Raw genomic sequence first — 57671 nt, 5'->3', positions numbered from 1 at the left:
TAAAATCATGAGCATTAACAGCTTTAGCTGCTGCAATTACTTCTTCATCTGTAGCATTTAATTTACCATAACGTATATTTTCTTTTATAGTGGAAGAAAACAAGAAGGTATCCTGAAGCATTATTCCCATTTGGCTGCGAAGAGATTCTAAGTCCATGTGCTTAATGTTCTTATTATCTATTAGGACTTTACCGTTAGTTGTATCATAAAACCTACTTATAAGATTAACAATGGTTGTTTTTCCAGCACCAGTAGGTCCAACTAGAGCAATATTTTCCCCAGGGTTAACCTTAAAGCTAACGTTGTTTAAGACTTTTTTCTTAGAATCATAGCTAAAGGATACATCTTTGAATTCCACAGTACCTTTTATTTCAGGGAATACTTCAGCTGAATCTATAGAATATATATCTGGGTTAATTTCCATGATTTCAAATATTCTTTGGGCAGCAGCGAAATTAGTAATTAGTGTATTATAAAAGTTGCTTATATTTACAATTGGTCTCCAAAACATCCCGATATACATAGTAAAAGCAATTAAGGTTCCTATTGTTATTTCATTAGAATCAATTAGTCTTATACCGTTTAGGAAAACAATTATGGTACCAATTCCCCAAGATAGTTCAACAAGAGGCCAAAAGAAGTCATTGTATCTAACAGCATCCATGAATCTATCTAACATATCAGTTAGCAAAGTGGAGAAGTTTTTATTTGTTAAGTTTTCATTTGCGAAACATTGAACTATTTTGACTCCAGAAAAATTTTCGTGAGTATAGGCATTTAAATTAGATCTTTTACTTCTATAGACTTCCCACTTCCTTCTAGAAATTGTCTCAATTGAAAACATTAAGATAAATAGTACAGGGAGTAGTGCTATAGATGCCAATGCTAACTTAGCATTCATAAAAAACATAATAAAGGTAACACAAATTAAACTTAGTAATTCAGGGATAAGACTTGTAACACTGTTAGTGAACAAGTCTCCAAGAGCATTTACATCCCCTATAACTCTTGCCAGGATTTTCCCAACTGGCCTTGAGTCAAAGAATGCAAAGCCAAGCTTTTGTATATGAGTATATAAATCATTACGTATATTTACAAGGGCATTATTTGTAACAGAAGACATTATTAATATTCTAAATCTTGAAGCAATCATAGAAGCAACATTTAAAGCAATAAATAATAGTGCTAAAAGCATCAATCCAGTGTAGTCATTGTTACCAATGTATTTATCAATAGAAATCTTTAGAAAATATGGATTTACAAGTCCTACAATCATTACAAATATTAAAAGTAATATTACTATAAAAACCTTAAGACCATAGGGTTTCAAATAAGAGAATAATCTTTTTAAAACTTTAGTTCTTGGTAAGGTTAGTATCATCTCATCTTGTTTTGTGGAGTTTATACTCATGCGATCACCTCCTGAGTAATAGTTTCAAAATCTTTAAATTGTTCTTTGTAAATTTCATAATACTTTCCTCTTAGCTTTATTAGCTCATCATGAGTACCTTTTTCAACTATTTCACCATTTTCAAGGAAGAGTATTATATCAGCATTTTTAACAGCAGAAATTCTATGAGCAATGATAAATACAGTAGATTTATCATTTAAGGAGTTAAGGTTTTTTAGAAGTTGAAATTCGGTTTCCATATCTAAAGCAGAAGTAGCATCATCAAGTATAATAATTGGAGCTCTTCTAACTAGTGCTCTAGCAATAGATATTCTTTGCTTTTGCCCACCTGATAAACCTAATCCTCTTTCACCAATTACAGTGCTATAGCCTTCAGGGAGTTTAGATATAAATCTACTTGCACAGGCTAGGTTTGCAGCTTCAATAATTTGTTCATCACTCGCATTTCTATTTCCAAAACGAATATTTTCTTCTATGGTATCAGAGAATAGGAAGACATCTTGAGGAACTATAGCAATATTACTTCGAAGGTCATTGAGTTTAATATTTTTAACATCAATTCCATCAATCAATACTTTTCCTTTTGATACATCATAGTATCTTCCAAGTAGGTTAATTATAGATGTTTTTCCGGAGCCAGTAGTTCCCATTATAGCAACTGTACTTCCAGCTGGAATTCTTAGATTGATATTATTTAGTACTTCCTCTTCACCATATTTAAAAGAAACATCTTTGAAGTCAATATTACCGCTAACTTTAGGTAGAGTGACTGAGTCAGAAGAATCTTTTATAGCAGGTTCAATATCCATTATTTTAAATATTTTGTTAGCTGAAGCATTATTTTGAGCAATTATATTTATAAGCCATCCAAGCATTCTCATCGGCCAGATTAAGTTCCATATATAGCCACTGAATGCTACTAAAGTTCCTAAAGTAATCTCTTTATTTATTACAAGAATTCCTCCTAAAGCAATCATAATTACTAAAGAAATGTTAGTTAAAAGTTCAATTGGAGGAAAATAATCAGCAGTAATTTTTGCTTGCTCCATATTAAGCTTAAAGTTCTTGTGATTCATTTTAAGAAACTTAAGAATCTCATGTTTTTCTCTACCGAAGGCTTTTACAAGTCTAACACCTGAAATGTTTTCTTGAGCAGTTGTATTTATAACAGCATTTTGATCACTAATTTTTTCATAAGAATCTACTATTTTTGATTCAAGTTTTATAGCGATATAAGCAATTGGAAGCATTATTAGTATACATGCTAAAGCAAGTTTCCAATCAAGATAAAGTAATATAACACTGCTGAATACAAAGTATAGAGAATTTTCAACGAATAATCTTAAACCAAATCCTATGGCTCTCCAGATATTTTCTATATCTTCACCAATTCTAGACATAAGTTCACCAGTGTTCATTTTGTCAAAGTAACCAAAGGGAAGTTTTTGAATGTGAGCAAATAATTCTTCCTTTAAATCTTTAGTTACCTTAGCAGACAAAAGATCAAATAAATATTCTTTTATATAACCAAAAATAGCTTTAATTATATTAATAACTATTATTCCGCCTATTAAATAAGGGATTAAAGTTCTATCTCCACCAGTAATTACTTTATCAATAAATAGTTTTTGAACATAAGGTTCAAACAAACATACCACAATAACAAGAAGCATTGAAAAGGTAGGTATAGCGAGTAACCATTTGTGTTTAAAAATATAATTTAGTATACGTTTCATAAAAGTGTAACCTCCTTTTAAAATGATTTTATTTGAAAAAATACATTCTCCGCGCTAGCAATGGAGAGCATTTTTATTAACAAAAATGAAAAAGCCATGGATATACCATGGCTAAAAACGTAAAAAAACGTATAAAAAAACCATGGAACAATAGTCCATGGTGTAATAAACCCTTTTTATTAATTACTTATAATAAAAGAGACAGGACTATCGAATATTTTATTTAGTTTTGTTAAATTGTTAAATCTAAATATGGTTAACATATTTCCTACCTCCTTAAATTATTTTTGTGATACAAGTAGAATAACATCATTGGAAATGCCTGTCAATAAAAAATACTAAAAATTTAATCTTTTTATAATATAATTAAAATAATGAATATTCCAAAATTTATAAAATAATGATTTATATTTTGTCAGAAATAAAAAAGTTATATACGTATTAATGGTATAGGAGGTGGAAGCCATGGAAGATATTGATATAGTGAGAGGAATTATGTGCGGTAATCCTGAGGCTATTAAAGAATTAAACAGTAGGTATGGGAAAATATTATTTGGAGTTTTAAATAAAGTATTACATGAAGCCTATGAAAGAAATGAAATAGAGGAATGTTTTAATGATTTATTGATGACCATATGGAATAAAATAGTTTTCTATAGAGAAGATAAGGGAAGCTTACTAAACTTTCTTGTGGCAGTTGCAAAATATAAAGCTATTGATTATAAAAGAAAACTTGTGAAACAAAATAGTCAGTTAGAGCTTAAAGAGGAATTTTTACTTGAGCAAGAGTATCAAGAAGATGGATTTAATTATGATAGTGATGAAGGATTTTATAACTTAATTAAAAGCTTAAAGGAAGAAGAAAAACAAATATTTATAAAAAGATATTTATTTGAAGAATCTATAGAAAAGATTGCAAAAGATATAGGTAAGTCCAATGATTATATTTATCAAAAATTATCAAGAGGAAGAAAAAAGATAAAGTTAGAATTGGAGGTGGCACCATGTTAGAAGATAAGATAATAAGTGAATTAAATGGTATTAATTTTAGTATAGATGAGCTAAAAGAATATGAAGATTGGGGAACAATAAGTGATGAAAAATTGAGTGAAATATCTTATGATGTTCAAGCACGGTATTCTAGAGATAAGGTTAAAGATATAGGTAAATATGTAAGTGAGCTTTTACAAGAAGGAGAGTATATTGAGAAAACAGTAAAAGCTACAGATCCTAAGATATTAGAAACAATGATGGCATTTGGAGCAATGATGCCAGTGGCCTTTATAGGTGGTGGAAATATAAAATATAGCCACATAAACTTCTTTACCAATAGGAGAATTATTGTTGTTGGGTATAATGTTACATCTAATAGATACATTACTTATATATATGACAAAGAAGAAATAGTAGATATAAAAATGGATAAGAGTATTGCAATATATAGAAATGAAAAAAACAAGAAAAAAAGTAAATACGCAAAATGGGAATTTCTTGTTTCTATCAATTCAATTATGATATCATTTATGCTGTTTTTTTATCCATATTATTTATTAAAAAAGGCTACTGGATTTAGCAATGAAATAGTAGATGATATTGTAGGGTTAGTATGCATAATCTTAGGATATCAAGTAGGAAGGTATGTAAGACCAAGAGGAAATTCTGAGGTTATAATTGAGATGAAGGATGGTAAAAAGTTTGATTTTTACATTAGAAACTATAATTATAGAGAGATTAAGAATTACTTGAAGTATATGAATAAATAATTAAAATAAAACCCCACTAGAATATTTTCTAGTGGGGAAAATTTATTAATCTTCACTTTTACCTACATCAGAAAGAACTAAGCCTTTATTGTGATCTAATGCCCAAGAAATACCCCAGTCATTTTGGAATATTAATAGGTTTCTATCCTTTAAATCCTTAACCTTCTTTGTGTCTGAAGTTAAATTTAACGAGTCAATATCTATAGTAGTATTTTCAATCCATCTAACGTATCTATAAGAAAGTCTATCCATTTTAATATCTACATTATACTCACTCTTAAGTCTATATTCTAATACTTCAAATTGAAGTACACCAACAACACCAACTATTATTTCTTCCATTCCTACATGGATTTCTTTAAATACTTGTATTGCTCCTTCTTGAGCTATTTGAGTAACACCTTTAATAAATTGTTTTCTCTTCATAGTATCTACAGGTCTAACTCTTGCAAAGTGTTCTGGAGCAAAGGTTGGAATTCCTTCGAATTTAAACTTCTTACCGCTACATAAGGTATCACCAATAGAGAAAATACCTGGATCAAAAACTCCAATTATATCACCAGCATAAGCTTCTTCAATAATTTCTCTATCTTGAGCAAGGAATTGTTGAGGCTGTGATAATTTTATCTTCTTTCCACCTTGGATATGATGAACCTCAAGTCCTTTATCAAATTTACCAGAACAAATTCTCATAAAAGCAATTCTGTCTCTATGAGCTTTATTCATATTTGCTTGTATCTTAAATACAAAAGCTGAAAAATCCTTATTAAATGGGTCTATTTCTCCCATTGAAGAATTTCTAGGTAATGGAGCTGAAGTAAGCTCTAAAAAGTGTTGTAAAAATATTTCTACACCAAAGTTTGTTAGAGCTGAACCAAAGAACACTGGAGATAATTCTCCTGCTTTAACTTTTTCTATGTCAAATTCATCTCCAGCAACATCTAACAATTCAATGTCTTCTTTAAGTTTATCATGAAGCGGTGCTCCTAAAAGATCTCTAAATGCAGGATCTTCGATGTTCCCTTCAAGCATTTCAACTTCAGTTTGACCGTGATTACCACCATTAAATACTGCAATTGCTTCTTTATCTCTTTCATAAACACCCTTAAAGTCCTTACCTGAACCTATAGGCCAGTTAAGTGGATATGATTTAATTCCGAGTTCATTTTCAATATCCTCTAATAATTGGAATGGATCTTGAGCTTCTCTGTCCATCTTATTTATGAAAGTAAATATTGGAATTCCTCTTAATGAACATACATGGAATAATTTTTTTGTTTGTTCCTCTACACCTTTAGCGGCATCAATTACCATTACAGCAGAATCTGCAGCCATAAGTGTTCTATATGTATCTTCAGAGAAGTCCTGGTGTCCAGGGGTATCTAATATATTTATACAGTAACCTTGGTAATTAAATTGCATAACTGAGGAAGTAACAGATATTCCTCTTTGCTGTTCTATTTCCATCCAGTCAGAAACTGCATGCTTTGAAGCTTTTCTTGCTTTAACTGATCCAGCAAGTCTTATAGCTCCACCGTATAAAAGTAATTTTTCAGTTAGGGTAGTCTTACCAGCATCTGGGTGAGAAATGATAGCAAAGGTTCTTCTTTTCTCAATTTCTCTAATAAAATCTGCCACCTTGAGTTCCTCCTTAAGTGAATATATTAATCAAATAGAATTACTATCTTTAAAACAAACTACATTATATCAATTGAAGCGAGAAAATTCAACTAAAATAGAGGAACAAAAGTGTAGAGATTGAAGAAATAAGAGTGTATTTGATTTTGAACGAAATTCAAATATATGTTTATTTTCATTTTTAGAAATTTGCACTGCAATAAATAGAAGTATTATTATATAAGTAATAATAAAATATAGACATTCATTATGTCGAATTAGATTTGGGGGAATGAATAAAGTGTATAAGTTAGTATCTATTGATATAGATGGAACATTACTTGGAAGTAATAGACTAGTATCAGAAAAAACAAAGGAAGCAATCAAAAAAGCTACAGAGCTTGGAGTAAAAATTGTTATAACATCAGGAAGACCAATTAATAGAGTTATTGATTTAGTCAAAGAACTTGGATTAGATAAAGATGAAGAATATGTTATAGCCAATAATGGGTCTACAGTGCATAATACTAAGGATTTATCTATTATTTATGAAAGACACTTAAGAGGAAAGGATCTTAAAAGAGTATATAAAGTATTCAAAAGAGATGGACTAGCTTTTGAAGCTCATATGGATAGAGGTTCATTAGTAGAAAAAGATATTGTAAATGTATTGCCAAACAACTGGAGATTATCTTCTGAGGACACGAAGATAATTGATTTAAATAAAGAGTTAGATGATGAAGAGAAAGTCATTAAGTTTTTAATCATATCAAAAGTTGATGTGCTAGAAGATATATATGAGGACATAAATAAAAAATTTAGTAATGAATATAGTATTGTCAGAAGTTTTGATCATTTATGCGAGTTTATGTATAAGGGATGTAATAAAGCAACAGGGTTAATGGAGCTTGGAAAACATTTAGGGATAAAACAAGATGAAATAATGTCCATTGGTGATGAACTTAATGACTTTGAGATGATAGAATATGCAGGACTGGGAGTAGCAATGGGAAATGCTAGAGATGAAATTAAAAATATTGCAAACTATATAACAAAGAGCAATGATGAAGATGGAGTAGCTTATGCACTAGAAAAGTTTATAATTAATGCAAAATAACTAAAGACATTTATTATAGGAGGGTTAATCATGTACAAACTTATTGCTATTGATATGGATGGAACTTTGTTAAAAGATGATAAGAGCATATCTGAGATAACAAAAAAGAGCTTAAAAAGAGCCCAAGAATTAGGGGTAAAGATAGTGCTTACTTCAGGAAGACCAATTCAAGGTATAAAAAATTATTTAGATGAATTAGAGCTTACAGGAGAAGAAGATTATGTTATTGGATTAAATGGAGCCTTAATTTGTAAAACAAGTGATTATTCAGTTATAAGCAGTAATGCCACATTAACAGGGAAAGACCTAAAATATATTTATAATAAGGTAAAAGGACTTAACACATATATACATGCATTTACCAATAATGGTGACTTAGTTAATAAAATAAGCAAGTTTTCTGATAATGAAGAAAAGAGATTAAACATAAAGATAAAGCAAGTGAATATTCTAGAAGATGTGTTAGATAATGATGAAATACTTAAAGTAGTATTAGAAGAAGAGAAGGAAGTGTTGGATAGAATTACGCCAAAAGTTCCTAAGGAATTATTTGAAGAGTATAATGTTATTAGAAGCGTTGACTTTATGTTGGAATTTATGAATAGAGGGTGCAATAAGGCTTCAGGATTGGAGAAACTAGGTGAATATCTAGGAATTGCTAAAGAGGAAGTAATCGCAATCGGAGATGCAGATAATGATGTTGAAATGATTGAATATGCAGGCCTAGGTGTTGTGATGGGAAATGCCAAGGAAGAAATTAAAAGTATAGCAGATTTTATAACCAAGAGTAATGAAGAAGACGGAGTAGCTTTTGTAATAGAAAAATTCATAGTAGACTTAGCTAAAGGAGAGAAGTAATTTGAAGAATGAAAGATGGAAGCATGGTGGAGATATATATACTAATGGTGTATTTAAGGGAAAAGACCTTGTAGATTTTAGTTCTAATATAAATCCTTTAGGTGTTTCTGATTTACTTAAAGATTGCATAGAGGAATTATTTAGTGAAGTAGTGAGATATCCTGATTATCAGTATAGAGAATTAAAGGCAAGTATTAGTGAATACTTATTAAGATATGAGAATATAAATGTATCTAGTGATGAAATGATACTTGGGAATGGTGCCTCAGAGATCTTAGACTTAATTTTAAGTAAAATAAAAAAATTAGGAATAGTTGTGCCGTCTTTCGTTGAATATGAAGATTTTGCATTAAAGCATAGTGCAGAAATTGAATATATAAATTTGACTGAGGATTTTCAGTATGATTATAGTGAAATATTAAGCTCTTTAAAGAAGTTTGATGGAATAATCTTAGGGAATCCCAATAACCCTACTGGGAATATAATAAATAAAGAGAAATTTCAAGATATATTGAATTTCGCAGAGAAAGAGAATAAAAAGATTATAGTTGATGAGGCATTTGTAGAGTTCTCTAGATTAAATAGTTCATTAATAGATAAAATAGCTAGTTATAAATGCTTAGTAATTATTAGAGCATTTACTAAGTTCTTCGGTATGCCAGGAGCTAGACTTGGATATGGAATAACTAGTGATAAGGAATTTATAGAAGAATTAAAGAAATATCAGCTTCCTTGGAATGTAAATTCTTTTGCAGAAATAGCTTTAAAAAAATCTTACAAAGATGAGAAATATATAAGTAAAAGTCGAGAATGGATAGCTAATGAAATAAGTTATATGAAAAATGAATTAGCTAAGTTATCAATATTTAAAAAGGTTTATGACACAAATTGTAACTTCATTCTTTGTAAGCTAGATACAATGAAAACTAGTGAGTTATATGAAATATTATTAAACAAAGGAATACTTATAAGAAATTGTTCGAATTTTAAAAAGCTTGATGATACTTATGTAAGGTTTGCAATAAAGTCTAGAAATTTAAATAAATTACTAATAGATAATTTGAAGAATTTATAGAACATTTACAAAGAATAGTTAGTGTGATATTATTTATAAAACTGAATAGTATATCTTATGGTGCCTAGTAAAGATAGTATTTTCTAGATTAAGAGAAGTTATTTTGCTGGTTAAAAGGGAATTGGGTTAAAAGCCCAGGCAGCCCCCGCTACTGTATTGAGGATGAAACCTATATAAACCACTGAGGGAACAAACCTTGGGAAGGATAGGGAGTAGGATGAATCAAAGCCAGAAGACCTGCCTAAGATGTGATAAGGTAAATTTTTCGGAGGGAGAAAGGAAACCATTAAGTGATTAGCATTATGAAAGATAAAAGGAATTACATAGACTTATTTTATATTGCTAAAATGTTAGATTAATGTTTCCAGTGGGTATCCCACTGGTTTTTTTATTTATTATATATTATTGGGGGGATGAAGATGCACAAGAATGCTATGATTGAAGCAAAGACAAAGTTAGATAATTTAATTAAACCTATTGGTAGCCTTGGGGAATTAGAGAATATAGCAATTAAATTTGCAGGAATAACAGGCAAGGTAGAAAATGAAATAAATAAAAAAGCAATTGTTATTTTTTCAAGTGATAATGGTGTATGCGAAGAGGGGGTAGCATCAGCACCTCAAAGTGTTACTGCTATGCAGACAATAAATTTCCTAAGAGGAATTACAGGCATAGGGGTTCTTGCTAGAGTTAATAATTGTGATCTTAAAGTTATAGATATTGGGATTAATGAAGAAATTAATTATCCAGGTTTAATAAGAAAAAAAATAAGAAAAGGTACATCTAACATAGCAAAGGGTGAAGCAATGAATCTTGAAGAAGCAAACGAGGCTATTAATATTGGGATAGAAATAGCCCATGAACTAAAAAAGCAAGGGTATGATATTATCGGTACAGGGGAAATGGGAATAGGTAACACTACTAGCTCTTCTTCAGTACTTATTGCACTAACCAATTGTGATATTGACGAAGCTGTAGGAAGAGGAGCAGGGCTTAAAGATGATCAACTAACCTTAAAAAAGCAGGTTATCAAGAAAATAATAGAAGTTAATTCACCTATTAAAGAAGATCCTATGGATGTATTACATAAAGTTGGAGGCTTTGATATAGCTGGAATGGTTGGATTGTATCTTGGAGCTAAAAAGTATGAATTACCAATAGTTATAGATGGATATATTTCAGCAGTAGCAGCTTTAATTGCATATAGAATAGATCCTGAAACAAAGAGTTATATGTTCCCATCCCATATTTCAAAGGAACAGGGTTATAATATTGCAATTAATGAACTAGGATTAAATCCAATGTTAAATCTTTCAATGAGACTTGGAGAGGGATCAGGATGCCCACTTGCAATTAATATTATAGAAAACTCATTAAAAGTTATAAATGAAATGGGAACTTTTGAGGAAGGAAATGTAGATATAAAAGATTATAAAGACCTATGGAGGGAAGAAATATGATTTTAGTGACAGGAGGGGCCAGAAGTGGAAAGTCTTCTTTTGGAGAAGCGTTACTTAAGGATAAAGAAAAAGTATTATATATTGCAACATCAATACCTTTAGATGGTGAAATGAAGAAAAGAATACAAAAACATAGAAGTAGTAGAAATCCAAATTGGGATACATTAGAAGCTTATGAAGATATAGCTACAAAAATCAAAGATGCATATGATGGAATTATCTTAGATTGTATTACTGTTATGATTACAAATCTACTATTTATGAATATGGAATCTTTTGAAGAGGAAGATATAATTAAAGTTGATTATAGTAAAAAAGAAGAAGATATTTTAAAAGAAGTTTCTTTTATGATAAAGGAATTTAAAAATATTGAAGATAACTATGGGACAGAGATTATCATTGTTACAAATGAAGTTGGAGCAGGGCTTGTTCCAGAACATAAGTTAGGAAGAGAATTTAGAGATATTGCAGGAAGAGTAAATCAATATATTGCAAAAGAAGCAGATAAGGTATTTTTAGTTATAAGCGGTATACCAGTTAAGATTAAGGGGGAATAACCTTGAAAAATTTCATATTGATACTTCAATTTATGACTAGAATACCTATAAATATTAATTTAAAAGTTGAAAGAGAAAACTTTCAAAAAGGCGTAGCTTTTTTTCCATTAGTAGGACTTATTGTTGGTGTTTTAGAAGCAGCTATATTTTATATAGGTAGTAGAGTATTCCCTTTTAATATTTCTATTTTTATAACCGTAATTTCTCATGTAGTTATTACTGGTGCTATTCATATAGATGGTTTAGGTGATACCATAGATGGGATTTTTTCAGGTAGAAGTAAAGAGAAAATACTTGAGATAATGAAAGACTCAAGAGTTGGAACCTTTGGAGCATTAGGAATAATATTTTTAATAGTAGGTAAGATTAGTACACTCTCTTCAATAAACCCTATAGAAGTATATAAAGGTATCATTTTAGCACCTATCATTTCAAGAACTTTGATTACTCTTCTAATGTATAAAAGAAAGTATGCTAGAGAAAAAGAAGGCATGGGGGATTTATTTATTGGAGTATTAGAGAAAAAGAACTTTGTTATTGCATTATTGACAGGGATTACGTTGATTTCTATTATAGGAAGAAAAAAAGGAGTGATTTTACTAATCATTTGCTTTTTTTTCACAATACTATTTAGGAATTATATAGAGAAAAGAATAGGCGGGGTAACAGGAGACATATTAGGTGCATCAGTAGAATTAAATGAGTTACTGGTATTTTTGATTTATAGTTGTTATTTATTTTAGGAGAAAAAATGAAGATATTATTAGTTAGGCACGGAGAAACAGAAGGAAACTTCAAAGGTTTATATCAAGGGAAAAGTGAATACGCCTTAAATGAAGAAGGAGAGAAACAAGCAATTAAGTTAGGAGAATTACTTAAGGAATATAATATTTCAAAAGTATATTGCTCACCTCAAAAAAGATGTATAGAAACATTGCAATTAATGAATAAGAAGTTTAAAGATATAGTATTAAGCGAAGAACTTCGAGAAATCGATTTTGGGAAGTGGGAAGGCTTAAGTTATAAAGATATAGAAAGATTATTTCCTGGGGAATGGAAAAGTTTCATAGCAGATTATATCAGTTTTACATTCCCAGAAGGAGATTCCTTTAAGGATTTTTATTATAGATGTAATAGTTTTTTAGATAAACTCAGGAGTGATAAAGATAATGAAGTTATATTAATTGTCACTCATGGAGGGGTAATAAGAGCTTTGTTTAGTAGCATTTTGTCTTTAGGATTAAAAGGATTTTATAGAGTAAGTCCTATGCAGGGAGCTTATAGTGAAATAAATATTTTTGGTGGTGAAATAGAGATAAAGTATATTAATAAGGACAATTAGGGGAGGGGATAACTGTGAAAAAAGCAAAAAGTATAATGTTACAAGGAACAGCATCAACAGTAGGGAAAAGTATTTTGTGTACTGCTCTATGTAGAATATTTACAGAAGATAATTATGATGTTTTCCCTTTCAAGTCGCAAAATATGTCTTTGAATTCTGGAGTTACACCTGATGGACATGAGATGGGAAGAGCACAAATAATGCAAGCAGAAGCATGTTATAAAGTTCCAAGTTCCAAAATGAATCCTATTTTGTTAAAGCCTACTTCAGACAGAAAATCTCAAGTGGTTTTATTAGGTGAGGTTTGGGATAACTTAGATGCTGTTGATTACTTTAAAAAGAAAAAGGAATTAAAAGAAAAAATTCAGAATGTTTATGGAGATATTAGCTCTAGACATGAAGTCATAGTTATTGAAGGGGCAGGCAGCCCAGCAGAAATAAATCTTTCGGATGAATTTGTAAATATGGGTATGGCAAAAATCGCAGAAAGTCCAGTCTTATTAGTAGGAGATATAGATAAGGGTGGGGTTTTTGCATCCTTATATGGGACTATTATGCTATTACCTGAAGAGGAGAGAAAATTAATTAAAGGAATTATAATAAATAAGTTTAGGGGGAGTATAGAACTTTTAGAACCGGGACTTAAGCAGATAGAGGAGCTTACAGGAGTACCAGTTGTAGGAGTAATTCCACATTTCAAGCTAGATTTGGAAGATGAAGATAGCGTGACAGACTTTAGTAAGTTTAATAGAGATGGGGATTTGAAAGTTGCGGTAATAAAAGTACCGTATATGTCTAATTTCACGGATTTTAATTCATTGGCCCTAAATACTGGGGTTAGGGTTGAATTTGTTGAACTAAATCAAGAAATAGATAAATATCATTTAATAATACTTCCTGGAAGCAAAAGTACCATTGGAGATTTAAAGGCCCTTAAGGAAAGTGGCATGTATGACAAGATAATTAAAGAGAGAGAGAAAGGAAAGTTCATCTTTGGTATATGTGGTGGATATCAAATGTTAGGAAGAGAAGTTAGTGATGTTTCAGGTGTAGAAAGCAATTTATCGAAGGAAACGGGCCTAGGATTACTTCCAATATACACAGAATTTGAGAAAGACAAGAATACTGTGCTTTCAGAAGGATACGAAAACCTATCAGGAAATAAGGTCAAAGGATATGAGATTCATATGGGAAAAACTTATATAACTGAAACATCTGGTATTAAAAACTTCATAAAATTGACCTCAACTGATGGCGAAGATGGAGTTTTATCACAAGATGAGAAGGTGATAGGAACTTATTTTCATGGTATTTTTGATAATGGAGAATTTACATTACAATTATTAAATAAAGTTAGAAGAACATTTAATATAGAACTTCAAAATAAAGTATTTAATTATTATGATTATAAGAATAGTCAGTATGATGAACTAGCATCAATAGTTAGGAAGTCTTTAGATATGGAGAAGATATATAGGATTTTAAATGAGGGGGTATAAGTATGGATTTGTTTTTGAGTTTTTTACTAGATATGGTAATAGGAGATCCATACAGGTTCCCTCATCCGGTAAAATTTATTGGGAAATATATAAAAGCTTTTGAGAAGTTTGCACGGAGTAAAAATCCTAGTAATAAGAAATTAAGATATTATTGGGGACCATTATTATGTATTTCAACAATTCTAATTGTGTTTATGGTCACATATGGAATTTTAAAATTAGCTCATAATATAAATATATATTTATATCACTTAATTAACATCTTAATTTTATGGACTACAATTGCACCCAAGTGTTTAAGTGTTGAAGGATATAAAGTATATAAGCCATTGAAAGAAGAAGATATAAGTAAAGCAAGAGAAAGGATATCATATTTAGTTTCTAGAGATACCAAAGAATTAGATAAGGAAGGAATATGCAGAGCTACAATTGAGACAATTCTTGAAAATACTTCAGATGGAGTAATTGCCCCATTGTTTTTTGCAATTATAGGGGGGGCTCCCTTAGCTATGGCATATAAGGCTATAAATACACTGGATTCTATGGTTGGTTATAAAAACGATAAGTATATGTACTTAGGATTTTTTTCAGCTAAAATTGATGATTTGTTTAACTTGATACCAGCTAGAATAAGTGGAATTTTAATTGTTATTTCATCATTTTTCCTTAGATATGATACTAAAGGAGCATTTTATATTTTTGTTAGAGATAGAAAAAATCATAAAAGTCCTAACTCTGCCCACCCTGAAGCTGCTGGAGCTGGTGCATTAGGAATAAGGCTAGGTGGACCTACTAGTTATTTTGGAAAAAAACTAGAGAAACCATATATAGGAGATAAGAAAAAAGAACTAGAAGCATATGACATAATTAAATCAATTAAACTTCTTTACACATCAACCATATTAATTATGGTCATATATATCTTACTTATGATAAAATTGAACAATTTAATTTAGGAGGAAATTCAATGAGAATTAATAAGAAAGTAATAACAGTAATCATAACTTTAATATCAATTTTTGTATTAGTGTCATGTTCAAGTAATAACGTAGAAAAGAAAGATACAGCTATAAAGATAACTGATTCATATAACAGGGAAATAACTTTAGATAAAACTCCTCAAAGAGTTATATCAGTATCTCCAGGAGCAACAGAAACTATATTTGCCCTTGGATCTGAAGAAGTATTAGTGGGCAGATCAAATTATTGTGATTATCCAGAAAAGGCAAAAAATATTGAATCAGTTGGGGAAATTACTGAACCTAATATAGAAAAAATAACAGAATTAAAGCCAGATTTAGTAATAGCAGGAGCTCATTTTAGTAAGGAATTAGTAAATAAGCTTGAAGCATTAGGAATTAATGTAGCGGTACTATATGGAGAAGATTCATTTGATGGAGCTTATAAAAATATTCAAGACATTTCAAAGATATTAGGTAAAGAGAAAAAAGGTCAAGAAATAATAGATGGAATGAAGAAAAAGGTAGCAGATGTAGAGAAGAAGATTAGTGGATTATCACGTCCCAGTATTTACTACGTTGTAGGATTTGGAAAATCAGATTTTACTGCAGGAGGAGATACTTTTATTGGTCAAATCATAGAAAAAGCTGGTGGGGATAATATAGCAAAAGACGTAGATGGATGGAATTATTCAAAAGAAAAACTTATGGAAAAAAATCCACAAGTTATAGTTTTGTCAGATAAATATAATTCTAAAGAAGGTTTTACAACTGGCGAAGGATATAAGGAATTAAATGCTGTTAAAGAAGGAAAAGTATATGAGATAGATGATAATATGTTATCTAGACAGGGACCAAGACAGGCAGATGGATTAGAAGCATTGGCTAAAATACTTCACCCAGAAGCTTTTAAATAATAGGAGAAAAAAGTGAAGCATAGAAAGTTATTTTTTATAGTTTTAATTTTATTAGTTATATTAGCATTATATTCTCTTACGTTGGGAGCAGCAGATATTTCATTTAATAAGGTACTAGCAATTATTAAAGATACTATACTAGGTAAATATAACGGAGATATAATGTCAAAAATTATAGTGAATATAAGGGGACCAAGAATACTTATGGCAATGCTAACAGGAATAGGTTTGGCTGTTAGCGGAGCCACTTTTCAAGGGATATTTAAAAACTCTATGGGGGATCCCTATGTTTTAGGAGTATCATCAGGTGCAGCTTTAGGGGCAGCTGTTGGATTAGTGTTTAATCTAGAAAGTAGTAATTATATATACATAACACTTCTGGCATTTATAGGAGCTATAACTACAATATTGCTTGTGTATAACATAGCTAAAGTAGGTGGAAAAATACCTACAGAAACACTATTGCTATCAGGAATAGCCGTAAATTTCTTATTTAGTTCCTTAATCTCACTTATGATGATTCTTAAGAAGGAGGCAATGGATAAAATAATATTTTGGACCTTGGGCAGTTTTAATAGTTCAAGTTATTCACAAGTATTAATGGTTCTGCCAATAGTACTCATTGGGGGATTTTTAATATATTCAAAATATAAAGATATTAATATACTATCACTTGGTGAAGATAGTGCTTATAGTTTAGGCGTCCAGGGAGAAAATATTAAGAAGTTTCTAGTAATATTATCATCATTAATCGTGGCAACTTTAGTTTCTTTTAGTGGAATAATTGGATTTGTAGGTTTGGTAATTCCACATATAGTTAGAATTATAGTAGGAAGTAATAATAGAGAAGTTATACCGTTTTCTGCGTTGTTTGGTGGAATTTTTTTAGTCGTTTGTGATACAATATCAAGAACTATAATCCCTCCAACAGAACTTCCTGTAGGAGCCATAACAGCTCTAATAGGAGCGCCGTACTTTATGTATTTATTAGTACAAAAGAAAAGAGGTTAGTAATGAATTTTTTGAATGTTAAAGATTTAAGTTATAAGTCTAGGAATAATTTAATATTAAAAAACTTATCAGTAGAATTTTCATATGGAGGATTCTACTCAATAATAGGACCAAATGGAAGTGGAAAGACTACATTTATAAAGCATTTAATTAGAGCACTTAGAGCACAAGAGGGAGAAATATTACTTGAAGGTGAAAATATCAATAAATACAAAGCAAAAGAGTTTGCAGGAAAAATAAGCTATGTGCCACAAATAGCTTCATTTGATATGGAATTTAGTTGCTATGATACTGTGATGATGGGTAGAAGTTACTTGCAGAAAGGTTTTTCTAGTGAAAGTTTAGAAGATATCAATAAAGTTAACGAAGCTATGAAGATTGCAGGTATATTTGATTTAAAAGATAGAAGTATAAGAGAAATAAGTGGGGGTGAGAGAAGTAGAGTTTTTTTAGCAAGGGCACTATGCCAGGATGCTAAGTGCATTATATTAGATGAACCACTTGCACACCTTGATATAAAGCATCAGTTATCTGTAATGGGACTACTAAGAGAAATAAATAAAAAAGAAAATAAAATAATAATTGTTGTAAATCATGATATAAATCTTGCTTTAAAATTTTCCAAGAGACTGATAGTTTTTCATGGTGGAAAGATAGAGGGAGAGTATGCTCCAGAGGAATTTTTAGATATAAAGTTATTAAATAAGGTGTATGGATTAAATTTAAAAGAAGAAAATTTAAATAGAAATGAGCTTTTAGTAAACTTCTATTAAAAATACTTATATTAGGTAACTTAAGTTGTAAAAAGTTAGGAGGAAATGTATAATATAATTAAAAAAGTATATGAATTTGTTAGAAAGCAGCTGATTGCATAACTATTATTCTGGAACAGAGATAGCTATTTTCTAATTAATCTCATATAAATAACTATGGTTATGGAGGGAAAGTTTTGAAAAAATACAAATCAATAAGGATTATAGTTTTCTTGTTAGCGTTTGCTCTTATTTCTACTGGAATAAAGCTAGATGCAAAAGCTTTATCAGTTAGTGGCAAAGTGAGGTATAGCGGCTCAACAAGAATAGAGACAGGTGTAGCTGTAAGTAAAGCAGGTTGGAGTACTTCTGAAAATGTAGTTTTAGCCTATGCGTATGATTTTCCTGATGCATTAGCAGGTGTTTCACTTGCATATAAATTAAATTGTCCTATATTATTAACTGAGGCTAAGTCAATACCAGAAGCTACAGCTAATGAAATAAATAGACTAGGAGCTAAAAATGTATATATATTAGGAGGTACAGGTGTTATTTCTAGTAATGTAGAAAATACATTGGTATCATCCGGAAAAAAGATAATAAGACTTAGTGGACAAGATAGATTTAAAACATCAATACAAATAGCTAATACTATTCAAGGGGGGAATTCAACTGGCACTGCGGTTATTGCAACAGCAAATGATTTCCCAGATGCCCTTGCAATAGCTCCATATGCTGCTATGAAAAATATTCCGATTTTATTTACAGAAGCAAGCTCGTTCACGAGTGATACTAAGAATTGGATAGTGGGTAATGGTATAAAAAATGTTATTATTCCTGGTGGTACAGCAGTGGTATCTGCAGGTACTGAAAATGAATTGAATAGAATGGGAATAAGTGTACAAAGAATTACTGGAAACAATAGATTCTTAACAACACTGAATATTGATAAAACATTTGCTTCAAGTTTTGGAAATGATGTGATGCTTGCAACTGGCGATGACTTTCCAGATGCATTAACAGGTGGAGTGTTGGCGGCAAAAACAAAAAGCCCAATTTTATTAATGAGAAAAACAGAGATAGAAAAAGATGTACAAGACTATTTGGATTCTAAATCAAGCTTTAATATGTCTATTTTAGGCGGCGCTGGTGTTATACCTGATGATCTAAAACCATTATTCAGAAAGATTGTTGTTGTAGACCCAGGTCATGACTATGGAGCTGACTACGGAGCTGTAGGAACTTTTGGAGAAACTAAATATGAAGAAACAGATTTAGATATGCAAGTGGGTTTAAATGTAGCTAAAAATCTTGAAAATCAAGGTTACAAGGTTATCTTAACTAGACAAGCATGGGAAAAACCTGCAGCTAAGACTTTAAATGATTCACTACAAAATAGAGTAAATATTGCCAATAATGCAAATGCTGATTTGTTTATAAGTATACATCATGATGTATCAGCTGATTCTTCTGTAACAGGAGTAAGTACACACTATAGCACATATAGACCGAATATAGATAATAGTGGAGTTATAACTGGAAATGATCCTAATGGATGGTATACTGGAGTAAATATTGATACAACCCCAAGTAATGCAGCTATTGTAAGTAGAAATTTAGCTACCAAAGTAGTTAAAGATCTAAATTCAAAAATGGGATATGTTAATAGAGATACTCATGACCATAATTTGTTTGTAACTGTTAATACAAATATGCCGTCTATATTAGTTGAATGTGGATTCTTAACTAATCTAAATGAAGCTAAAAGATCAGCTGACCCTAAAAATCAAGATCTTATAGGACAATATATTGCACAAGCAGTAAAAGAAGTGTTAAATTAATAAATATAAGGAGAAGATCAACATATTATAATTAATGTAAATTATAATTATGAAGTATCTCCTCCTTTTAATTTAAAGATAAAATATTGATATTTGGAGGAAAGACATGTATAAGATTATAGCTATCGATATGGATGGGACTCTGTTAAGAGAAGATAAAACTGTATCAGATAGAACAAAAGAAGCAATAAAAAAAGCAAAAGAATTAGGTGTAAAAGTTGTATTGGCCTCTGGAAGACCTATTGAAGGAATCGACCAATATTTAAAAGAATTAAACTTAATCTCAGAAAAAGATTATGTTTTAAGCTATAATGGAGCACTAGTGTTAAACACTGAAACTAGAGATGTAATAAGCAGTAGTTTATTATATGGTAAAGATGTACATAAACTATATGATATAAGTAAAAAGTTAGGGGTTAATATACATGCATTTTCAAGAAAAAATGGCCTTATTACTCCTAAAAATAGCACATATACAGAGGTGGAAGCAAAGATTAATGGAATTGAAATAAATATAATGCCATTTGAAAATGTAGCTGCTGATGAAGAGATAGTAAAAATTATGATGATAGATGAACCAGATATATTAAGTGATGCTATTAAGAAACTACCAAAAGAGTTATATGAAAAATATACAGTTGTACAAAGTACACCATATTTTCTAGAATTTTTGAATAAAGATAGTAACAAAGGAACTGGTATAGAGGCTTTGGCAGCACATTTAGGTATTAGCAAGGAAGAAGTTATATGCGTAGGAGATGCAGGTAATGATCACCATATGATAGAATATGCAGGATTAGGTGTTGCCATGGGTAACGCTACAAATGAAATTAAAGATATTGCAAGTTATGTCACCAAGAGCAATGAAGAGGATGGAGTAGCAGAAGTTATTGAAAAATTCATAGTAAAATAAAAGAAGATGGCTTAAAACCATCTTCTTTTATTTTTTATCTTCAAAAATAAAATCATGCATTTGTTTAGTTGTTAAGTCCTTATCAAAAGTTTCATAGAAAACACCTTTGATCATTGAACCTTTACCATTATCATCTCTAGGGAATCTATCTTGCTCTAGTGTTGATAATGATGTGGCATTAGTTGCAAGCTTTAATAAGTCAGTGCTTGAAAGGCTTGTCTGAATTAATGGAAGTAATTCGTTTAATATTGAAGGATATTTTGCTTTGTTAGTAGCTTTTATCTTTTTGAATAAAGCATCCAAAACTGTCCTTTGTCTTTGAGTTCTTTCTTGATCTCCACCGTCATATCTTATTCTACAATATGCAAGAGCTTGAGTTCCATCTAAGTGATGGGCGCCTGTACTTGTTATATGAGGAGAAGAAGTTTTATTTACACTATTAAGACCATCGATATAGCCATTAATATATTTTAAATCACCAGAAGTTATGTCAATATCTATACCATCTAAGTCATTTATAACCTTAGGTAAACTTGAAAAATTTACTGTTGCGAAATCTTTAATATTTAAATCAAAGTTTGTGTTTAGTGTGCTTATTGCTAATTCTGGACCGCCGAAAGCATAAGCATGAGTTATTTTATCTTCTCCATGGCCCTTAATAGTAACATAAGAATCTCTCATAATTGAAGATAATCTTACATTATTTTTATTATTATCGATAGTAAGAATCATTATAGCATCTGAACGACCAGCCTCATTATCAGTAGCATCAATACCGAATAGGGCAATGTTAGTAACATCTTTATATTGTGCATCTATTGTTTTAGATATATCTAAGTCTTGCTTGTCTACTTTAACTGTGTCCACTTTGTTGAGCAGTGAAAAAGCATACCCAACGCCTATTGCAGCAATTATTAAGATAAAAGCTAAAACTGAGAGAATAATAATCTTTTTCTTCTTAGGTTTCTTAGAAGATTTATTACTTCTTTTTTTATAATTGTCCATAATAAGAGCAACCCCCTTCTTTATCCTTTGTATTTTAACACATTAATAAATTTAAGTAAATTACAAATATATTTCAAAATTAGGTAAAAAGTTAAAAAAATATAAAAAATCTCTATTAATAGACTTTTAAAGCTAATAGTAGTATAATTAATGTCGGTATTTTGTAAAAATAATTAGACTATGAAAAAATATGTTTTGGAGGTATAAAATGAAAAACTTCAAAAGACTTTTAGTTATATGCATTGATTTGTTTTTGGTAAACCTTGCATATTTATTAGCGATAGATTTGACATTCTATGACTCATTTACTGAGATAACAACAATTTATAAACAAGATGCATTAGCTATAAATTGTATATTTATAGTTTTCTTTACATTGTTTAAATTATACGATTCATTATGGGATTTAACTGGCACAGATGAATTTTTAATGGCTGTAGGAGGAAGTGTATTAGCTGGATTATTTTCAATATTATATACAAGATTCTTAGGTAATACAATCCCATTAAATGTATCAGTTATTGGAGTAGTATTTGCTATCTGTTTTGTATTAGGCTATAGAATATTATACAGGGTTTACAGAAGATATATGATATATGCACCATTTAAGTATGCGTCAGGACAGAAACGGGTTATGATTGTGGGAGCAGGTTCTGCAGGGGCAATGATAATTAATGAAATATTATCAAGAAGAGAATTGAAATATAATCCTACAGTAATTGTAGATGATGATAAAAGCAAAATAGGAAAAAGAATTTCCGGTGTTACAGTTGAAGGAGATAGAGAAGATATTCCAAGACTTGTAAAGGAAAAAGAAATTGATTTAATAATTATTGCAATTCCATCAATTGATGAGAAAAATAAAATGGAAATTATAAACTTATGTAAAAATACAGGATGCAAGATTCAGATAATACCTGGAATTTATGAAATATTAAAAGGTGATGCAACAATAAGCAAAATAAAAGATGTTGATGTTGAAGACTTATTAGGAAGAGACCCTATTAACTTAGATAATAAGGGTATAAGTGATTATATAACTAATAAAACTGTTATAGTTACAGGCGGAGGCGGCTCAATAGGTTCAGAGTTATGCAGACAAATAGCTACATTTAAACCTAAAATGCTTATAATATTTGATATCTATGAGAATAATGCCTATGATATTCAGAATGAACTTAAATATAATTATCCAAAGTTAAATTTAAAAGTATTAATTGGTTCAGTAAGAGATAGTGAAAGAATTGAAGAAATATTCAGTTTATATAGACCAGATGTTGTTTTCCATGCTGCTGCTCATAAGCATGTTCCTTTAATGGAAGACAGCCCTAAAGAGGCAATCAAAAATAACGTGTTAGGAACTTATAATGTTGCATTAGCTGCAGATAAGTATAATGCAAGCAGATTTGTATTGATATCTACAGATAAGGCTGTTAACCCAACTAATATAATGGGGGCTACCAAGAGACTATGTGAGATGGTAGTTCAAGCAATGGATAAAAAAAGTGACACAGAATTTGTAGCTGTAAGATTTGGAAATGTATTAGGAAGTAATGGTTCCGTAATTCCATTGTTTAAGAAGCAAATTTCACAAGGTGGTCCAATTACAGTAACACATAAGAATATAACAAGATTTTTCATGCTAATTCCAGAGGCAGCTCAGCTTGTACTTCAGGCTGGAGCATTTGCAAAAGGTGGAGAAATATTTGTACTTGATATGGGTAAGCCGGTTAAAATATACGATTTAGCATGTGATTTAATTAGATTATCAGGTTTAGAGCCTAATAGAGACATAAAAATAAAGGTTACAGGATTAAGACCTGGTGAAAAACTATATGAAGAGTTACTTATGAGTGAAGAAGGACTTACCAATACCTCTCATAATAAAATTTATATTGGGAAACCATCATCTATTGAAATAAATGAGTTAGAGACTAAATTAGAAGAGTTAAGAAGAATTCTACTTGAAGATAATCATGACATGATAAAAGAAAAAATGAAGCAGATAGTACCGACTTATCAAGAAATGCTAGAGAATGAGACTGCAGCAGATTCTGAAAATTAATAATTTTTTAGTGGAGGATAAAATATGACTGAAAAAGTTTGTCATATAACAACAGTTCACAAAAAGAATGATGATAGGATTCTTTATAAAGAGTGTATGACATTAAAAGAAGAAGGATATGAAGTATATCTAATTGCAACTAATGAAAAGGAAGAAACAATAAATGGAGTTAAAATAATTCCTATTAATAAATATGAGGGTAGACTAAAGAGATTTTTCTCTATGAGAAAAGAAGCACTTGAGAAAGCCATAGAGCTAAATGCTGATATATATCATTTTCATGATCCAGAGTTAATTTTATTAGGCAATAAACTTAGAAAAATGGGGAAAAAAGTAGTATATGATGCCCATGAAGATGTTCCAGCACAAATTATGAGTAAAACATATTTAGGTAATAAATTTGTAAGACAGATAGTATCAAAAGCATTTAATATTTTTGAAAAGGGTAGTACCAAAAAGTATGCTGGCTTTGTTACTGTAACTGAAGGGATTGGAAGTAAGTTTAATAATAATAGAAAAATAGTTTTAAAAAATTATCCAGTAAAACAAATAATAGATAATAGTGTTCCGATAGAGATTGATAAAGATAAACCAGTAGTTATATATGTTGGTGGATTAACTAGGATAAGAGGAATAAAGGAACTTGTTGAAGCGACAGGAAAGCTAAATGGAAAATGTCAGTTGTGGCTATTAGGGGAATGGGAAAGCGAAGAATATCATAAAGAGTGTATGAATTTAAGTGGTTGGCAAAACACTAAATATTATGGATATATGCCAATGGATGAAGTGTATCAGTACATAAAGGCAGCTGATATAGGAGCTTGCGTATTATATCCCACAGGAAATCACATGGGGAGTTTACCAATTAAAGCTTTTGAATATATGGCCTGCTCTAAGCCAATTATAATGTCTGACTTCCCATATTGGAGAGATAATTTTGGCGATTTTGCAGAACTAGTACCTCCTCAAGATGTAGATGCTTTAGCTAAAACAATTGAGAGTTTGTTAGATAATAAGGAAGTATATAACGAAAAGATAAGGAATTCTCAAAAAGTTTTTGAAGATAACTTTTCATGGGAAAGTGAAAGTTTAAAATTAAAAAAACTTTATAGACAAATACTTGAGTCAAAGTAAATTTCCTTAAAATATTTAAAAGGAGTTAGTAAGAGGTTAAATTATGAGTAATATTACCGTGAGAGCACTTAATAATGATGAAATGAATTTATGGGATAGTTTTGTAGAAACTTCACCTCAAGGTAACATATTTAATAAAAAATTTTGGTTAGACGCAGTTTGTAGTAATTTTGAAATATATGTAGCAGAAGAAAATGGTAAAATAGTTGGAGGAATTGTAGTTCCCAATATTAAAAATAGAATATATAGTATGCCAAAACTTACTCCACAGCTTGGAATACTTTTAGGAAAAGAAAATGATAATATTAAGTATAATAAGTTAATATCTAGAGGGGTCACTATTACAAGTGATTTAATCAATATATTACCTAAAAAGCCATTGCAGTTGGAATATAACTTTAGCGTTAATTATACAAATATGTTGCCTTTTATTTGGAATGGTTATAACGTTAATTTAAAATATACTTACAAAATAAATGATACTTCTGATTTAAAAGTTGTTTACGACAACTTTGACTATGGTATTAAAAGTGAAATTAAAAAAGCCATGGGAAAGAATATCAGGGTTAGCGAAGAATATTCAATTGAGGATTTTTATAGAGTAAATAATTTAACATTTGAAAGACAAAATGCTGTTATTCCTTATTCATTAGAGTTCATAAAGAAACTAGATGAAACACTAAAAGAAAATAATTGTAGAAAGATGTTATTTGCAGTTAATGAACTAGATGAAATTGTTGCTGGTGTTTATCTTATTTATGATAAAGACACCACATATTACCTAATGGGAGGAGCAGATCCTGATTGGAGAAAGTTTGGAGTTCAATCTTTACTTGTATGGGAAGCTATCAAATTTTCGTCAGAAATCAATACAGCTTTTGATTTTGAGGGATCAATGGTTCCTAGCATAGAAAATTATTTTAGAAAATTTGGAGGAACTCAGACTCCAATTTATAGTATTAATAAAGCTAATAAAATATATGATGCAATGTATAGTTTTGGTAGAAAGCATAAGAATACAATTAGAAAGTTTCTTAAGAGCAATTAATCTTTATAGTTTACTATGATATAAAATATGGTGGTATAGGATACTACCATTATTTTATATAAGGATAAATTATGAATTTATTTGGAGGGAATTTATGATAAATATTGTTGTAAATAAAGATAGAATTAATAAAGAATTAGCTTATACTATATTTTATCTTCTTCGTAAAATAGATGATGATGTAGAAATATCATATGAAGAAAAGCAAGGTTGTATAAATATTTATTATGGAATTGAGGCAGAAACTGGCATAGTAATACCTTTTTCAGAAAATCATAATGAATTAAATTTTTCGGACTATAAAGAAAGTAAGTTCTGTTCATTTGAAAAAATTGATGAACCGTATTCTGTTTTTGACCAAAAGATTAAGTTTAATTTTGATATCATTTTTACTTCAAAATATTTTATAACATTGCAAGAAGAATATGAGATTCAAAAAAGAGATGACAAAGAAAGATTTTTATGCCAATTCAGTAAAAGAAATAAATATATAAATGTACCTTTTTTTGATATAAATGCTGAGATTTTATATGATGCTATTAAGATGAAATTTCCACAAGTTAAGTTAAAAGAGAAAAGACCTGAGATAATGTTAAGTCATGACGTAGATAGTTTAAATAGTAGAGATAAGTATGTTTTCCTTCATAATTGTAAGAGTATTTTAATGGGAAAAAATGATTCTCTATCGAAGAGAATAGGGATAATGCTTAGGGATATAATTAAAAATGTACATTTACAAATTCCTAATTACTTAGAAATAGAAAATAGTTATGGGGTAAAATCAGAGTTTTATTTTATTGCAGGATACAAGCATAGACTTGGCAAGAGATATGAGTTAAGTAAATATAACGATTATATAAAAAAAATACATGAGAGTAGAAATCATAAGATAGGGATACACACAAACTATTTTTCTTACCTAGATGAAAAAGAAATGAAAAGAGAGATAGAGGAAATTGAAAATAACACTCATGCAAAAGTAGATAGCTGTAGGAATCATTATCTTAGATTTAAAATGCCTGAAACACTTGAATGTCTAGAAAAGGCTGGGGTAAAGTTTGATTCAACCGTTGGATATAGTGATGTAAATGGATTTAGGGCAGCAAGTACAGACTCTTTTATCCCTTTTAACTTAAATACTAATAACATAGTTCCAATTTATGAGATACCTCTTGCAGTTATGGATGGAATAGTAATGGAGAAGAATGTGTCCTTTGAAGAAAAGTGGCAAGAAATTAAAGTTCTTTTGGATAACACAATTAAACATAATGGAACAGCATCTGTACTTTGGCATCAGAGAGTAATATTAGATTCTCAATATAAGGATATGTATAAAAAAATTATTGAGTATTGTTTAAAACAAGGATGCAATTTTATATTTACTGATGATTTAACGAAGAGATATCTTGAAGAAAGAGAGAAGATTAACACACTTTTAGAGAAGATTAAATAGCATGTATTTTGGACAAATATATAAATATAGTTTATAATTTTTGTGTGTTATGTTAAGTTATTACAAGTTTATAAATGAATAATTTTGGAGGAAATTATTATGAAAATAATAACCATTGTAGGAGCAAGACCACAGTTTATAAAAGCAGCTGCGGTTTCAAATATAATAAGAGAAGAAAATAAAGAAATTCTTATTCATACAGGACAACATTATGACAACAATATGTCTGACATTTTTTTTAATGAATTAGGAATTCCTTATCCAGATTATAATTTACAAGTTGGCTCTGGAAATCATGGAGAACAGACCGGAAAAATGTTAATAGAATTAGAAAAAATATATCTAGAGGAAAAACCAGACTTAGTATTGGTATATGGAGATACCAATTCCACATTGGCAGGAGCTCTATGTGCAAGTAAATTATTAATTCCTGTAGCACATGTAGAAGCAGGGTTAAGAAGTTTTAATATGAGTATGCCAGAAGAACAGAATAGAATATTAACAGATCATATATCTAAATATCTTTTTGCACCTACAGATACAGCTGTAGCAAACTTAAAAAACGAAGGTGTTGTTAATAACGTACATAATGTTGGAGATGTTATGTATGATGCGACTATACATTTCAAAAACAAGGCTTTAGAAAAGTCTCAAATTAATGAGAAACTAAAGCTTACACCAGGTGAATTTATATTAACAACAATTCATAGAGCTGAAAATACTAATGATATTAATAGATTAGAAGGAATTATCAAAGCTTTAAATGAGTCTGAAGAACAAATCGTTTTACCACTACATCCTAGAACTAAAAAATATATAGACGAATATAAGCTTATGATTAGAGATAATATTAAGATTATTGAACCAGTTGGATACTTAGATATGCTGTATTTAGAAATGATGTCTAAAAAAATAGTAACTGATAGCGGCGGAGTTCAAAAAGAAGCTTACTTTATGGGAAAACCTTGTATTACAATGAGAGATGAAACTGAGTGGATAGAAACTGTTAATGTTGGCTGGAATTGTATTGTTGGTACAGATACTACAAAAATTTTGAATGCTATTATGAATTTCAACCCATCAGGGGAGCAAAAAAATATTTTTGGTGATGGAAATGCATCGAATAAAATTGTTAGGACAATTGTTTAGGAAGGAAAAGGTATAATGAAAGTTTTATTTTTAACTCAATACTGTCCTCCGGAGGTTGGAGCACCACAAAACAGGATATTTGAGTTTGCTAAAGGATTAAAGAGAAGAGGGCATGATGTAACAATTTTAACAGCTATGCCAAACTACCCTAAAGGGGAAGTATTTGAAGAATATCAAGGAAAAAAGATAGTAAAAGAAGAAATAGACGGAATAAAGATAGTAAGAACTAGGATTTATGCAACAAAGAGTAAATCTTTCACTAAGAGAATGAAAAATTATTTGTCATTTACATTTTCTTCAGTAATAGATGGTCCTAAACATATTGAGAATCAAGACGTAGTAATAACAGAATCCCCTCCATTATTTTTAGGATGGTCAGGATATATCATATCTAAAATGAAAAAGGCAAAGTTTGTTTTTAATGTTTCTGATTTGTGGCCTGAGTCAGCAGTAAAGTTAGGCGTGCTAAATAATAAGTTGTTTATTAAGATGTCTACTTGGTTAGAAGAATTTTGCTATAGAAAAGCAAAGCTTGTAACAGGTCAAACTAAAGGTATTGTAAATAATATAGTTGATAGGGGCTTTCCTAAAGAAAAGGTTCACTTAATCACTAATGGTGTGGATACAGAGTTCTTTAAAAAGGAAAATAGGGATGATGAATATAGAAAAGAATTAGGCATAAGTGACAAGTTTTCAGTTTGTTATGCAGGTATACATGGTATAGCGCAGGGACTTGAAGTTATAATATTAACTGCAGAAATATTAAGGGAATATAAAGATATTCATTTCATGTTTTATGGGGATGGGCCAGAAAAGGACAAATTAATAGAAATGATGAAAGAAAAAGGTCTAAACAATATAACATTCATGCCAGTTCAAATGAAACCAGCTATGCCTAGAATTATAGCATCAATGGATGCAACAATAGTTCCACTAAAGAAATTGGATTTATTTAAAGGTGCTTTACCTTCAAAAATGTTCGAAGCTCTGGCTTCAGAATTACCTATAATTTTAGCCGTTGAAGGAGAAGCAGAAGCATTAATTAAAGATGCCAATGCAGGTATTGTTGTAGAACCTGAAAACCCTAATGAAATAGCAGAAGCAGTTTTAAGGCTTTATAAAGATGCTGAGCTTAAAAAGCAACTAGGAGAGAATGGAAGAAGATATGTTATAAAGAATTATTCTAGAGAAGCAATAGTAAAAAATTTAGAAAATCTATTGATAGATATCACAAATAAATAGAATTGAGGATGTGAAGCATGAAAATTATCAATAATATAGTTAAGAGATTTTTTGATTTTTTTCTTTCATTAGTTGGATTAGTAATATTGTCTCCAATTTTAATTGTTGTTTGTATCTTAATTAAACTTGATTCCAAGGGACCAGTTTTTTTTATGCAGACTAGGGTAGGAAAAGATGAGGAATATTTTAAAATATTTAAGTTTAGAACTATGGTAGTTGATGCAGAGAAGCAAGGCAAGCAAATAACAGTAGGTAAGGACAGCAGAATTACTAAAGTAGGAGCTGTCTTAAGAAAATATAAAATTGATGAATTGCCGCAGCTTATAAATGTACTAATTGGAAATATGAGTTTAGTTGGACCAAGACCAGAAGTACCAAAGTATGTTGATTTATACACAGATGATCAAAAAAAAGTGTTACATGTTAAGCCAGGAATAACAGATTTAGCATCTATTAAATATAGAGATGAAAATGATATTTTGGCAACAGTAGAAAATCCTGAAGAGTATTATATTAATACTATAATGAAAGATAAAATTAATCTGAATTTAGAATATATAAATGCAAGTAATATACTCTTGGATTTCATGATTATCATTAGAACAATAATAAAATGTTTTGTATAGAGGAAGGTAATATATTATGAAAAGATTAAAGTTTGCAATTATAGGATGTGGAAGAATATCATATAAACACGTAGAAGCATTAGTAAATAATAAGGAAGAAGCTGAATTAGTAGCTATTTGTGACGTTATAATAGAAAATGCTAATAACAAAAAAGAAGAATATAAAAAGAACATGTCTGATGAATCAGTTAGCGTTAATGCGTACACTGACTATAAGGAAATGATTGAAAAAGAAGATATAGATGTTGTAACTATTGCAACAGAAAGCGGATATCATTATGAAATAGCTGTATATTGTATGAATAAAGGAAAACATGTAATAGTAGAAAAACCTATGGCGCTATCAACAAAAGATGCAGACGAGATGATTGAAGTAGCACATAAGAATAATGTTAAGTTATCTATTTGTCATCAAAATAGATTCAATAAACCAATAGTTAAGTTAAGAGATGCTATTGAAAATGACAAGTTTGGTAAACTGATAAATGGAACAGCAAGAATTCTATGGAATAGAAATATGGGATACTACGAGCAAGCACCATGGAGAGGAACATGGGAATTAGATGGTGGAACATTAATGAATCAATGTATACATAATATTGATTTATTGCAATGGATGCTTGGAGGAGAAATTGATACAGTATATGCACAATGTGATACTTTTTTGAGAGATATAGAAGCAGAAGATTTTGGAGCTATATTAATTAGATTTAAAAACGGAGCAATTGGTATAGTTGAAGGTACAGCTTGTGTATTCCCTAAGAATTTAGAAGAAACATTAAGTATATTTGGAGAAAAAGGAACAGTAGCAATTGGTGGATTAGCTGTTAATGAGCTTGAAACATGGAGATTTGATGGAGATGACGAAGAAGAAATTAAAAAAGAGTTAAAGACAGAAATAGATAATGTTTATGGAAAAGGACATACTCCATTATTTAAAAATGTTATAGATGCAATTAATTATGATAGACAGCCATTGATAAGCGGAGAAGAAGGTAAAAAAGCTATGTCTATTATTTTAGCGGCATATAAATCTAGAAAAACTGGATTGCCAGTTAAGTTCCCAGTGGGAGATTTTTCAACACTAGACATGAAATAATATTATAAGCAACGGAAGGTATATTATGTTTAATTTTGTTAAAAGAAATATAAAATTCTTTATTTTCTTTTTCGTCATGTTAGTTGGAGCTATTGTATATAAAAATTATATGCAAATTGGTGATGTTAAAGATACGGATGATCCTTTGATGAAAGGAAAAGAAGTAGTAAATGTGTGGCTATATAAAGATGATAGTAGTGGTACATTTGAATACTTAGCTAACAACTTTAATGCAGAAAATAACGATATATATATAAAAACTAATATGTATGACAAGAATTATGCAAATATTTTAAAGACTACAATGGTGAATAGTGATAAAGTTGATATAGCTCAATATGGATTTTATCAAATGTTTACTAACAATGAACTACTTAATTTAAATGATATTGGCTTATATAATAAGCAAGATAGAGATCCTTATTTCTACTATGATGGTGAACCATATGGAATAAAAATTTCGTCTAATATTGTTAAGATAATCTGGAACAAGGATATGTTAAAAAAATATGGTATAGGTGCAGATTCAGCTCCAAAAACTTGGAATGAGTTGATTTCTATTTGTGAAAAGTTAAAAAGTAAGGACCAATCTATAATTCCACTACAGTTAGAACTAAAAAACATTGAGGATGTAAAAGCTATATTTGGAGAACCAAGTGCAATAAATGATAAAAATGTTTACGCTTCACTTTGGAGTAATAAAGATGGTAAATATTCTTTAGATAGTATGAAGGATATAATAAGCGTATATAAGGAAATGTATGCTAAAGGACTTATAAACTTCGTTACTAATCCAAGTGATAAATTAACTAATAAATATGATTTTGCTAATCAGAAAGTTGCAGTGACTTTATGTACTTCAAATGATAAAAACTTTTTTGCGCGAACAATACCTTTAAATTTTGAATTAGGAATTTCTGATTTACCAGTATTTGATTTAAATAAAGAAAATAATTATTATTACTTAAATTCAAAAACACTTGTTATTAATGGAAGTATAAAGCCTAATAGTGAAAATGATAACTTTGCAGAACAACAAAGACATTTAGATGCGGTTAAAAAAGTAATGGAATATTTGATAAGTGATAAATCTAATTTAACGGTATTTAAATCAGAAACTCAAATACCTAATCTATTAAAGAATAAAGATACCAGTGCCTTGAGATATGGAGAATTTTTTAATGATTCTAAGTTTAATTATGAGGTAAAAGATCCTTCAGCATTTGTAGATTTAAATAGTACAGCTATTACTAAGATATTATTAGATGCAATAAAAGATAAGATATCTATAGAAGATGCAATTAAACAACTTAATGATCAATATAGTGGAGCATTAAAGAGAGCTTCTGATTCTGGAAATATAGACGTTGATAAATATAAGGAGTAGGGAATTTATGAGTGAAATTAAGGAAACAATAGCTTCAATAAAAAGGATCAATAATAAATACTTAATTGCTATACTCCTATTTTCAATTTTATCGGAGATATTTCTAATAAGAAAAATAGGAATAAAAGACTCAACAACATTTGCATTAGCATTAGCATTGGTTTTATTTGAGATAGTACTATCTAAAGAAGATATAAATAGATCTATCCTATTATTTATACTGTCATTACCTGTTCTAGTTACAGCCAGAAAGGTATTTTATCTTGACGTAAAGCTTATAATATTAAACTTTGAATCTATATATATAATAGGTGTATTTGCTCTAAACTTTACAAGAATAAAAAATATGCTGGGTGAATATAACAAATCAAAAAATCTTACAAGAAACCTATTTACTTATATAATATTTTTTGTTATTTGCAGTTATATTAGTGCAATCTTTTCTCCTGATATTATGAAGAGTTTTGCATTAACTACAACAAGTGTGCTAATACCAATAATGTTTATGTTCGTTTTAGCTGCAGTAATAAGCAAAGATGAAATGCATAGAGTTATATTTATGCTTATCTTGGCAGTTAACTTAAGCTGCTTATATGGATTTGTTCAAATTATTAAAAATCATGCATTTTCATTTGCAGCACTTAAGGCATCTAGAGATATTATTACATTTGGATTTCATAATTCAAACAATTTTGTATTTGTAATACTAATTGTATATCCATTACTAGTAGATACTCTGTTATATAAAAAGTACAGCGAGACTAATAAGATATTTTATATAGTATCATTTTTGCTTCAATCACTTAGTATTTTTGTAACGTTCTCTAGAGGGGCTTGGTTAGCTGTTATTATTATCTTTATTTTATTATTATTAAATAAGAGATATATTAAGATTTTCTATGCTTTTATAGGAATCGTTCTTGCAACTGCAAAATGGACCATTCCATACATTATGCATAGGGGAATACAGGGAGTATCTCTTTTACAAAATGAATCAACAATGGCAAGGGTTCAAGCGATAATTACAAGTATTTATGTGTCAATTAAGTATCCCTTTGGTATTGGAATGGGATTCTTTAACGAATTTTATAGGAAATATGTTTTAGATGGATATATGATGTTGCCTGAGGATCTAAGAAATAATTCTGCAGTTCCTGATTATACTATGGAGTTAGCACATAATGTATTGATGCAAATATCTGTAGAACTTGGGATTTTTGCTCTTATTGTATTCATAATGATATATGCAAATAGAATTAAAGCGTGTGTATTAAGTTATACTGAGAGCAAGGCAATAAATGCATCATTAGTAATGTATATGTTTTTAGGAATTACAACAGGAATAGAATTTAACCATAAAGGGGTAGTTACTCCAACAATTATGCTTTGGATAGTAATTGCATTATCAGTAATTAATACGAGACCTAAAAAGATAGAAAACTAATGAATATATATTCTACTTAATTAAATGAATTTGAGTATAAAATGTAAAATCTGGAGGAGTTTATGAAAATTTTAACCATCCCATCTTGGTACCCAACAGAGGATAATAAAGTTTCTGGAGTTTTTTTTAAAGAACAAGTTGAGGCTTTGAAGGAAAATGGGATTGAGGGAATAATACTTTATGTACACTTCATTAGTTTAAAGCAGATGTTTACTACAAAATTAAAAGTTGGATTTTCATTTTCAATAGAAAATGGAATTAAAGTATATAGGTATAATACATTTAATGTATTTCCAAGAATGTATGGATTGTTCTTTAAATACTATAGTTATTTAATTAGAAAGTATTTCAAAAGGGTTGTAGAAAAAGAAGGAAGTTTTGACCTAGTTCACATTCATTCTTCTATTTATGGGGCTATTGCATATAACTTGTCAAATATAGATACTCCGTATATCATTACAGAGCATTCATCTGCATTTTCTATGAATGAAATTAATGATACTGTAAAAAGATATTTATACGGAGCCTTTGGTAATGCCAAAGAAGTTATTGCTGTTGGCAAAGGTCTTCTTAAAGATATCTCTGTGTATAGGGGTGAAGGAAACTTAAGACTTATTCCCAATATGCTAACCCTAAAGGAACAAAGAATAGAAAGTGACAAGAATAAAACTAGATTTAGATTCTTTAGTTTGGGAACACTGTATCAGAATAAAGGAATGGACATTTTAGTGGAAGCCTTTAATAAAAATAAAGAAGCATTCAGTAATGTGGAACTTTATATAGGTGGAGATGGAGAAGAACGTGGAAGATTAGAAGAACTAATTGAAAAATACGATTTAAAAGATAGAATTATAATGTTAGGTGGTTTATCAAGGGAAGAGGTAGCGATACATATGGCAAATTGTGATGTCTTTGCTCTTGCAAGTAGATTTGAGACATTTGGCATAGTTTTTTTAGAAGCTTTAACATTTGGTAAGCCAGTAATAGGTACAAAGACTGGTGGGCCAGACACAATTATAAATGATATTTGTGGAAAAATTGTGGACGTAGATGATATAGATGGTTTTGGTGAAGCCATGTTAAATATGTATAATAACATTAATAAATATGATTCTGATGAAATTAAAAGCTATTGCAAACATAATTTTAGTAAGGATGTTATAGCAAGTAAAATAATTGATGTTTATAGAAGTGTTATTAAGAATCAGGGGTGAATGTCATAAGTAATACATTAAGTAGTTTTATTAAAAAATTTCTAGGATTCTCGATTGGTCCGGTTGTTTCAGCCTTTTTAGGATTGATTATAGTTCCTATAACCACATATTTTGTTTCTCCTGAAGAATTCGGGAAATCATCAATGTACACACTAGGATATACATTATTTTCTTTGATAATATACCTAGGAATGGATCAAGCGTTTGTAAGAGAATATAATGCTGTAAAAGACAAGAAAAAGTTGTTTTGGAGTAGTTTTACAATACCATTTATATTTTCGCTTTTATTTTCTATAGCTATTTTAATATTTTACAAGCCAATATCAATGGCACTATTTGATAGTTATGAATGGTATATTATGCTTTTATTGAGTATATCTATGCCTTTCGCAGTTATGGATAATTTTAATATGCTCATTTTAAGAATGCAAGAAAAAGCAGTTTTATTTTCAATGATGAGTGTTATTAATAAAGTAGTTAACCTATTCGTATTGTTGGGATATTTCCTATTAGTTGAAAAAAGCTTTAAAGCTATTATAAATGCAACCTTTATTAGCTTAGTTATTATGGTTATGGCTGAAATAATAATAAATAGAGAATATTGGTTGAGTAAGATAAATTTTGATAAAGTTCTTATCAGAAGAATGTTTAAATTTGCATTACCATTAATTCCTGCAACTATTATTAGTTGGATATTTGGATCAATGGATAGAATGGCATTAAAAGAGTGGTCAACATATTACGAAATAGGATTATTTGCCGCAGCACTTAAAATATCAAATGTACTTGGAATATTTCAACAGGTCTTCGCAACTTTCTGGGTGCCAACTGCATATAGATGGTATGAAGAAGGGGAGCCTAGGGAGAAGTTTATCAAGGTAAGTGATTATCTTACAATAGTAATGACATTCTTGTTTATTTGCATGTTGATATTTAAGAAAATCCTTATGATGGTATTAGCAAGTAGTTATGATAATGCGGCTAGTTCATTAACATACTTACTATTTATGCCTGTATTGTATACAATGTCAGAATCTACTGCAATCGGGATTACATTTAAAAGAAAAACAAGCTTTAACTTGATAATTTCCATTTTAGTTGCAGTAATTAATTTTATTTTAAATTTCATTTTAGTACCTAAGTTAGGTTCATTAGGTGCAGCAATATCATCAGCTGTGGCTTATATAACCTTCTTCTGGCTAAGAACAATATTCTCAAGTATTGTATGGGGAAAATTTGATTATAAAGTTTATATTGCAAACACAAGTATTATGATTGCTGCGTCAATTGTTGATGTGGTATTTAATAATTCATTTTTAAATGCAGTATTTATTATAATTTTCCTTTTACTTAATATTAAACATGTTAAAGAGGTATACTCCTTGGCTTCAGGTTTTTTGTCAACAAAACTTGGAAAAGGTAAAGAAGAATTGTAGAACTTAAGATAATATAAATAAAAAGATGATTCCATATAAAGAAGGAATCATCTTTTTTTATTGAAGTAAATTTGTTTATTGATTCAATTTTATGTTATTTATGAAATTATCAGAAAGTAATCCTGCTCCTCCAAGAACATATAAATTTGATGGACCATCTCTCTTAACAAAATTCATAATATTGCTATCAATAGAGTTGCCGCTTGTCAAAATAATAGGTAGTCTCATCTTGGCTGCAAGCACACCTCCAGTTAATGCATCAGGAAAATCAAGTCCAGTTGTAATCACATTTCCAACAGAGAAAGTATTCTTATAAGCATTTAAAATTTTTAAACAAGTACTAAATCTATCTTGACCATCAAGTCTGACTATAGTAATTCCTAGGTTTTTTAATTGATTTTCAACATTTAAGGAGACAGCTCCATAGCTTCCTGGAATTACAATTTTATTAATACCATTATTAAGAATAAATGATTGAATAGAAGGTTCTAGAGTACTTGGAGTAGTAAATAGTATAGGATATCCAAGTAATGCTGCAGTTGGACTGATTGATAGAGCATCTGGAAAATCGAATGCAGTGGTTAACACAGCTGTCTTACTTGAAGTACTATTTAAAACTTGCTTGGCAATTTGTATTGAGGTTGCAAATCTGTCACTTCCACCAAAACGAAACACCTTATAATTGGTTTTCAATGAATTTTCAACGTTTGAAGAAATAACGCCAGTGCTTCCCAGTATATAGATGTTTTGGGGATGTAATCTTGCAATTTCATACTGAACGGAGCTTGGTATGGAATTAAGATCAACCAGTAAAATAGGAGCATTTAATGAGTAAGCTAGAGGCACTGCAGCTAATGCATCTGGAAAATCATATGCGTATGCAAGAACCACATTATTAGAACCTGATGGCCAACCTTCTCGACTGATAGCTGTAGAGGTACCATATCTATCTGATCCTCCTAATCTTGAGATGCCTGTGGGAGACAATATGCTTAAGTTAAGAGATGTTGAACTAAAACTAACTTTAGAACCGCTGCTATCTGATAGTTTAATCTGCATTGTATTTATATTTTGAGAAGAACTTCCTCCATTAATTGTTGATAAATTTATAGCACCATTTTTCAATGCCTTACCATAAATTTTAAATAAAGTTCCGTCCGTTATATTTAAGCCAGGAACATTACCTATTAAGGTTGAATAGAAGGATATCTTACCGTTTGCGGTATCAATAACTGGATTTCCATAAGTAGAATTACCATTACTAAATATGTCTCCAACTGTGATATTAGAAACTTGGATATATGATTTGTCATAATATAAATCTATAGATGCACCAAATAAATTTTGAACACTTTTTGCATTTACATTGATTATAAAATTATCACCAACGTGAATAGGTGATTGCTCAATAGAATAATATATTGATGGAGTGCTTATTGCTTTGGCTGGTAAAACGAAAGTTGCTGAAATTAAAAAAGTAATAAGAGAGAAACATAAAATTTTAAAAAGTCTTTTATTATAGAAATTATACATAGACTATTCTCCATTCATTTATATTGTAAAGCATTAATAAGTTTATCTTTATTATACAATAAGAATAATACAGTTGTGAAGAAAGAGAATTAAATATGAATAGTTAACTAATATTGATGTAATATCCTTATTATGTTAAACTTTAATATAGGATAAAGAATTAGAAAGGTAAGGATGAAGATATGAAGGTTAAAAAAGCTATAATTCCAGCAGCTGGTTTAGGAACAAGATTTTTACCAGCAACAAAGGCTCAACCAAAGGAAATGTTACCTATAGTTGATAAGCCAACAATACAGTATATTATTGAAGAGGCAATAGCTTCTGGTATAGAGGAAATATTGATAATTACTGGGAGAAATAAAAAATGTATTGAAGATCATTTTGATAAATCCGTTGAATTAGAAATGGAATTAGAGAAGAATGGCAAGGAAGAACTATTAGAAATAGTTAGAGACATTTCGGATATGGTTGATATCCATTACATTAGACAAAAAGAGCCTAAAGGATTGGGACATGCTATACTATGTGCTAAAACTTTCGTTGGGAACGAGCCCTTTGCAGTTCTTTTAGGAGATGACGTAGTTTATAGTGAAAAACCTTGTTTAAAGCAATTGATAGAATGCTTCGATGAATATAAAACTTCAATTTTAGGCGTACAAACAGTGCCTAGAAGTGATGTAAGTAAGTACGGAATTGTTGATGGAAAACATATAGAAGATAGAGTATATAAAGTTAAAAATCTTGTTGAAAAACCAAATGTTGAGGAAACACCAAGTGATGTAGCCATATTAGGGCGATATATTATAACTCCTCAAATATTTGATATTTTAAAGAATACTAAGCCTGGAAAGGGTGGAGAAATACAATTAACTGATGCACTAAAGGAATTAATATCTCAGGAAGCAATGTATGCCTTTAATTTCGAAGGAAGAAGATATGATGTTGGAGATAAATTAGGATTTTTAGAAGCTACTGTAGAGTATGCATTAAGAAAAGAAGATTTAAGAGATGAATTCATAGAGTATCTAGCTTCTAAGCCATGGGAAAGAGTATAATAAAAAAAGAGAGTATTACTCTCTTTTTTTTATTTATCTAGGAATTAATCCAATTTTCTTTTGAACTTTTCTTAAAGTTTTATTTGCTACGTAGTTTGCTTTAATAGCACCATTTTTATAAATTTCCTCTAAATAAGATTTATTTGATAAAAGGTTATTGATTTTTTCTTGTAGAGGAGCCAATTCATCTACAATCGCATCACCAACATCTTTCTTAAATTCAGCATACCCTTTGTCAGCATAATTAGTAACTACATCCTCTGGAGTTATTCCTTTAATCGAACTAAGGATATTTATTAGATTTTTAATCCCTGGCTGATCATCAGAGTAATTAATTTTACCTAAAGTATCAGTAACAGCTCTACTTATCTTCTTTCGTATAACATCTGGTGGGTCCATAATTAATATATAGGTATTTGGATTTTCATTTGATTTGGACATTTTTCTTGATGGATCTTGTAAATCCATTATTTTAGCACCAGTTGCAGGAATATAGGGTTCAGGTATGATGAATGTATCACTATAAGTATTGTTAAATCTATTTGCAATGTCCCTACATAGTTCTAAGTGCTGTTTTTGATCTTTACCAACAGGGACTAGGTCTGCATTATATAATAATATATCAGCAGCCATTAATACTGGGTAGTTGAATAAGCCAGAACCTATAGAATCCCCTAGTTTTTGCGATTTGTCCTTATATTGAGTCATCCTTCCAAGCTCACCCATATAAGTATTACAAGCCAATAACCAAGATAATTCACTATGTGCTGAAACATGAGATTGAATAAATAAAGTATTCTTTTCAGGGTCAATGCCGGCTCCTATATAAATTGCTAACATTTCTAAAGTTTTTTTTCTTAGGTTAGCAGGGGTTTGTCTAACAGTTATTGCATGCAAGTCAACTACACAAAAATAACAATCATATTCTTCTTGCAACTTTACCCAGTTTTTTAATGCTCCTAAATAGTTTCCTAAGGTTAAATCGCCTGATGGTTGAATACCACTAAAGATAACTTTTTTACTTTCATCCATTGTATTTCTCCTCTCAAAATTAAAATAAGCCCTATGGATATAATCCATAGGGCGTATAAAACGCGGTGCCACCTATCTTTTAGAGTAATACTCTTCTTAAATAAGATACAAATATATCTTGTTCTTTTAACGTAGAACAATCGTTTTAGCCTACTTAAAATTCAGCTAAAAACCTCAAAGATCCATTCAGCTTAATCTTACTTACTGTAATCTCACCAGCTACAGCTCTCTTTAAAGAAGTTATTAAGCTTACTATTTCTTTTCATAGGAATCAACTAGTATTATATTATAATATATATTATATGATTATGAAAGAAGACTGTCAACGAAGCGAATTAATAGTTTTTTCTTCTTCCAATTAAGGCATCGAGTAAAAAAACAATTGCAGCTAAAACTAATAAAAAATTAATAGCATAACCACCGATTTTAAAAATAAGTCCTAAAATCCAAAAGAATAATACAAATCCGCCAATCCATCTAAAAAAAACCATACATAACACCTCCTAAAGCATTCTGTATTTAGTATTCCATCATATAAAATAATAATTCAAACTGTGTTAGAAATAATTCAAAGTATATCACAGGGGCTGTAGGAGTGGTGTTAGCTATTCAAATTAATAAAATACAAGACCCTTACCTAATTAGGCAAGGGTCTCTTAAAAGAATTAGAATCTGTCTCTGTTGAATTTTTGAGCTTTTCTAGCTTTTCTGCACTCAGGGCATCTTACAGGATCATTTTCGAATCCTTTTTCTTTAAAGAATTCTTGTTCACCAACAGTGAAAACAAATTCCTTTCCACAATCTTTACATACTAAAGTTTTATCTTCCATATCTATGGACCTCCTTAAAAATCTGTAGGGTCATTTTAGAGATAATTTTAACCTTCCAGATCTTAAAGAAAGTAAAAATTTATCATTAAAAATTTCCCATATACTGTACAAAAATATTATATCATATCAGTACTTAAAAACAATATTTTTCAAGGAAAAAATTTCTACTAACTGGCTTTATGGCTAAACTTATAAAGCATACACGCTATTAGCGGAATTATCAAAATAACGACTAAATTTGCTAAGGATAAGTAGTTTAATTCTACAATAAAATTATAAGTATTTTTACTAAAATAAAAGCAAAACAAGAATATGAATATTGATATGATGGTGAAAAATTTAAGTTTGTTAGTGAGTTTGCTTTGATTAATATAGAATATTCCGTATATGCATAATAAATATTTAATAATAAAACCAAGCATATATTCCATTAAAACAAATAATTCACCACTTTCAATATATCCTCCGTAAGATATCCTTTGTGCCTGAATGAACTCTGGGTAAAATAAGTTGTTAGCTCTTATTGGCCCTAAGGAGCAAATAATACTGAAGACTGAGTAGACAATAATTATTACTGCGATAATAATAGATGTAAAGTAATGGGCCTTAAGATTGTTTTTCTTTGAAATATTCTTTATATATGGTAAGGAAATTCCAAAGGTTGACATAAGCCCCAAAGCATAGAGTATGCTAAAAAATGAGTTTAGAGTTAATTTATTTTCTAGAATAGGAGTTACATTTAAATATTTATTATATTGAAGTCCAAGTATTATTAGCAGAAATGTGCATATAAGCATAAATGTTATTGAAACTAATGCAAGTTTAAAAATACTTTCGATGCCTTTTGAAGCCATATAAACACAAGGTATTATCAAAAATAAATAAGAAAAAAATAAAGGCGTTTCTATAAATAAATTTGTATGAATAGCACTAGATAAAGCTGTTATACTTTCACAACAATTCAAAAATAAAACTGCTGAAAAGAGTAATAAAAAAATAGTTCCAAAGGATTTACCAAAGGATTTAATATATAGAAAGTTTAAATCTGGAATACTGTATTTCACAAATGTATTTATTATTATGTAACCAACAGTAATAAGTATTAACCCAGCAATAAGTGTATATAACCAGGCATCTCGTCCCCCCCACTCAATAACTAGACTAGGATATAATTTTATAGAGAGCATAGTCAAACATATAATAAAAAACATAAAATGTTTACTTGTTATTTTATCCAAATTAGTCCACCTCTTCTTAATTTTATTCTGAAATAGTATTTACTATTTTGGGGAATATTAAACCCTATGGAAGAAAATAATAAGGAGTAGTGAGGGAAATGAGCAAGAATAATTTAGATATTATTAAAGAGAAGTTTAATAATGCTTTTGATGTAAAGTATAGAGAAATTGAAACACAGATCGGAAAGGCAACACTGGTATTTATAGATGATCTATGCTCATCTGATTTCATAAGTCAGTATATTATTAAACCACTAATAGCCAAAAGAAATAATATTAATACTACTGAAGATCTTTTAACTAAAGTATTGGATATTAATTTAGCTGGAGACGTTAAAGATATTAGTGATGCTGAATTACATATATTAATGGGTGATGTAGTACTTATTTTCAATCAAAATGAGAAAATGCTTTATTGTGAAGTTAAAGGTTTTGTTAGGAGAAGTATAGGTATACCTGTTACAGAATCAGTACTTAAAGGCCCTAGAGAGGGGTTTGCGGAAGCACTAGTTGATAATGTAGCATTAATCAGAAGAAGAATAAAAAATCCTAGCTTGAAATTTGAAGTAATGTTTGCCGGAACTGAATCTCAAACAACCATTTGCATATGTTATATGGATGGTATTGCTCCAAGTAATTTAGTTGAAGAGGTAAAACGTAAAGTAAAGAAAATAAAATACAACTTTATATTAGATACAAACTACATAGAAAATGAACTTAAGGAAAGAAAAAGTGTTTTTGATACTGTAGGATATACAGAAAAGCCAGACGAAGTTTGTTCAAAAATTATGGAGGGAAGGGTATCAGTAATTGTTGATGGAACACCTTTTGTCATTACTGTTCCATATTTCTTCTTGGAGAATTTTCAAGCACCAGATGACTATTACTTAAATAAGTATTTTGTGAATTTCACCAGAAGTCTTAGATGGATTGCATTTTTTATAGCAACATTTTTGCCAGGTATATACGTTGCTATAATAACATACCATTATGGAATGATTCCAACATTATTTGTATTTAGATTGGCAGTAGCGAGGGCGGGAGTTCCATTTCCAACATTTTTAGAAGTCATTCTAATGATGGTTTTTTTTCAACTGATAAAAGAAGCAGGTTTAAGATTGCCTCAACCAATAGGAGGAGCCATGAGTATAGTATCTGCATTGATACTCGGAGATGCAGCAGTAGGGGCAGGCTTAGCTTCAAGAACTACTATTTTAGTTGTTGCAATAAGTACCGTTAGTTATTTTTTGATACCAAAAGTATATGGAGCAGTTTCTATATGGTCTATTATTATTGTGGTTTTATCTACAGCTTATGGATTAATAGGATTTACTATTGGGGAAATGGTATTGATTACTCACTTGGCTTCGCTAAAAACAACTGGATATAGTTATTTATTTCCACTAGGTACAACTAAAAAGCATGAATTTAAGGATATTATCTTTAGAGGTGATTTAAGAAAGATATCTGGAAAAATATTTAGTAAGGGGGAATAAATAGTGAGAAAACTAAAGAGGACAATAGGATTATTAATGGTAGGGATTCTTATGGCAGCATCTACAGGATGCTATAACTATAGAGATATAAATAAAGTTACATTTGTGACTTCTGCAATCTTAGACTTGGATCCTTTTGATAATGTTGTAATATATTTGGAATGTATAAATCCTTATAGAAACACAAATGAAAGTTCGGATAAAGGTAAGAGAATAGTCTATGCGGGTACAGGAAAGACTTTTCTCGAGGCTATTCGGGATGTTGGGAGAAGTTCCTCATACAAAATTAACTTTACTCAAAATAGAGCTTATATATTTACAGAAAATGCAGCAAGAAAAGGATTAAAAAGACACATAGACTTAATAGAAAAAGATCAAGAATTATTAGTAAAGCCAGATATGTTTGTATATTATGGATCATTAGACCCACTAATTAAATTTGGAGATAATGATGAATACTTAGGTCTATACTTAAATGAATTAACACAGAAAATGAAAACAACTCCTACAGTACTGTACATGAATACAAGTGATTATTTATCTGAGAGGATGGCAGGTAATGGAACAACTGTCATAGGAGGGTTAAGATTTAAAGAGGATATTGTAGGAAAAAAGCTAGAACTTTCTGGTGGAGGCATATTTAAGGGAGACAGACTTGTACAAAACATCAATGAAGGTGAGGGACTAAGCTTTAACTTTTTAAGAGATAATGTAAAATCTGGTACTCTTGAAGTAAGAAATCCACAAGATAGAGATACTTTTGTGACTTTAGAAATTTTAAAAAGTAAAACTAAAACTGATATTCAATATGATGGTCAAAGGGTAAGACTTTTCAAAAAAATAATAATAAATACATCAATAGCAGAAGCTCAAGGTAAACTCGTAGTAGATGAAAATGTTATTAATTATATAAAAACTTGGGAAGCAGAAAATATTAAAAAGCATCTTTCACAAGTATTCAGTGTTTACAAGAACCAAAATATCGATATATTTCAAGTAGAGAATAGATTAAGCAAAAAATACTCTAAAGTAGAAATTGAAGATCCTATTAGATTAACAGACCTAATAGTTGATGTAGATTTGAATATTGAAGGAACCTCAAAAACAAAGAATTCTCTATAACTATTGAATATACATAATAAATATTTTAAACTATTTAATATAACATCAATAATTTACCAAGGGGGAAGAAATATGGCAAGTAGTTATTCTTTCGATATTGTTTCACAGGTTGATATGCAAGAAGTTGACAATGCTGTAAATCAAGCGTTAAAAGAAATAAGTCAAAGATACGATTTTAAAGGAAGCAAAACGTCTATTGAATTATTAAAAGATGAAATAAAAATACACTCAGAAGATGAATATAAGTTAAAAACAACTATAGAAATATTAAAAGCTAAATTTGTTAAGAGAGGAATTTCACCTAAAGCTCTTGATATTGGAAAAATTGATACTGCTAGCTTGGGGACAGTAAGAGTTGCAGCTAAGATTGTAAATGGAATTTCTAAAGAAAAAGCAAAAGAAATTCAAAGTGAAATTAAAGCATCTAAAATTAAAGTGCAAACACAAGTAATGGAAGATCAATTAAGAATAACTGGAAAGAGTAAGGATGATTTACAAGAAGTGATTGGACTAGTAAAACAAAAAGATTTCAATATAGCTGTTCAATTTGTAAATTTTAGATAAAAGGATTTATAAAAGTGATTAGGGTAATTTAGATTACTTTTAATCACTTTTATTTTATATTAGTAGACTTTTTATATAAATTATTTATATTATATACTATAATGAATATAAGAAGGATATAAGGGGAAAAGTTATGGATAGAAGAAAATTAATGACCCTTATTAAACAAGAAGAGGGAATAAAGTTAGATTTTAAGCAAAAGATAGATATAAGCTCAGATAGTGGAAAAAAGGAACTTGCTAAAGATATTTGCGCTATTGCAAACTCCAAAGGGGGAAGAGGGTACTTAATAGTAGGAATTGAGGATAAAACTAAAAATATTATTGGGATTGATAAGGATTACATTTTTAGTGAAGAACAAATTCAACAAATAGTAGCTTCTAGATGTGAAACACCAATTCCTATAAAAGTAGATTTTTTTGAAATTGAAAAAAAGCATATTGGAGTAATAACTATATATGATGGGCAGCAAAAACCATATCAAATAAGAGAAAATGGAGCTTTTTATATTAGAAGAGGATCTACAACAGATGTTATGAGAAAAGAGGAATTATTATCTGCATTCCAAGAAAACTTAAATATAGTATTAGAATCATTTCCTCTCATACGAAGCAATATTAGCGCTTTAAATATGAATTTAGTAAATAAGTATTTTCAAAAGAAGGGTATAATCATAAATGATGAAAATAAAGAGTTTCTCTTAGAAAGTGCATCCATAATAGTAAGAGATGGTGACTCAGATAATTATTTTTGCTCACTAGGTGGATTATTAGTTTTCTCAGATATAAATTATTTATACATACCTAATAATATTGTTACAATTAGGGTATTAAATAAAGAAAGTATAGAAGAAACAGTAGTTATTTCAGGGAATCTCATGAATATAATAGATGAAAGTGAAAAGAAGATAAATGAGATTTTACCCAATAAATATCCTAAAAAACCAATACTTGAAGCATTAAAAAACGCGGTATTATATAGAGATTATACTCATATAAATAGAGGAATAGATGTAGTTATAGGATATAAATCAATTGAAGTAATGAGTCCAGGAAACCTCCTATATCCAAAGGTTTATCAAAATAACTTTAGCTACTTAAAAAGGAATATATGGTTATATGAAAAAATGATTACTTTAGATGATAATAAGCGCTTTTCACAAGGTGTGGATGGGTTTAATATAATGAAAAAAGCTTTTTATGGTAAAGGGCGGGTAAAGTTTGTTAACTCAAGGATTGAAGGAATTTTTAAAGTCATTTTCCCAGGATGGTCAATTTGTGAAAATTAGGTGTAGGGATTTATCTCTATACCAATTAAATAAATATAAGGGGTGGTAAGAATGATTCAGGTATTTTGTAGCGAAAGAGGATCAGGAAAAACCAAAAAACTTATAAACTTAGCAAATGACAATTTAGAGGATGCTAAAGGAGATTCGGTATTTATAGATGATGATAATAGAACGATGTTATCATTAAATAGAAAAATACGGTTTATCTCAACTGAAGAGTTTACTTTAAAGGATTATGAAAGCTTTTATGGTTTTTTATGCGGTCTAATTTCTGAAAACTATGACATCGAAAATATTTATGTAGATGGTCTTTCAAACATTGTCAGAGGTAATGAACTTAATGGAGCCGAGTTATTGTTCGAAAAAATGAAAAATTTAAGTAGGAGGTTTGGAGTTAAGTTTTTTATAAACTTAAATCATAATTGTAATGACGTGCCTGAATTTATAAGGCAGTATAGCTATAGCTATAGTTAGATTTGAAAACAATTTCTTTAATATAAAACTAGGTTACATCCATTTAAAATATCTTTCATGGAAAGAAGATGGATGTAACTTAGTATAAAGCCTGTAATAGGGCTTTTTTATTTTATTCTTTGGGAAATAATAGGCTTTAAGATTTTTAGTAGCGGAATTTGTTGATAAAATATTGAATTATTTATATACTAAGTATATATGCGCATTTATTAGGAGGAAGTATAATGTCAATGATTTTAGACGAACTTATGGATCGTGGGTACATAAAACAATTTACTCATGAGCAAGAAACAAGAGAATTATTAGAGAAAGAAAAGATAACTTTTTATATAGGATTTGACCCTACAGCAGATTCGCTACATGTTGGACATTTCATTGCAATGATGTTTATGGCACATATGCAAAAAGCAGGACATAGACCTATAGCACTATTGGGTGGCGGTACAGCAATGGTTGGAGACCCAAGTGGAAAAACAGATATGAGAAAGATGCTTACTAAAGAGCAAATAGAGCATAACGTAGCATCTATAAAGAAGCAGATGGAAAAGTTTATTGATTTTGAAGATGGAAAAGCTTTAATTGTAAATAATGCTGATTGGCTACTTAACTTAAATTATGTAGACTTCTTAAGAGAAATAGGAACTCATTTTTCAGTAAATAGAATGCTTACAGCTGAGTGTTTTAAACAAAGATTAGAAAAAGGATTATCATTTCTTGAGTTTAATTATATGCTTATGCAAGGGTATGACTTTTATGTATTAAATAAGGAATATGATTGTAAAATGCAATTGGGCGGGGATGATCAGTGGTCTAACATGATAGCTGGAGTTGAACTTATAAGAAAAAAATCAGCTAAAGATGCCTTTGCAATGACATGTACGTTATTAACCAATAGTGAAGGACAAAAGATGGGTAAAACCGTAAATGGTGCATTGTGGTTAGATCCAGAAAAAACTTCTCCATATGATTTCTATCAATACTGGAGAAATGTTGGAGATGCTGATGTGCAAAAGTGTTTATCACTTCTTACATTTTTACCTATGGAAGAAGTAAGACGTTTAGGTAGCTTAAAAGATGCTGAAATTAATGAAGCTAAAAAGGTATTAGCATACGAAATTACAAAGTTAGTTCATGGTGAAACAGAAGCTCAGAAGGCTAAAGAAGCTTCAGAAGCATTATTTGGTTCAGGAAATGATTTGAGTAATGTTCCAACTGTAACAGTGAGCAAAGAAGCATTTGGTAAAGCTCTTTTAGATTTATTAGTAGAAACTTCGGTTATACCTTCAAAGAAAGAAGGAAGAAGACTAGTGGAGCAAGGTGGATTAACTCTAAATGGAGAAAAAGTTTTAGACTTTAAAAGAGAATTTTCTGAAGAGGATGTGAAAGAAGGCTCTGCATTAATTAAAAGAGGTAAAAAGAATTATAATAGGATAGTTGTGGAATAAAATTTATTCTAATTTTAGAGGATCACTTTAGGAATATATAATTTCTTTATATTAAAATCTTAAGTGTATCCTCTTTCAATTTTTTATAAATTTATACGATATATATTGTATATTAATTTTTTAGGAGAGGATTACTATGCCTGGAGTTTGGAATATAAATTCTGTTTATTCTGTAGGAGCTAAAAGACTATCTTCGAAACTAACATTTGAAGTAGGAGAAAAATTTTCTGGTAGAATAATTAAGAATAGTGATGGTAAAGGTGAATTTACAATAAAATTATTAGATGGTTGGCAGTTCCTTGCACAGTTGGATGGAGAGCTAACTCCAGAGCAATTAGATAAGCTCTTGAAATTTCAAGTTTTGGGGTTTGACCAAGGAAAACTTAAGCTGAAATTAGTAGCAGATGAGAATAAAGGTACAAGCCAAGAACAGGATCCATTGCAAGCTTTAATTAAATCTGAAGGATTGGCTAAAAATGATATTGATGTTTTAAAGAATTTAGTGAAATTTAATATACCATTAACGAGGGAGAATATATTAAAATTTTCTTCAATATTTTATTTTAATGACCAATCAAAAGTCAATAGTGATGAGATTAATGAATTTATAAATAATTTTTTGGCTAGTAAAAATATTTCAGATGGTACTTCAAAAGCTTTGGAAGTAAGAACAGCGTTGGAAGGATTTTTTAAGGAATTTAAAAAAATAGATCATAATGATATATTAACAATGGTAGAAAATAACATTGAATTAACTGAAGAAAATATAAAAAGTTATAATAACTTATTTAAGGATGGAAAATCAATTGAAAAAATGCTCCTTAATGGACAAATAGAAAAGAATTCAAATTTTGAGACTCTAGATGAAAGTATTAATAATAATTCTGCGAATATTGGTACAAGTAATGATGATACTGGGGAATTAAAAAATAATAGAACTATTTTACCCAAAGAGATTTATGCAAACAATGTTCAAGATAAGAAAGTCAGTATGCTAGATGTTCTTAAAAAGATGTCTGGTGAAATAGAGGAAAGCACTTCTGCAGAAGCAAGGAGCAAAGAATTATTAAATAAAAGTGATACTAAATCAGCTATAGCAGGGAATGATGAAGAAGTGTCACAAGGTAATTTGAAGGATAGCTCTCAAAAGGTTTTAACAAAAGATATTTTTAAAGAAGAAGTAGAAACATATTTAAAAGGCAATAATAAAACTATCGAAACCTTAAATTCCAAAGACTTAAGACAAATTGCAAATGAACTTAAACAAAAGGGTTATAATGTAGATAATGACGAATTTAAAGAAATAAAAGATTTATTTTCTTTAGACACAGATAAAAATGAAGAAATAATAAAAAATAATATTAAGCCAACAAATGAACTAGTTAAGGATTCAATTAGAGAAAAAAGTATCGAAGTTAAAAATTTAATAAAAGAATTAATTGTAGCAACTAAGTCAGGCGATAGCGAAAAGGAAGTATTTACAAAAGCGTTAGACTTCATAAAAAATAATTTGAATGAATTTAAAACTTTTAACTCAATTAGCAATAACTATTATTATATGGATGTTCCGTTAAAGCTTAAGGAAAGAGAATATGATTGCAAGCTAATTATCAAAGATGAGAGAGGTAAAGGTAAGAAAATAGACTCTACTAACATTAAAATGGTGGTATCTGTTAATACAGTTAATTTGGGAAAAGTGGATGCTTTCTTAAACTTAAAAGGTAAAAATTTATATATTGATTTAAAATGTAGTGAGGAATATATTAAAAGTTTTGAAAAAGAGAGTAGGAATCTACTGAATGCATTGAATTCACTAGGATATAATAGTGAGGTAGTAGTATCTCAAGCAATTGAAGAGGTTAATCTTACAAACTCAAGGGAATTTTTCAATTCAACAAACTTAGTGATTTTAGATAGAAAGGTGTAGACTAACCATGAATCATAAAAGAAAAGTAGCAGCCTTAAAATATGAAGAGAATTATGATGCTCCAGTGGTTACTGCAGCTGGAATGGGATATGTAGCGGAGAAAATACTTGAAAAGGCTCATGAAAATGACGTACCAGTAGTAGTTAATAAAGAGTTAGCAGATTTACTTTGCAATGTTGATGTAGGAAATGAAATACCAGATGATTTATATGAAGCTGTAGCCCATGTAATTGCTTTTATTACAGACTTAGATAATAAAAATCGAAAGTAAATTAAATAGGTAAAGGGTGACTTAACATGGCATTATACGCAATATCAGACTTGCACCTATCATTTAATTCAGATAAGCCGATGGATATATTTGGAGATAAATGGATAAAGCATGAAGAAAAAATAAAACAAAATTGGATTAAGAATATAAGTGATGAAGATACAGTTCTAATTGCTGGAGATATATCTTGGTCAATGAAAACAGACGAAAGCTTAGAAGATTTAAATTGGATAAACGAATTACCTGGAAGAAAAGTAATAATTAAAGGTAATCATGATTATTGGTGGGGTGGAATAAAAAAATTAAATTCATTATATGATAATATGAATTTTATACAGAATAACTTTTTTGAATATAACGAATGGGCTATTTGTGGATCAAGAGGATGGATATGCCCAGGAAGTGAAAAATTCTCTCAAAAAGATGAAAAAATATATAACAGAGAGCTTATAAGATTAAAGTTATCTTTAGATAGTGCTAAAAGTAAAGGCTTTGAAAATATAATTTGTATGATTCATTACCCGCCAACTAATGAGAAATTTAATGAATCTGGATTTGTTAGCATATTTAAAGAGTATGGAGTTAAAAAGGTTGTATATGGACATCTTCATGGACCTTCATTGGGGAATGTACTAAACGGAGAAAAGGATGGAATTGAATATATTATGACTTCGTGCGATTATATTGATTTTAATCCTATAAAAATACTTTAATATTATTTGATTTTTTCTTGCTTGTTTAATTAGTGTATCATAGTATAAGAATATACTAGATTACAATGAGAAAAAACATGGAGAGTAGTTTGGGGTGATATTATGGAATTAAATTATAAAGAATTGGAAGATTTGTGTGAGATATTAAAGGTTTTAGCACACCCAGTAAGGTTATGCATAGTAAAAGGATTGGCAGAACACGGCGGATGTAATGTGTCTAAAATGCAAGAGTGCTTAAATATGCCACAATCAACAGTTTCTCAACACCTTGGAAAGCTAAGGGCAGCTGGTATAATTCATGGGGAAAGAAAAGGTCTAGAAATAATTTATAAAGTAAAAAATGAAAAAATAATTAAAATTGTAAAATCTATTTGTGAGACTTAAAAGTTAAAATAGAAAAGAGAAAGGGTTACCTTTCTCTTCTTATTTTTTGCCAAGGAAAATTTAATGAAATAAAATAATATATTATTTATATGCTATTCAATTAAATTAGCAATTCTCTTTAAACCATCATTTATACTTGAAGAAGATTGAGCTTCTTCTTTTAATGTAGCAGCTATTTCTTGAGTCAATGCTGCATTTTCTAAAGTTAATGTTTCTAAGTCTTTAACTTGATCAGTAGCTTCTGAAGTTTTTGCAGCAACGGTAGTTAGGTTTTCTACGAATACTTCTATTTCTTGAGTTGCATCATTAATAGAAGATTTTATGCTGCTAAATGAATCTTTAGTAGAGGAAATAGCTTCTTCTTGAGAAACAAGAGCATCATTTCCTCCGTTTATAGCATTAGATGCACTTATTATGTCAACCTTAATTTCTTCAAGTAATTTAGTTATACTTTGAACTGCTTGTTTTGAATTTTCTGCTAGTTTTCTAACTTCTCCTGCAACAACTGAGAAACCTCTTCCAGCTTCTCCTGCTCTAGCAGCTTCTATAGCAGCATTAAGAGCTAAAAGATTGGTTTGGTTTGCTATTTGACTTATAGAATCTGTAATTGAATTAACATATTCTAATTTGCCAACCAAGTCATTTACAGTAGAAGAACTTACATTGAATGCATTCTTTAATTCTTCAAGTGAGCCGTCTAGAGTTGTGATTGTGCTTATACCTTTTCCAGCAGCATCATCAGTATCTAGAACTTTTATGTGAACATTTGTAACGTTATATGCTAATTCTTCCATTGATGAACGTAGGTTCTCAACAAAAGAAGTAACTTCCGATATATTTTGACTTTGTTTTACTGAGGAATCTGCTAGAGAACTTAATGTATTATCTATATTGTTTATAGATGAATTAAATGTATCTGAATTCCCTTGAAGTGATTGAATTTCACTTTTTATTGATGATAAAACTTGTGAGTCAACTTTTTTCTCCATAACTGGAGTAACCTCTACATTTTCGTTAGTTGTTTGAAAACTTTCTTCGATATTTTGTTTCTTTGAATTGTTAAAAAATCCCATAATAAAGCCTCCTAAGTAAAAATATTAATTTTGAGAATCAGATAATTCTTCACGTATAAGATCCCTACAATCTCTACATAAGTTCTTAACCTTTTCAGGAACTCCAGGAGTAGTAATTACCTGTGAGAACCATCGCATTGCATCGTCATAATTTTTAGTCCTTCTGCTTAATTCACCAATTAAAAACATAACAGTATATCTTTGCATGCCATAGATTGGGAAATCCTCAGTACTATATGCATCATTAAATCCTTTCAAGGCCTGAGACAAAAACGATAACTCATTTTCTTTATCATTAAGCATCCTATGCATCCAAGCTATTTTTAAGCAAATCATAGCTTTTGTACTATTTTTAGCCTGAATATAGATTGCATTAACAAGTGCTAATTTATATTTTTCTATAGCTAACTTTTCATCTATGACGTTAGGATATTCTCTTCCTTTCCATTTAGGAGTTATTGAAGATAGTATAATATCCTTTTGAAATGATTTTATTTTTGGAAAATCAGTCTTCATTGCTGCATATCCACAACTGTTGCAAACCCAAACATCATAAAAATAGGGGTTAACAACATCATAATGAATAAATAAATCAGTATCTTGTCCCTTTTTTCTAGGCCCATTCACTTTATAAGTTGGGGTTTTGAAAGAGGTACCACATACTGGACAAGAAACTTGCTTGTCAAATAAAAAATCTTCTTGTGAAACTTGTTTTGCCTTATTCGGCGCTGATTCTTGTTTTTTTGCTTCATCATAAACTTTTAAATTCTTTAGGTCATCAAAACCTAGGTTTTCTAATCCAGAAAAAATATCATTCATCGCAATACACCTCTAAGTATATATTAACATATATTATATTATCGTTCAAAATTTAATTATCATAAGAGGAATATTTTGATATAATAAATGTAGAATTTGAGAATAGGTGATATAATATGGCAATAAGTGATTGGAAAAAATTCTTGATGCCTTATGAACAGGCAGTTGAAGAAATTAAGGTTAAACTAAAAAGTATTAGAAAAGAATATAGAAGAAAAAATGAATATTCACCAATTGAGTTTATAACTGGTAGAGTGAAAGAAGTATCTTCAATGTTAGAAAAAGCAAACAAGTTTGGTATACCTATAAATAGATTAGAGTATGAGCTTGAGGATATAGGTGGAATAAGAATAATGTGTCAATTTGTTGATGATATTGATACAGTTGTTAAACTTCTTAGAAAAAGAACTGATATGCAGATATTATATGAAAAAGATTATGTCAAAAATGTTAAGCCGTCTGGATATAGAAGTTACCATATGATAATAAAGTATCCAGTAAATATGATTGATGGTCAAAAAGAATTATTAATTGAACTTCAGATAAGAACATTGGCAATGAACTTTTGGGCTACAATTGAACATTCACTTAATTATAAATATAAACATCAAAAGCCAATAGAAATTAGTGAAAAATTGAAGAGTGCAGCTGATGCAGCTTTTAGATTAGATGAGGAAATGTTATTTATAAAAGACGAAATAAAGGATGCACAAAAACTTTTTGAAGTAAAATCAGATATAATATCAAATATAATGAGTAGTATACTAACTTTAACAAGTTTAGGACGTATTGCAGATGCTAGTAGATATCAAGTTTCATTAAATAAACTTATTGAAGATGGTGAGGTATGGGAATTAAATAGTTTATTGTTTTCTATACATAGAGATATTGATAAGTATAAAGAAGGTTAGATATATAAAGGCAACTCATGATTATATAGGGTTTTTTATAGGAAACTTAACTTATACTTGTTTGAAAATGTCGGCTCCTGGACATTTTCAGGCATGAATAAGTTAATAGTTGAACTTAAAACCCTATAGATTGAGGAGCCTTTATTATATATAATATACTTAATAATTAATATTAAATAATAAGAAATACAAATTAAATATTAGAGTGAATTTATGAAAGGGAATCTAATATGAACAGTTATGAAATTAAAATAAAAGATAATCCAATATATATAAGAGAAATTGAAAATCCATCTGAAGAACTTCAATTATTAGCAGTCGGGAAAAATGGTACAGCAATTAGGTATATAAAAAATCCATCAGTGGAAGTTCAATTGAAAGCAGTGAGAAATAATCCATTGAGCATTGAATATATTGAAGATTCAGCTGAAGAAGTGCAAATATTAGGGGTAAAGAGTTTATGGAATTCATTAAAGTTAATAAAGAACCCTTCTGAGGTAGTTATTAAAGAAGCAGTTAAGACTAAGGGATGGGCAATTCAATTTGTAAAAGATCCTTCAGAAGAAATTCAATTGATTTCAGTAGAAAAAGATTATGATGCAATTAAATATATAAAAAATCCATCAGAGAAAGTTATACTAAAGGCCCTTGATACATACTGGGGAGCCATTAGGTTTGTGGATAATCCTAGCTTAGAATGCAGGAGAAAGGCAATAAAAATAAGTGAAGAAGCAATAAATTACATAAGTTATACCTACGAGGAACTTAAATGTTTTATAGAAGATAATGTAAATGTAGTTAAGTATGTCTATAACGATATTGATATAGATTTAGTTATAGAGGTGTTATCTAAAAAGCTAAAAGCGGAAGTAATTGATGAAAAGTACTTAATTGATTTTTTAAATCTAGAAATTATTGAAATGGATAAGATTAATTTTATCAATAACTATGGGAGTAAAAAAGCAAAAATGATTTTAGTAGATTATAAGTTATCAGTTTAGAATTAAGTCAGAGCATTAGATTGAATAGGTGTAGAGTACTAAGTTCAACTAATAAAATAATAAATTAAGTTTCCTATAAATAAACCTATTGATATAGAGAGGAAGAGAGAAGTGAATTTTAAAGATGCATTAAATACAGTTGAATTAGTTATTGAAGCTGGAGACGTACCTTTGTTAATTGGAGAAAGTGGAATAGGAAAAACATCACTTATTAGGAAATTAGCAATTAAAAATAGGTGGTCATTGGTATCCATTGATGCAAATCTACTAAAAGAAGGAGAAATAGGAGGTTTGCCAACAGTTTCTAAAAGGAAGTTTGTGCTAGGTAATCAAACAATAGAAAGAAATGTGACCGAGTATGCTACTCATTCCAAGTTAATTGAGGTTGATAATTTAATTGAAAATGGGCATAAAGTTCTTTTATTTATTGATGAACTAAATAGATGTGAGCATACCGTGCAACAAGAGTTAATGAATTTAATTTTAAATAGAGAAATTAACGGATATTACTTACATAAAGATGTATATGTTATTGCGGCAATGAATCCATCAAATAAATACGATGATTTTGAGAATAGCGAATATCAAGTTGTGGACATGGATCCAGCTCAAGAGGATAGATTTGTTTGGATACAAATGGAGGTAGATATAAAAGAGTGGCTTAAATGGGCAATGTCAGATGGAGAGATACATGAGCATATAATAGAATTTTTATCTTCATTTCCAGATTACCTACATACACCAAATTCAACAGATCATATAAAAGCAACTCCAAGAAGCTGGGAAAGGGTATCTAAGGGGTATAAAATATTCTTAAACAGCAAAGAATCAGTTTCAAAAAATATTTTTTATAACCTTGTTAAGGGGAATATAGGCGTAGCTATTGCAGGAGATTTTATAAGCTTTATAGATAACATAAAAAATCCACTTATTAAACCAGAGGATATATTTAAAGAGAATATTTTAACATTTGATATTAAAGATAGAATATCAAGAGAAAACCACTCAAGGTTATATATTATTTCAAAGAATTGTTTAAGTTATTTACAAGATCTAAAAAACAGAAAAGGAAATATCACTATATTCTCAGAAGTATTAAAACTTTATCCAAAGGATTTAAGGTTAGGAATTATGAAAGAAATTAAAAGTGATTGCTCTAATGATTTATATATGGAATTTCTAAATAACGAGGAATTTTTAGATGCCTTCTTTGATATATATTCAAGGTAGTGAGGGTGATAAATAATATGAATTATGAAGAGGAAAGCAAATGGTTATTAAAGAAGTGTTATGAAATGGAATCTCCAAAAGAATTTACAGAGGAGTTTGTAAGAAGATTTTGGAGCATAATAGAAGAGGTTAATA

General features: G+C 29.6%; 54 protein-coding genes, 1 riboswitch and 1 other annotated feature (2 of these 56 running past the window's edge). Of the genes, 43 read left to right on the top strand and 11 right to left on the bottom strand.

Going from position 1 to position 57671, the window contains the following annotated elements:
* Both L1S47_RS04040 and L1S47_RS04035 read right to left on the bottom strand, forming a co-directional pair.
* On the bottom strand, positions 1-1411 hold the 5' portion of the coding sequence (locus L1S47_RS04040) for an ABC transporter ATP-binding protein (RefSeq protein ID WP_238882217.1). 377 nt of this gene lie to the left of the window's left edge; the window shows 1411 of its 1788 coding nt (coding positions 1-1411); its start codon is at positions 1409-1411; its stop codon lies off the left edge, out of view.
* On the bottom strand, positions 1408-3147 hold the full coding sequence (locus L1S47_RS04035) for an ABC transporter ATP-binding protein (protein WP_238882216.1): 1740 nt from the start codon (positions 3145-3147) through the stop codon (positions 1408-1410). The genes L1S47_RS04040 and L1S47_RS04035 overlap by 4 nt, the downstream gene beginning before the upstream one ends.
* 465 nt (positions 3148-3612) lie before the next feature.
* On the opposite strand from L1S47_RS04035, the gene L1S47_RS04030 reads away from it, so the two are divergent.
* The gene (locus L1S47_RS04030; protein ID WP_238882215.1) at positions 3613-4158 is read left to right on the top strand and encodes a sigma-70 family RNA polymerase sigma factor; all 546 of its coding nucleotides are present in this window, start codon (positions 3613-3615) and stop codon (positions 4156-4158) included.
* Positions 4152-4910 carry a hypothetical protein gene (locus L1S47_RS04025; protein ID WP_238882214.1) on the top strand — a complete coding sequence of 253 codons (759 nt, stop codon included), beginning with the start codon at positions 4152-4154 and terminating at the stop codon, positions 4908-4910. The genes L1S47_RS04030 and L1S47_RS04025 overlap by 7 nt, the downstream gene beginning before the upstream one ends.
* Before the next feature lie 45 nt (positions 4911-4955).
* Here the strand turns inward: L1S47_RS04025 and L1S47_RS04020 are convergent, their stop codons facing one another.
* Positions 4956-6548 (bottom strand): peptide chain release factor 3, encoded by a 1593-nt coding sequence (locus L1S47_RS04020; RefSeq protein WP_238882213.1) that lies wholly within the window; start codon positions 6546-6548, stop codon positions 4956-4958.
* A gap of 271 nt (positions 6549-6819) precedes the next feature.
* On the opposite strand from L1S47_RS04020, the gene L1S47_RS04015 reads away from it, so the two are divergent.
* The 14 genes from L1S47_RS04015 (at position 6820) to yidA (ending at position 20828) form a co-directional block, all read left to right on the top strand.
* Positions 6820-7644 carry a Cof-type HAD-IIB family hydrolase gene (locus L1S47_RS04015; RefSeq protein WP_238882212.1) on the top strand — a complete coding sequence of 275 codons (825 nt, stop codon included), beginning with the start codon at positions 6820-6822 and terminating at the stop codon, positions 7642-7644.
* A gap of 30 nt (positions 7645-7674) precedes the next feature.
* Positions 7675-8502, top strand: coding sequence for a Cof-type HAD-IIB family hydrolase (locus tag L1S47_RS04010; protein ID WP_238882211.1), 828 nt, complete (start codon positions 7675-7677; stop codon positions 8500-8502).
* Position 8503: 1 nt separating this feature from the next.
* On the top strand, positions 8504-9577 hold the full coding sequence (locus L1S47_RS04005; RefSeq protein WP_238882210.1) for a histidinol-phosphate transaminase: 1074 nt from the start codon (positions 8504-8506) through the stop codon (positions 9575-9577).
* 41 nt (positions 9578-9618) lie between these two features.
* Positions 9619-9837: riboswitch (cobalamin riboswitch) on the top strand.
* Positions 9838-9996: 159 nt separating this feature from the next.
* On the top strand, positions 9997-11037 hold the full coding sequence (gene cobT / locus L1S47_RS04000) for a nicotinate-nucleotide--dimethylbenzimidazole phosphoribosyltransferase (protein ID WP_238882209.1): 1041 nt from the start codon (positions 9997-9999) through the stop codon (positions 11035-11037).
* Positions 11034-11594 (top strand): bifunctional adenosylcobinamide kinase/adenosylcobinamide-phosphate guanylyltransferase, encoded by a 561-nt coding sequence (gene cobU / locus L1S47_RS03995; RefSeq protein ID WP_238882208.1) that lies wholly within the window; start codon positions 11034-11036, stop codon positions 11592-11594. Before cobT ends, cobU begins: the two co-directional genes overlap by 4 nt.
* A gap of 2 nt (positions 11595-11596) precedes the next feature.
* Positions 11597-12337 (top strand): adenosylcobinamide-GDP ribazoletransferase, encoded by a 741-nt coding sequence (cobS, locus tag L1S47_RS03990; RefSeq protein ID WP_238882207.1) that lies wholly within the window; start codon positions 11597-11599, stop codon positions 12335-12337.
* An 8-nt stretch (positions 12338-12345) separates the two neighbouring features.
* Complete coding sequence (cobC, locus tag L1S47_RS03985) at positions 12346-12936, top strand: alpha-ribazole phosphatase (RefSeq protein WP_238882206.1); 591 nt, start codon at positions 12346-12348, stop codon at positions 12934-12936.
* A gap of 14 nt (positions 12937-12950) precedes the next feature.
* Complete coding sequence (locus L1S47_RS03980) at positions 12951-14435, top strand: cobyric acid synthase (RefSeq protein WP_373689024.1); 1485 nt, start codon at positions 12951-12953, stop codon at positions 14433-14435.
* Positions 14436-14437: 2 nt separating this feature from the next.
* The gene (gene cbiB / locus L1S47_RS03975) at positions 14438-15391 is read left to right on the top strand and encodes an adenosylcobinamide-phosphate synthase CbiB (protein ID WP_238882205.1); all 954 of its coding nucleotides are present in this window, start codon (positions 14438-14440) and stop codon (positions 15389-15391) included.
* A gap of 11 nt (positions 15392-15402) precedes the next feature.
* Positions 15403-16311 carry an ABC transporter substrate-binding protein gene (locus tag L1S47_RS03970; RefSeq protein ID WP_238882204.1) on the top strand — a complete coding sequence of 303 codons (909 nt, stop codon included), beginning with the start codon at positions 15403-15405 and terminating at the stop codon, positions 16309-16311.
* Positions 16312-16323: 12 nt separating this feature from the next.
* On the top strand, positions 16324-17322 hold the full coding sequence (locus L1S47_RS03965; protein ID WP_238882203.1) for an iron ABC transporter permease: 999 nt from the start codon (positions 16324-16326) through the stop codon (positions 17320-17322).
* A gap of 2 nt (positions 17323-17324) precedes the next feature.
* Complete coding sequence (locus tag L1S47_RS03960) at positions 17325-18095, top strand: ABC transporter ATP-binding protein (protein ID WP_238882202.1); 771 nt, start codon at positions 17325-17327, stop codon at positions 18093-18095.
* A gap of 176 nt (positions 18096-18271) precedes the next feature.
* Complete coding sequence (locus L1S47_RS03955) at positions 18272-19915, top strand: cell wall-binding repeat-containing protein (protein WP_238882201.1); 1644 nt, start codon at positions 18272-18274, stop codon at positions 19913-19915.
* Positions 19916-20021: 106 nt separating this feature from the next.
* Positions 20022-20828, top strand: a complete 807-nt coding sequence (gene yidA / locus L1S47_RS03950; RefSeq protein ID WP_238882200.1) for a sugar-phosphatase — start codon at positions 20022-20024, stop codon at positions 20826-20828.
* 27 nt (positions 20829-20855) lie between these two features.
* Here yidA and L1S47_RS03945 read toward each other — a convergent pair whose 3' ends face one another.
* A complete protein-coding gene (locus tag L1S47_RS03945) occupies positions 20856-21833 on the bottom strand; it encodes an LCP family protein (protein ID WP_238882199.1) in 978 nt (325 codons plus the stop codon).
* Positions 21834-22041: 208 nt separating this feature from the next.
* Here L1S47_RS03945 and L1S47_RS03940 point away from each other — a divergent pair, with 208 nt between their 5' ends.
* The 12 genes from L1S47_RS03940 (at position 22042) to L1S47_RS03885 (ending at position 37130) form a co-directional block, all read left to right on the top strand.
* Positions 22042-23898, top strand: a complete 1857-nt coding sequence (locus L1S47_RS03940; RefSeq protein WP_238882198.1) for a nucleoside-diphosphate sugar epimerase/dehydratase — start codon at positions 22042-22044, stop codon at positions 23896-23898.
* Between the two features lie 24 nt (positions 23899-23922).
* Positions 23923-25032 (top strand): glycosyltransferase family 4 protein, encoded by a 1110-nt coding sequence (locus tag L1S47_RS03935; protein ID WP_238882197.1) that lies wholly within the window; start codon positions 23923-23925, stop codon positions 25030-25032.
* A 43-nt stretch (positions 25033-25075) separates the two neighbouring features.
* Positions 25076-26080, top strand: a complete 1005-nt coding sequence (locus L1S47_RS03930) for a GNAT family N-acetyltransferase (RefSeq protein WP_238882196.1) — start codon at positions 25076-25078, stop codon at positions 26078-26080.
* 94 nt (positions 26081-26174) lie between these two features.
* Positions 26175-27533 carry a polysaccharide deacetylase family protein gene (locus L1S47_RS03925; protein ID WP_238882195.1) on the top strand — a complete coding sequence of 453 codons (1359 nt, stop codon included), beginning with the start codon at positions 26175-26177 and terminating at the stop codon, positions 27531-27533.
* Between the two features lie 99 nt (positions 27534-27632).
* The gene (gene wecB / locus L1S47_RS03920; protein WP_238882194.1) at positions 27633-28682 is read left to right on the top strand and encodes a non-hydrolyzing UDP-N-acetylglucosamine 2-epimerase; all 1050 of its coding nucleotides are present in this window, start codon (positions 27633-27635) and stop codon (positions 28680-28682) included.
* 15 nt (positions 28683-28697) lie between these two features.
* The gene (locus L1S47_RS03915) at positions 28698-29924 is read left to right on the top strand and encodes a glycosyltransferase family 4 protein (protein ID WP_238882193.1); all 1227 of its coding nucleotides are present in this window, start codon (positions 28698-28700) and stop codon (positions 29922-29924) included.
* Between the two features lie 17 nt (positions 29925-29941).
* Positions 29942-30550 (top strand): sugar transferase, encoded by a 609-nt coding sequence (locus L1S47_RS03910; RefSeq protein WP_202765642.1) that lies wholly within the window; start codon positions 29942-29944, stop codon positions 30548-30550.
* 16 nt (positions 30551-30566) lie between these two features.
* Entirely contained in the window at positions 30567-31649 is a 1083-nt protein-coding gene (locus L1S47_RS03905) for a Gfo/Idh/MocA family protein (RefSeq protein WP_238882192.1), read from the top strand.
* Between the two features lie 25 nt (positions 31650-31674).
* On the top strand, positions 31675-33036 hold the full coding sequence (locus L1S47_RS03900; protein WP_238882191.1) for an ABC transporter substrate-binding protein: 1362 nt from the start codon (positions 31675-31677) through the stop codon (positions 33034-33036).
* A 7-nt stretch (positions 33037-33043) separates the two neighbouring features.
* Positions 33044-34480: an O-antigen ligase gene (locus L1S47_RS03895; RefSeq protein ID WP_238882190.1), complete on the top strand. Its 1437-nt coding sequence runs from the start codon at positions 33044-33046 to the stop codon at positions 34478-34480.
* A gap of 62 nt (positions 34481-34542) precedes the next feature.
* Positions 34543-35694, top strand: a complete 1152-nt coding sequence (locus tag L1S47_RS03890) for a glycosyltransferase family 4 protein (RefSeq protein ID WP_238882189.1) — start codon at positions 34543-34545, stop codon at positions 35692-35694.
* Positions 35691-37130, top strand: coding sequence for an oligosaccharide flippase family protein (locus L1S47_RS03885; protein WP_238882188.1), 1440 nt, complete (start codon positions 35691-35693; stop codon positions 37128-37130). Before L1S47_RS03890 ends, L1S47_RS03885 begins: the two co-directional genes overlap by 4 nt.
* A gap of 75 nt (positions 37131-37205) precedes the next feature.
* Here L1S47_RS03885 and L1S47_RS03880 read toward each other — a convergent pair whose 3' ends face one another.
* Positions 37206-38663, bottom strand: coding sequence for a cell wall-binding repeat-containing protein (locus L1S47_RS03880; protein WP_238882187.1), 1458 nt, complete (start codon positions 38661-38663; stop codon positions 37206-37208).
* A 182-nt stretch (positions 38664-38845) separates the two neighbouring features.
* Here L1S47_RS03880 and galU point away from each other — a divergent pair, with 182 nt between their 5' ends.
* Complete coding sequence (gene galU / locus L1S47_RS03875; RefSeq protein ID WP_202769382.1) at positions 38846-39718, top strand: UTP--glucose-1-phosphate uridylyltransferase GalU; 873 nt, start codon at positions 38846-38848, stop codon at positions 39716-39718.
* A gap of 33 nt (positions 39719-39751) precedes the next feature.
* On the opposite strand, the gene trpS is transcribed toward galU, so the two are convergent.
* The 4 genes from trpS to L1S47_RS03855 form a co-directional block, all read right to left on the bottom strand.
* Positions 39752-40750, bottom strand: coding sequence for a tryptophan--tRNA ligase (gene trpS / locus L1S47_RS03870; protein WP_238882186.1), 999 nt, complete (start codon positions 40748-40750; stop codon positions 39752-39754).
* A gap of 44 nt (positions 40751-40794) precedes the next feature.
* Positions 40795-41025 (bottom strand) — a binding site (T-box leader).
* A 60-nt stretch (positions 41026-41085) separates the two neighbouring features.
* Positions 41086-41241, bottom strand: coding sequence for a DUF5670 family protein (locus tag L1S47_RS03865; RefSeq protein ID WP_202769384.1), 156 nt, complete (start codon positions 41239-41241; stop codon positions 41086-41088).
* Between the two features lie 174 nt (positions 41242-41415).
* The gene (locus tag L1S47_RS03860; protein WP_238882185.1) at positions 41416-41580 is read right to left on the bottom strand and encodes a zinc-ribbon domain-containing protein; all 165 of its coding nucleotides are present in this window, start codon (positions 41578-41580) and stop codon (positions 41416-41418) included.
* 167 nt (positions 41581-41747) lie between these two features.
* Entirely contained in the window at positions 41748-42818 is a 1071-nt protein-coding gene (locus L1S47_RS03855; protein WP_238882184.1) for an endospore germination permease, read from the bottom strand.
* A 98-nt stretch (positions 42819-42916) separates the two neighbouring features.
* Here L1S47_RS03855 and L1S47_RS03850 point away from each other — a divergent pair, with 98 nt between their 5' ends.
* The 10 genes from L1S47_RS03850 (at position 42917) to L1S47_RS03805 (ending at position 52502) form a co-directional block, all read left to right on the top strand.
* A complete protein-coding gene (locus tag L1S47_RS03850; protein WP_238882183.1) occupies positions 42917-44314 on the top strand; it encodes a spore germination protein in 1398 nt (465 codons plus the stop codon).
* A gap of 3 nt (positions 44315-44317) precedes the next feature.
* Positions 44318-45436, top strand: coding sequence for a Ger(x)C family spore germination protein (locus L1S47_RS03845; RefSeq protein ID WP_238882182.1), 1119 nt, complete (start codon positions 44318-44320; stop codon positions 45434-45436).
* A gap of 72 nt (positions 45437-45508) precedes the next feature.
* A complete protein-coding gene (locus tag L1S47_RS03840) occupies positions 45509-46000 on the top strand; it encodes a YajQ family cyclic di-GMP-binding protein (RefSeq protein ID WP_238882181.1) in 492 nt (163 codons plus the stop codon).
* Positions 46001-46133: 133 nt separating this feature from the next.
* Positions 46134-47288 (top strand): helix-turn-helix domain-containing protein, encoded by a 1155-nt coding sequence (locus L1S47_RS03835; protein ID WP_238882180.1) that lies wholly within the window; start codon positions 46134-46136, stop codon positions 47286-47288.
* A 51-nt stretch (positions 47289-47339) separates the two neighbouring features.
* Positions 47340-47762, top strand: a complete 423-nt coding sequence (locus L1S47_RS03830; protein WP_202769402.1) for a hypothetical protein — start codon at positions 47340-47342, stop codon at positions 47760-47762.
* A gap of 224 nt (positions 47763-47986) precedes the next feature.
* Positions 47987-49207, top strand: coding sequence for a tyrosine--tRNA ligase (gene tyrS, locus L1S47_RS03825; protein ID WP_238882179.1), 1221 nt, complete (start codon positions 47987-47989; stop codon positions 49205-49207).
* A 136-nt stretch (positions 49208-49343) separates the two neighbouring features.
* The gene (locus tag L1S47_RS03820; protein ID WP_238882178.1) at positions 49344-51134 is read left to right on the top strand and encodes a hypothetical protein; all 1791 of its coding nucleotides are present in this window, start codon (positions 49344-49346) and stop codon (positions 51132-51134) included.
* A 7-nt stretch (positions 51135-51141) separates the two neighbouring features.
* The gene (locus L1S47_RS03815) at positions 51142-51405 is read left to right on the top strand and encodes an EscU/YscU/HrcU family type III secretion system export apparatus switch protein (protein WP_238882177.1); all 264 of its coding nucleotides are present in this window, start codon (positions 51142-51144) and stop codon (positions 51403-51405) included.
* A 26-nt stretch (positions 51406-51431) separates the two neighbouring features.
* The gene (locus L1S47_RS03810; RefSeq protein ID WP_238882176.1) at positions 51432-52118 is read left to right on the top strand and encodes a metallophosphoesterase; all 687 of its coding nucleotides are present in this window, start codon (positions 51432-51434) and stop codon (positions 52116-52118) included.
* Positions 52119-52220: 102 nt separating this feature from the next.
* Positions 52221-52502, top strand: a complete 282-nt coding sequence (locus L1S47_RS03805) for a helix-turn-helix transcriptional regulator (protein WP_202769407.1) — start codon at positions 52221-52223, stop codon at positions 52500-52502.
* Between the two features lie 92 nt (positions 52503-52594).
* Here L1S47_RS03805 and L1S47_RS03800 read toward each other — a convergent pair whose 3' ends face one another.
* Positions 52595-53575, bottom strand: a complete 981-nt coding sequence (locus tag L1S47_RS03800; protein WP_238882175.1) for a methyl-accepting chemotaxis protein — start codon at positions 53573-53575, stop codon at positions 52595-52597.
* Between the two features lie 24 nt (positions 53576-53599).
* On the bottom strand, positions 53600-54394 hold the full coding sequence (locus L1S47_RS03795; protein WP_202769409.1) for a DUF2225 domain-containing protein: 795 nt from the start codon (positions 54392-54394) through the stop codon (positions 53600-53602).
* A gap of 116 nt (positions 54395-54510) precedes the next feature.
* On the opposite strand from L1S47_RS03795, the gene L1S47_RS03790 reads away from it, so the two are divergent.
* The 4 genes from L1S47_RS03790 to L1S47_RS03775 all read left to right on the top strand — a co-directional run.
* Positions 54511-55305, top strand: coding sequence for a GTP pyrophosphokinase family protein (locus L1S47_RS03790; protein WP_238882174.1), 795 nt, complete (start codon positions 54511-54513; stop codon positions 55303-55305).
* Positions 55306-55535: 230 nt separating this feature from the next.
* Positions 55536-56306, top strand: a complete 771-nt coding sequence (locus tag L1S47_RS03785) for a hypothetical protein (RefSeq protein WP_238882173.1) — start codon at positions 55536-55538, stop codon at positions 56304-56306.
* A 111-nt stretch (positions 56307-56417) separates the two neighbouring features.
* Complete coding sequence (locus L1S47_RS03780) at positions 56418-57536, top strand: ATP-binding protein (protein ID WP_238882172.1); 1119 nt, start codon at positions 56418-56420, stop codon at positions 57534-57536.
* A 17-nt stretch (positions 57537-57553) separates the two neighbouring features.
* Positions 57554-57671, top strand: the 5' portion of a protein-coding gene (locus L1S47_RS03775) for a VWA-like domain-containing protein (RefSeq protein ID WP_238882171.1). Its footprint extends 1217 nt past the window's final position; only the first 118 of its 1335 coding nucleotides appear in the window; it begins with the start codon at positions 57554-57556; its stop codon lies beyond the right edge, outside the window.

It is taken from the genome of Clostridium sp. YIM B02551 (genome assembly GCF_022324735.1).
In the GTDB taxonomy this organism is placed as follows: Bacteria; Bacillota; Clostridia; order Clostridiales; family Clostridiaceae; genus Clostridium_T; species Clostridium_T paridis.
This window is presented reverse-complemented; position numbering and strand designations above follow the sequence as displayed.

Excerpts from the sequence above, each read along its gene's own strand:
- galU (WP_202769382.1), top strand. The coding sequence starts at position 38,846 with ATGAAGGTTAAAAAAGCTATAATTCCAGCAGCTGGTTTAGGAACAAGA.
- yidA (WP_238882200.1), top strand. The coding sequence starts at position 20,022 with ATGTATAAGATTATAGCTATCGATATGGATGGGACTCTGTTAAGAGAA.
- L1S47_RS03905 (WP_238882192.1), top strand. The coding sequence starts at position 30,567 with ATGAAAAGATTAAAGTTTGCAATTATAGGATGTGGAAGAATATCATAT.
- L1S47_RS03785 (WP_238882173.1), top strand. The coding sequence starts at position 55,536 with ATGAACAGTTATGAAATTAAAATAAAAGATAATCCAATATATATAAGA.
- L1S47_RS03865 (WP_202769384.1), bottom strand. The coding sequence starts at position 41,241 with ATGGTTTTTTTTAGATGGATTGGCGGATTTGTATTATTCTTTTGGATT.
- cobU (WP_238882208.1), top strand. The coding sequence starts at position 11,034 with ATGATTTTAGTGACAGGAGGGGCCAGAAGTGGAAAGTCTTCTTTTGGA.
- trpS (WP_238882186.1), bottom strand. The coding sequence starts at position 40,750 with ATGGATGAAAGTAAAAAAGTTATCTTTAGTGGTATTCAACCATCAGGC.
- L1S47_RS03930 (WP_238882196.1), top strand. The coding sequence starts at position 25,076 with ATGAGTAATATTACCGTGAGAGCACTTAATAATGATGAAATGAATTTA.
- tyrS (WP_238882179.1), top strand. The coding sequence starts at position 47,987 with ATGTCAATGATTTTAGACGAACTTATGGATCGTGGGTACATAAAACAA.
- cobC (WP_238882206.1), top strand. The coding sequence starts at position 12,346 with ATGAAGATATTATTAGTTAGGCACGGAGAAACAGAAGGAAACTTCAAA.
- L1S47_RS03970 (WP_238882204.1), top strand. The coding sequence starts at position 15,403 with ATGAGAATTAATAAGAAAGTAATAACAGTAATCATAACTTTAATATCA.
- wecB (WP_238882194.1), top strand. The coding sequence starts at position 27,633 with ATGAAAATAATAACCATTGTAGGAGCAAGACCACAGTTTATAAAAGCA.
- L1S47_RS03795 (WP_202769409.1), bottom strand. The coding sequence starts at position 54,394 with ATGAATGATATTTTTTCTGGATTAGAAAACCTAGGTTTTGATGACCTA.
- L1S47_RS03895 (WP_238882190.1), top strand. The coding sequence starts at position 33,044 with ATGAGTGAAATTAAGGAAACAATAGCTTCAATAAAAAGGATCAATAAT.
- L1S47_RS04035 (WP_238882216.1), bottom strand. The coding sequence starts at position 3,147 with ATGAAACGTATACTAAATTATATTTTTAAACACAAATGGTTACTCGCT.
- L1S47_RS03960 (WP_238882202.1), top strand. The coding sequence starts at position 17,325 with ATGAATTTTTTGAATGTTAAAGATTTAAGTTATAAGTCTAGGAATAAT.
- L1S47_RS03850 (WP_238882183.1), top strand. The coding sequence starts at position 42,917 with ATGAGCAAGAATAATTTAGATATTATTAAAGAGAAGTTTAATAATGCT.
- L1S47_RS03805 (WP_202769407.1), top strand. The coding sequence starts at position 52,221 with ATGGAATTAAATTATAAAGAATTGGAAGATTTGTGTGAGATATTAAAG.
- L1S47_RS03935 (WP_238882197.1), top strand. The coding sequence starts at position 23,923 with ATGACTGAAAAAGTTTGTCATATAACAACAGTTCACAAAAAGAATGAT.
- L1S47_RS03900 (WP_238882191.1), top strand. The coding sequence starts at position 31,675 with ATGTTTAATTTTGTTAAAAGAAATATAAAATTCTTTATTTTCTTTTTC.
- cobT (WP_238882209.1), top strand. The coding sequence starts at position 9,997 with ATGCACAAGAATGCTATGATTGAAGCAAAGACAAAGTTAGATAATTTA.
- L1S47_RS03830 (WP_202769402.1), top strand. The coding sequence starts at position 47,340 with ATGATTCAGGTATTTTGTAGCGAAAGAGGATCAGGAAAAACCAAAAAA.
- L1S47_RS03835 (WP_238882180.1), top strand. The coding sequence starts at position 46,134 with ATGGATAGAAGAAAATTAATGACCCTTATTAAACAAGAAGAGGGAATA.
- L1S47_RS03890 (WP_238882189.1), top strand. The coding sequence starts at position 34,543 with ATGAAAATTTTAACCATCCCATCTTGGTACCCAACAGAGGATAATAAA.
- L1S47_RS03880 (WP_238882187.1), bottom strand. The coding sequence starts at position 38,663 with ATGTATAATTTCTATAATAAAAGACTTTTTAAAATTTTATGTTTCTCT.
- L1S47_RS03790 (WP_238882174.1), top strand. The coding sequence starts at position 54,511 with ATGGCAATAAGTGATTGGAAAAAATTCTTGATGCCTTATGAACAGGCA.
- L1S47_RS03915 (WP_238882193.1), top strand. The coding sequence starts at position 28,698 with ATGAAAGTTTTATTTTTAACTCAATACTGTCCTCCGGAGGTTGGAGCA.
- L1S47_RS03910 (WP_202765642.1), top strand. The coding sequence starts at position 29,942 with ATGAAAATTATCAATAATATAGTTAAGAGATTTTTTGATTTTTTTCTT.
- L1S47_RS03840 (WP_238882181.1), top strand. The coding sequence starts at position 45,509 with ATGGCAAGTAGTTATTCTTTCGATATTGTTTCACAGGTTGATATGCAA.
- L1S47_RS03810 (WP_238882176.1), top strand. The coding sequence starts at position 51,432 with ATGGCATTATACGCAATATCAGACTTGCACCTATCATTTAATTCAGAT.
- L1S47_RS04030 (WP_238882215.1), top strand. The coding sequence starts at position 3,613 with ATGGAAGATATTGATATAGTGAGAGGAATTATGTGCGGTAATCCTGAG.
- L1S47_RS04025 (WP_238882214.1), top strand. The coding sequence starts at position 4,152 with ATGTTAGAAGATAAGATAATAAGTGAATTAAATGGTATTAATTTTAGT.
- L1S47_RS03940 (WP_238882198.1), top strand. The coding sequence starts at position 22,042 with ATGAAAAACTTCAAAAGACTTTTAGTTATATGCATTGATTTGTTTTTG.
- L1S47_RS03925 (WP_238882195.1), top strand. The coding sequence starts at position 26,175 with ATGATAAATATTGTTGTAAATAAAGATAGAATTAATAAAGAATTAGCT.
- L1S47_RS03860 (WP_238882185.1), bottom strand. The coding sequence starts at position 41,580 with ATGGAAGATAAAACTTTAGTATGTAAAGATTGTGGAAAGGAATTTGTT.
- L1S47_RS03800 (WP_238882175.1), bottom strand. The coding sequence starts at position 53,575 with ATGGGATTTTTTAACAATTCAAAGAAACAAAATATCGAAGAAAGTTTT.
- cbiB (WP_238882205.1), top strand. The coding sequence starts at position 14,438 with ATGGATTTGTTTTTGAGTTTTTTACTAGATATGGTAATAGGAGATCCA.
- L1S47_RS03815 (WP_238882177.1), top strand. The coding sequence starts at position 51,142 with ATGAATCATAAAAGAAAAGTAGCAGCCTTAAAATATGAAGAGAATTAT.
- L1S47_RS03945 (WP_238882199.1), bottom strand. The coding sequence starts at position 21,833 with ATGGACAATTATAAAAAAAGAAGTAATAAATCTTCTAAGAAACCTAAG.
- L1S47_RS04010 (WP_238882211.1), top strand. The coding sequence starts at position 7,675 with ATGTACAAACTTATTGCTATTGATATGGATGGAACTTTGTTAAAAGAT.
- L1S47_RS03820 (WP_238882178.1), top strand. The coding sequence starts at position 49,344 with ATGCCTGGAGTTTGGAATATAAATTCTGTTTATTCTGTAGGAGCTAAA.
- L1S47_RS04015 (WP_238882212.1), top strand. The coding sequence starts at position 6,820 with ATGAATAAAGTGTATAAGTTAGTATCTATTGATATAGATGGAACATTA.